The sequence below is a fragment of the Roseobacter sp. GAI101 genome, assembly GCF_000156335.1.
Classification (GTDB): domain Bacteria; phylum Pseudomonadota; class Alphaproteobacteria; order Rhodobacterales; family Rhodobacteraceae; genus Sulfitobacter.
In genome coordinates, this window is the sequence record NZ_DS999213.1 from 524,549 (window position 1) to 568,348 (window position 43,800).

Genomic DNA, 43,800 nt, shown 5'->3' on the forward strand with positions numbered 1-43,800 from the left:
CCGTCCGTGACAACGGTCCGGGCATCGAAGATCTCGATGCGTTGTTCGAGCCGTTTTATACAACCAAGCAGCCCGGCGATGGTGTCGGGTTGGGGCTTGCGATCTCGTCCGGTATTGTGACCGAACTGGGCGGCAGGCTGACCGCACGCAACGGCCAGAACGGCGGCGCGGTTTTTGAAATGCAGCTGCCCATTCTGGACAGCGCAGACAACACACAGGCGGCGGAGTAAACGATGGCGCAGGCAATGAAAATCGCAATTGTAGACGATGAACAGGACATGCGGCAGTCGATCAGCCAGTGGCTGGCACTGTCGGGATATGACACTGAAACCTTTCCAAGTGCGGAAGAGGCGTTGAAAAAGCTGGGGCCCGATTATCCGGGCATCGTGATTTCCGACATCAAGATGCCGGGAATGGACGGGATGCAGTTTCTCAAAAAACTGATGGGTAGCGACAGCGCCTTGCCGGTGATCATGATCACAGGTCACGGCGATGTGCCCATGGCCGTCGAGGCGATGCGCGTCGGGGCGTTTGATTTCCTTGAAAAACCCTTCAACCCCGACCGGATGAGCGAGCTTGCCAAGAAGGCGACGAACGCCCGCCGTTTGGTGATGGACAACCGCGCGCTGCGCCGTGAGCTTTCCGATGGCGGCCAGTTGATGAAAAAGCTGATCGGCGGATCGCCGGTGATGGAGCGGCTGCGCGAAGATATTCTTGATCTCGGTCAGGCCGATGGTCACGTTCTGATCGACGGCGAAACCGGCACTGGCAAGACGCTGGTGGCCCATGCGCTGCACGCGGTCGGGTCACGGGCGGGCAAGAAATTCGTTTTGGTCAGCTGCGCCGCGCTGGAAGAAGACGCGCTTGGCAAGCGGCTGTTCGGCCCGATGATGCCCGAAGACGCGCAACTGCCTGCAATCGAAGAAGCGCGCGGCGGAACGCTTGTGTTGGAAGGCATCGAGGCGTTGAGCGAAACCTTGCAGGCGCGCCTGCTGAGCGTGATCAACGAACAAGGCACCCCGGCCGAGACCCGGATCGTCGCGATATCCAACCTGCAAGAGGCAGGTCGCACGTCCGAAGACGCGCTGCGGTCGGATCTGTTTTACCGGTTGGCTGCCTTGCGCATCACGGTCCCGCCACTGCGCCAGCGCGGCGAGGATATTCTGACCCTGTTCACACGGCTGAGCGAGGAATTCGCCGATGAATATGGCTGCGAAGCCCCGCAGGTATCGGCACAGGAAGCCGCCCAACTGTTGCAGGCCCCATGGCCCGGCAACGTGCGTCAGCTGATCAACGTCGCCGAACGTGCCGTGCTGCAGTCGCGGCGCGGGTCGGGGTCGATCGCATCCTTGCTGATGTCCGATCACGAGGAAATGCAGCCGGTCATGACCACGGACGGCAAGCCGCTCAAGGAATATGTCGAAGCATTCGAACGGATGTTGATCGACAACACCATGCGGCGTCACAAAGGCTCAATCTCGAGCGTGATGGATGAATTGTGCCTGCCGCGCCGGACGCTTAATGAAAAGATGGCGAAATACGCGTTGCAGCGGTCGGACTACCTGTAACGTCTTGATATCTGCCAAGCCCGTTTTCTATCCGAAGACAGGGCTTGGCAGTAGAGTTCTCCTCAGCCGACGCGGGTTAGGATCAGTTCCTTTGCCGCACCGGTTTCATCGGTGTAGCAGGTCCAGGACGGGGCACCGGGCAGATCGACGATATACTGGTTGGTCTCGACGATGGGCAGGGTCGTGTTGATCGTGCCGCCCGATACGCCGGTGTGCTTTGTGACGGCGCGGATGCAGCTTCTTTGCGATGCGGCTTCGGCCCGCGCGACCGGGTCGTTCGCGATGCTCATGTCTTCGCATGCGGCAAGTGCCATGAATGGCAGACAAAGCGCGAGGCGCAGGGAAAAATGCATCGTAAATTCCTTATTTCCGTTCTGTGCCCCTTGTAAGGGCACCAGTTGATCGGGGGCATCTGACCCCCTCAAGACTGTTTCTCACACAGGGGCGTGATGTCAAGTATAGGCACAGCGGACCGACGTGCTTGGCCCTGATGGCTTCAACCTTTGGCGATGTTGCGCGATTGACCATTGTCATTTGTCCACATCTGCCTTTAATTGGGGGAAGGGCTTGCGCTGTCGCATGATCGCGCAGGTGCCCCTAGACAGTTTCGCTGCCTTCGGTAACCCGCATGTCGGTGTCCAGGCAGACCGATTGAGGCCCTTAAAAAAGGCCAATGAACCGCTGACGGATGGCGCGGGCCAAGGCCTTGATCATACGCAGTAATTAATGGATGTGGCAGGTTTGGCAACGGGCCTGCACCATCGGAGAAGAACCGCGATGACGCGTGCAGACGCCACGAGCAGACAGACAGGTGGCCTTTTGGGCCCATTCTTATCGAAGCCCGTCTTGGCCGCGTCACCTATCGCCCTGACAAGACATACCCTGTCACGCGCGGCCCCACCGGGGCGTGCGCGTGCGCAGCTGTGCAAAATGGATTTATGCCTAAGAAAATGCTTATCGATGCCACCCACGCTGAGGAAACTCGCGTCGTTGTGGTTGACGGAAACAAGGTCGAGGAATTTGACTTTGAATCAGAGAACAAACGCCAGCTAGCCGGCAACATCTACCTCGCGAAAGTCACGCGGGTGGAGCCTTCTTTGCAGGCGGCCTTTGTGGACTACGGCGGAAACCGGCACGGTTTCCTGGCGTTCTCGGAAATTCACCCTGATTATTACCAGATCCCCGTCGCCGATCGTATCGCGCTGATGGAGGAAGAGCGTGCCTATGCGGAAGCGCAGGCCGCCAAGGAAGACGAAGACGAAAAGCCCAAGCGCCGCACGCGGGCGCGCAGCCGTGGCAAGCCCAGGGCCGAAGATACGGTCAGCGATGACGCCACCGCCAGCAAGGACGCGGACAGCGACCAGATCAGCGGCATGGAAACGGTCGATCTGGACGACGAAGAAGGGTCCTCTCCGATGGAGCGGGTCGCCGAGACGCCTGTCGAGGAGCCCGATGAGGACGTAAGCGACAGCGATGCGGACGATAATGACGATGATGATGATCGTGCGCCACAGGGGCAGGATGCATCGTCAAAGGATGACAGCATTGAATCCGTTGCTGATGATGACGATCACGATGATCTGCGTCCGGCCCGCAAGCCACGGCCAAAGCGCTACAAGATTCAGGAAGTCGTCAAGGTCCGCCAGATTCTGTTGATTCAGGTCGTCAAGGAAGAACGCGGCAACAAGGGTGCCGCCCTGACAACCTATCTGTCCTTGGCCGGTCGTTATTGCGTGCTTATGCCCAACACCGCACGGGGCGGCGGCATCAGCCGCAAAATCACCAATGCCGCAGACCGCAAAAAGCTGAAAGAGATCGCAAACGAGATCAAGGTGCCCAAGGGTGCCGGCCTGATCGTGCGGACCGCCGGTGCGCAACGCACCAAGGCCGAGATCAAACGCGACTACGAATACCTGCAACGCCTGTGGGAACAGATCCGCGAACTGACGCTGAAATCCATCGCCCCCGCCAAGATCTACGAAGAGGGCGATTTGATCAAACGGTCGATCCGCGATCTTTACAACCGCGAGATCGACGAGGTGTTTGTCGAAGGCGAACGCGGCTACCGGATCGCCAAGGACTTCATGAAGATGATCATGCCGTCCCACGCGAAGAACGTGAAGCGTTACGAGGAAACCATGCCGCTCTTTGCGCGCTATCAGGTGGAATCGTATCTTTCGGGGATGTTCAATCCTACGGTTCAACTGCCGTCGGGCGGCTATATCGTGATCGGTGTGACCGAAGCGCTTGTGGCGATCGACGTGAACTCGGGTCGGGCCACCAAGGAAGGGTCGATCGAACAGACCGCGACCAAGACCAACCTGGAAGCCGCCGCCGAAGTTGCCCGCCAGTTGCGCCTGCGCGATCTGGCCGGTCTGATCGTGATCGATTTCATCGACATGGACGAACGCCGCAACAACGCCGCCGTCGAAAAGATGATGAAAGACAAGCTGAAAACCGACCGTGCGCGCATCCAGATCGGGCGCATCTCGGGCTTTGGCTTGATGGAAATGTCGCGCCAGCGCCTGCGCCCCGGCATGATCGAGGCGACGACCCAGCCGTGTCACGTCTGCCACGGCACCGGCTTGATCCGGTCGGACGATAACCTCGCCCTGTCGATCCTGCGCGAGATCGAGGAAGAAGGCACACGCAAGCGGTCGCGCGAGGTGTTGATCACCGCGCCCGTCGGCATCGCCAACTTCCTGATGAACCAAAAACGCGAACATATTGCTCATATCGAAGGCCGGTACGGCATGTCCGTGCGGGTCGAAGGCGATCCGACCCTTGTCAGCCCCGACTTCAAGATCGAAAAGTTCAAGACCGCCACACGTGTCGTGGTCCCCGTTGAACATGTCGTGTCCGTAAACGCATCCTTGATGGATGAGATCGACGAGCAGGAAGCCGAGGCCGAAGACGTCACCGTAGACGTGGAAGAAGCGAAAAGCACCGATACTGACGCGACGCAAGGCACGTCCGATACCGATGGCGAGACAGACGGCGAAGACAAGCCCAAGCGGCGTCGGCGGCGTCGGCGGCGCAGCCGGGGTGGCAAAGCCAACGGCGATGAAAACGGCAATGGTGACAATAGCGGCTCCGACGACGGTTCGTCTGACGACACGAAGACCGACGATGAAAAATCGTCTGATGCAGTGGAAGCGAAAGCTGATGCGCCTGCTGGCGAGGACGTAAAAGCGGCCGAGCCGGAAGAAAAGCCCAAGCGGACCCGCAGCCGGACCCGCAAGCCCAAGGTCGAGGCCGCCGAGGCAACCGCAACGGACGCAGATTCCAAAGCCGCTGATGAGACTGCAGAAGAACCGGCCCCTAAGCCCAAGCGGACCCGCAAGCGCAAGCCGAAGGTGGCGGCCGATGCCGCACCCGCCGAGACTGAAGCCGAGGCAAAGACGGAAGAGGCGTCCGCTCCGGAAGCTGAAACAGCTGCTGCCCCTGCTGAAACGGCTCCGGTTGAAGCGCCGGCGGTTCAGCCAGCTGTAGAGGAAGCCAAAGCCGAGCCGGTTTCAGAGCAAGCCCCTGAGCCTGTCGTTGAGACCGCGCCAGAGCCAGCAGCGGTGGAAGCGGTTGCTGAAGCTCCTCAGGCCGAGGCCGAACCGGAAGCCAAGGTCGAGGCTGCGCCAGAACCTCAAGAGGCACCCGAGCCAGTGGCGGTGGAAGAAAAGCCAGCCAAGCCAAAACGGCGCGGATGGTGGTCGTTGGGCGGTTGACCCGATAAGATATCAAGACAAAAGGCAGGCCCCGCGAGGCCTGCCTTTTTCGTTTATAGGCTCAGTTCGCTGGTAATAGCCGCGTTATTTCTTGCGGATTACATAGACCTGCACGGGGTTTTCCAGATCACTGCTGACCAGTTCATGCCCTGCTTCGGCACAGAAATGCGGCACGTCGATGATCGCGGCGGGATCATCGGCCTGCACGGTCAAAGTGTCGCCAGAACTCAGGCTTTGCAGCCGTTTGCGGGCTTTAAGGACGGGAAGCGGGCAGAGCAGCCCGGTCGCATCAAGAATATGTTCATTGTTCATGGCCCTGAGATAAGTCAGATGTTTCAACGCGTCCACAACCTTGTGACATCATGGCACGCGTCGGGGCGTGACGCGGCGTGCGAAGCGCAGTATGGGTGGTGCCATGTTCGGAATTGACCTTATCGATGCGGGGCTTTTGCCCGCCATTTTCATCGCACTGACGGCGGGGATCATCAGCTTTCTCAGCCCATGCGTCCTGCCCATCGTGCCGCCCTATCTGGCCTACATGAGCGGCGTCACCTTGAACGATATGTCCAGCGTCCAATCGGCGCGGCGCAAGGCGGTTGTCGCGGCGCTGTTCTTTGTCATGGGGCTAAGCACAGTTTTCCTGATCCTTGGGTTCACGGCCTCGGCCTTCGGGGCGTTTTTCCTGCAAAATCAAGTGGTTTTCGCCCGTCTTTCAGGTCTTGTCGTGATGATTTTCGGTCTGCATTTTCTGGGCGTCTTCCGCATCCCGTTTCTGGATCAAGAGGCCCGCCTTGACGCTGGCGACAAGGGCGGGTCGTCTTTCGGGGCCTATGTTCTGGGCCTTGCCTTCGCCTTTGGCTGGACCCCTTGCATCGGTCCGCAACTCGGCGCGATCCTGTCGCTCGCGGCCTCCGAGGCAAGCGTCGCACGCGGTACCATGCTGCTGGGTGTCTATGCCGCAGGGCTTGGCATCCCGTTCCTGCTGGCAGCGATGTTCATCACCCGCGCGACGTTGCTGATGAACCGGATCAAGCCCCACATGAAGCTGATCGAACGCATCATGGGCGGCTTGTTGATCCTGGTTGGTTTGGCACTGCTGACAGGCGCATTTTCAACGTTTTCATTCTGGTTGCTCGAAAATTTCCCTGCGCTCGGATCCTTGGGCTAGAGGTCTTACTCTCGCCAAAAATTCTGTCTAAGCTGCTGTCAAATGCAGGTGGATGATGGCCGAGAACTCTGAGCAGACAGTCAAAACGCGCCGGGTGTTCTACATTCCGGGCTATGACCCCATCCACCCGCGCCGCTACCGCGAGCTTTACCGTAAGGAAGGCACCGCGCAGGCGCGCATCTCAGGCTATGATATCGCGCTGAGCCCGAAAAAGACCAAGGGGAATTACGGGTGGAACGTGGCGGCACATATCGACGGTCGCGATGTGGCGGCGCAGGTCGAGGTGCTGGTCTGGTCCGATATCGTGCGCATCTCGATGAGCAATTCGATTTTCGCGACTTACGGGCAGCTCGTGCAAACGGCGTGGGTCTATATCGGCTCGGGCGCGCTGTGGCGGTTGATGCAACTGCGCAAGGGGCCGGTGATTGCGGCGCTTTATCCTGTGGGCATGTTGCTGGTGCAGCTTGGCCTTGCGGTCCTTGCGGGCTGGCTGCTGTTTCTGGGGATGACCTATGTTGTCGGAGCTGCGTGGTTCACCGGTGTAGCGGCCGCGATCGGGGCGTTCTTGGGCTGGGAAGTGCTTAGGTGGTTCAAGAAGAAGGACGGCAAGTTTTTCGCCTATTACCTTATGCATGATTACGCTTTCGGGGCATCAACGCGGGGGGCGAATCCTCACGCGCTTGAAAGCCGTATGACCGCGTTTGGCGAGGCGATAGCCGAGGCGCTGAAATCCAATGTGGATGAGGTGCTGGTGGTTGGACATTCCTCCGGTGCGCATCTGGGGGTGTCGATCCTCGCGGATCTTGTGCGCGCCGGTCAGGTGCCTGCCGATGGTCCCGCGCTCGGATTTCTGACTTTGGGGCAGGTGGTGCCCATGGTGTCCTTCCTGCGTGACGCGCACCGCTTGCGTGCAGACCTGCGCTATCTGTCGGAGCGCGACGAGGTGACGTGGATCGACGTCACCGCCCCCGGCGATGGCTGCGCATTTGCGCTGTGCGATCCTGTGGCGGTGTCCGGCGTCGCGCCAGAGGGTAAAAAATGGCCTCTGGTGTTTTCCGCCGCCTTCACCCAATCGCTGAGCAAAGAGCGTTGGAAGGAATTGCGTTGGCGGTTTTTCCGGCTCCATTTTCAATATCTTTGCGCCTTTGATGCGCCCAAGGATTACGACTATTTCCAGATCACGGCTGGCCCTCAAAGGTTGGCCCAACGCTATGCCGGACGCCCCGCGTCCAGGTCGCGGATCGTGAAACCGGTGAATAAATTCACCTCGATCGCGCCATGACTATGCCCCCCAAGCCGGATAGCCGCCCGGATAAGGTATCGCTGTGGCGCTATTCCAAATTGTTTCGCCAAGACATTCTGTCCGCACAGCCGGCACGTCTGTATCGCGCTTGGATGGCTGAATTCAAAACGCCGTTCTTCCGCAGTTATCTCATGAACCAGTCCGATCTGGTAAAGACGGTGTTGAAAACACGGCCCGATGATTTTCCTAAGTCGGATCGCATTGGCGAAGGGCTGCGCCCGCTCTTGGGGAATTCCGTGTTTCTAACCAATGGCCAGACATGGAAACGCCAGCGCCGCATCATCGACCCCGCGTTCGAAGGCGGCCGTCTGCGCGAAACTTTTCCCGCCATGTGGGACGCCGCCGAAGCGGCTGCCGTGCGGTTCGGGGACCTGGACGGGCAGGTGGTCGAGATCGAGGCTGAAACCAGCCATGCCGCTGCCGATGTGATCTTTCGCACGCTGTTTTCGATCCCGATCGACCACCATCTGGCGCGGGATGTTTTTGACGAATTCAAGACCTACCAGCGCAGTCAGCCGATCCTCAACATCGCTGCCTTCATTCCGTTGCCGCGTTGGTTGCCGCGCTGTTTCGCCGCGACACCCGGTCAAGCGCTGCCAAAATTCGCCGGCTGATCACCACGTTGACCGAAAGCCGCATGGCTCAGATCACGGCCGGTACTGCTCCTCCCGATCTGGCGACCAAGATCATGACCACGGTCGACCCTGTGGACGGCGATACGTTTACGACCCAAGAGATGGTCGATCAGGTCGCGATCTTTTTTCTGGCAGGTCATGAAACCAGTGCCTCGGCGCTTGGCTGGGCGCTGTATCTGATGGCAACGCATCCTGACTGGCAGGCCCGTCTGGCGCAGGAAGCGCAACAGATCGACGCCTGTGATTTCACGGTGATGTCTAAGCTGCGCCTGAGCAGGGATGTTTTTCGCGAGGCGCTGCGGCTGTACCCTCCGGTCCCGATGATGGTCCGAGAGACCACATGCCCCGAGCAGTTTCGGGAGCGTGACATCAAGGTCGGATCGCAACTGGTGATCAGCCCGTGGCACCTGCACCGCCATGAACGGCTTTGGGACAATCCCGACGGGTTCGACCCCGACCGCTGGCATACCGAGAACGGGCAGAAATGCGGCCGCGAGGCCTATCTGCCTTTCAGCGCTGGGGCGCGGGTTTGCCCGGGGGCGGGGTTTGCGATGGTCGAAGGGCCGCTGATCCTGTCGCGTCTCTTGCGGGATTTCCGGGTTGAACCCGTTGATGCCCGCGTGCCCGTTCCGGTTGCACATCTGACTGTTCGGTCAAAAGATGGCATCTGGCTGCGCATTGTCAGGCGCTAACGATATATCATCGGGCGCGCAGATGCTTTAGACCGGGCGAAACGGAATCAATAAGGGCCTGAAACACCATGAGCACGACAGACGCACAACGCACACAGATGAAAGACGGCCAGGGATTTGTGGCGGCATTGGACCAGTCGGGTGGATCGACCCCGAAGGCGCTGAGCCTGTACGGCGTTGAGCCGTCGGATTATTCGGGCGACGCCGAAATGTTTCAGGCGATGCATGACATGCGGGCGCGGATCATTCTGGCGGATGATTTTACCAGCGACAAGGTCCTTGGCGCGATCCTGTTTGAACGCACGATGGACGAGACGATCAATGGCAAGCCTGTGGCAACATTGCTGTGGGAAGACCGTGGCGTCGTGCCTTTTCTCAAGATTGACAAGGGCTTGGAGGACGAAGTTAATGGCGTCCAGATGCTCAAGCCGATGCCTGAACTGGACAGCCTTTTGGCACGCGCCAAGACTGCGGGCATCTTCGGGACCAAGGAACGGTCGGTCATCCACTCTGCCGATGCGACGGGCATCACGGCTGTCGTTGCGCAGCAGTTTGAAGTGGCAAAGACAGTTTGCGCCGCGGGTCTGGTGCCGATCATCGAACCTGAGGTGAACATTCATTCGGACAGCAAGGCCGACTGCGAGGTAATTTTGAAGGCCGAGCTGGAAAAGCAACTCGCCGCATTCCCGGCAGACGACATGGTCATGCTGAAACTGACAATTCCGGAAAACGCGGGCCATTATGACAGCCTGGCCGATCTGCCCAATGTGCTGCGGGTTGTTGCACTGTCGGGTGGATATTCGACGGATGACGCTTGCGACCGTCTGGGCCAGAACAAGAAGATGATCGCCAGCTTCTCACGAGCATTGACGGAAGGGTTGAACGTCAAGATGAGCGACGCAGAATTCGACGCAGCGCTTGGTGCGAATATCGATAAAATTTACAAGGCATCGGTCGCGTAAAGCATCCGGAATTTTCAAAAATTCCATACCGGTTTTTTTGCGGAAAAATCGGCCATAAAATCACACGTATGGGCTCTTGATTGCAAAAGATGATCAATTGCCCTGCGTTCTATACGGCATGATAGCCGCGCCGCTTCAACTCAGCCTCGAAGGGGACGCGCCCGACGTTATCATTCGATATCACAAATTTTGCGTCGGATAGCGCCACCTTCGCGTGCGGCTTTGGCTATAAAATGTTGGGTAACCCGGACATGGGGGGACAGTGGGCAGGTATCATCATCGGACTAGACTAATCGTCTTGTGGCAAACGATCCTTTAACGTCCGCAGCACATACACGCGGATGGCCGAGGCCAATCCCGCCTCGATCCCGCGGTCCGCATCAATTTGTGCGACAAGCGCGTTTATCGGCATGTCCAAATCGCGGGCCAAGCCGCGGAGTTCCTGCCAGAACTCATCTTCCAGTGAAATGGATGTCCGGTGACCCTTGAGGGTCACCGAGTGTTTGATGGGCCGTGCGCTCATGTATCGCGCTTATGGGCTTCCAGATTTCGCGAGATCTGCTCAAGACGCGCTTTAATCACATCTTTTTGCGGTTTGCTTTGGCCAAACTTCACTGCGTTTTCGTCAGCGCGGGCTTTACGAGAAGCGCGGTTGCGCTCTTTCTTGACCTTGTTGAGGTTGATGGGGGCGCTCATTCTTTTGGTCCGATCATTTGTTCCGGCCGCACAACGCGGTCGAATGTTTCGGCATCGACAAAGCCCAAGGCGATTGCTTCTTCCTTGAGGGTCGTGCCGTTCTTGTGGGCCGTCTTGGCGACTTTGGTCGCGTTGTCATAGCCGATTGTGGGTGCCAACGCGGTAACCAGCATCAGGCTTTCTTTCATCAGCTTGTCGATACGGTCGACATTGGCTTGTGTGCCGACGACCATATTGTCGGTAAAGGCCGATGCGCTGTCACCCAAAAGTTGCATGGATTGCAAAACGTTATAGCTCATCATCGGGTTATAGACGTTCAATTCGAAGTGGCCTTGCGATCCGGCAAAGCCGACGGCGGCGTCATTGCCCATGACGTGGGCACAAACCATGGTCAGCGCTTCGGCCTGCGTCGGGTTCACCTTGCCCGGCATGATCGACGAACCCGGCTCGTTTTCGGGCAGGATCAATTCGCCCAGACCCGACCGCGGGCCAGATCCCAGCAAACGCATGTCGTTGGCGATCTTGAACAGCGATCCTGCAACGGTTTTCAACGCACCCGAGAACATGACCATCGCGTCATGGGCGGCCAGCGATTCAAACTTGTTGGGCGCTGTGACAAAGGGCAGACCAGTGATTTCGGCCATATGTGCGGCAACGGCTTCAGCCCAGCCTTTTTTGGTGTTCAACCCCGTGCCAACTGCCGTGCCGCCTTGGGCCAGCTCATAAATGTCGGGCAGGCAGGCGTTGACACGCTCGATACCCTTTTTGACCTGATGCGCGTAGCCCGAGAATTCCTGGCCCAGCGTCAGCGGCGTCGCATCCTGTGTATGGGTGCGGCCGATCTTGATGATATCCTTGAATTCGACGGATTTCGCGGCCAGCGCATCATGCAGCTTTTGCAAACCGGGCAGCAGTACGTCACGGGCCTGCATGCCGATGGCAACATGCATGGCGGTGGGGAAGGTGTCGTTGGACGATTGACCCATGTTGCAGTGATCATTGGGGTGTACGGGTTTCTTCGATCCCATCTCGCCGCCCAGCATCTCGATCGCACGGTTCGAGATAACTTCGTTCGCGTTCATGTTCGACTGGGTGCCGGAGCCGGTCTGCCAAACAACCAAAGGAAAGTTATCGTCGAATTTGCCGTCGATCACTTCGGACGCGGCGGCGACAATCGCATCGCCCACCTCAGCGCTCAGATCACCTTGCTTGAGGTTCTCCATCGCGCAGGCTTTTTTCACGACACCCAGGGCGCGGATGATCGGAACGGGCTGTTTTTCCCAACCGATCGGGAAGTTGATGATGGACCGCTGGGTTTGCGCGCCCCAATACTTGTCGGAAGGAACTTCCAACGGGCCAAAGCTATCGGTTTCGGTGCGGGTATCGGCCATGTGTCGGCTCCTGATCGTGGCAATGCATTCCGTCAGGGTTTAGCGCGCAGTATGGCTGTGCGCAATCAGCGGATGGCGCTAACGCCCTCCAAGCCGCGTTTAAGCCGATCGTTATTTGCGAAAACTGTCCAAAGATACGATTTCGGCGGCTTTGGGTGCTTCTTCGGCCACTTCCAGTTCGCTTTCTTCTTTCTGCTCAAGGGCCCGGTCACCTGATCCGGAATCCTGTTGCTCGAACTTCAGGCCAAATTCGACCGAAGGATCCACAAAGGTGCGGATCGCGTCATAAGGGATATACAGCGGTTCTGGTGCGTCGCCGAAATTCAACGTGACCGAAAAACCCTCTTCGGTGACTTCAAGCTTGTCGTACCAATGCTGCATGACGACTGTCATCTCGCCGGGATAGCGGTCGGACAGCCAATCTGCCAGTTCGGCATCGGGGTGTTCGGTGTCAAACGTGATGAAAAAATGGTGGTTTCCCGGCAAGCCATTGGCGGCCACGTCCAGCAGAACCTGCCGGATCAATCCGCGCATGGCGTCGTGCATCAGGTTGCCATACTCAATGCTTCGGCTCATATCGGTCTCATGCCTCCATCTGACGTTTCCACCATACGGCATTTCACAACAGTGAAAAGGGGGTCGGTCGATTTATAGCAACACGGCCCCAAAAAGCGCGGCAATCGCGCAGATGCACATCGTTGACACAAATCCCCAGCCGCGCAGCACCATCAAAACTGCGGCAAGCAGGGTCAGCGCGAAACCGGCACCGTTGAAGCTGGACCAGTCGGGCAGGGGCATCGCAAGAATCGCGGCAGGTGTGACCCGTTCAAACAAGACATGCAGCGCAAACCAGACCGACAGATTGCCGATGACACCGACGACAGCGGCAGTGATCGCGCGCAATCCCGCGGCAAGCCTTGGCTGGCTTGATATCTTTTCCAGATACGGCCCCGCAAGGAATATCCAAAGAAAACAGGGGGTAAATGTCACCCAAAGCGCCAGAACCCCCGCAGCGATGGCCCCTGTCACGCCGCTTTGGGTAAATCCGGCCAGCAGGGCCACGAATTCCGTTACCAGGATCAGCGGACCGGGCGTGGTTTCCGCCAGCCCAAGCGCGTCGATCATCTGCTGGGTCGTGATCCAGCCGTAATCCTGCACGACGCTTTGCGTCATATAGGCCAGCACGGCATAGGCTCCGCCAAAGGTGACGACCGCCAGTTTGGAAAAGAACAGCCCCAGTTGCAGCAGAAATTCCCGCCCCATCAGCCAAAGTACCACCAGCGGCGTGGCCCACAGACCACCCCACAGCGCAAGGGTTCTGACCGATTGGGCCTGCGGCGGGTGGACCACGTCGGCGGCAGACATATCGCCCGTTTGCCGCAACGCCCCCCAGATGCCCGCCGCAAGTATGATCACCGGAAAGGGCAACCCAAAGATGAAAAGCGCCACAAAGGACAGCCCCGCCAAAAAGCCAGCCTCGGCCCCGTGCAGTGCCTTGGCCGCTACGTTGCGCAACGCCTGAAAGACCACGATGATCACGGTCGCCTTGATGCCCAGGAAACCCGCCTGCACCAGCGGAACCTGACCGAAACTGGCATAGCCCAACGCCAGAACGGCGATTAGCGCCGCGCCGGGGACGACGAACAACAACCCCGCTAACAACCCGCCGAACGTGCCGCGCAACCGCCAACCGGCATATGTCGCCAATTGCATGGCTTCGGGCCCCGGCAAGAGCATGCACAACGACAAGGCGCGCAAAAACGCCGCTTCGCTCAGCCAGCCGTGACGGTCGACCAGCTCGCGGTGCATCAATGCGATCTGTGCGGCTGGTCCGCCAAAGGACAGTATCCCGATGCGGCCAAAGATACGCGCCATCTCATGCCAGCCTGGCACGCTCACGCGGCGAAGTCCGAAGGGCAATCTCGGCTCACTGGAATTTGGTCATCATTGATCAGCACCCTTTGGGGCATCGCTCCCGGACCCCATGAGATCTGAATGACATGGCAACAGATCCACCGTCAAGTTGCGCGATACCTGGCTTCCAAATGGTCTAAAATCCTCGCCGAAGGCATTCTTCCGGACCGACGTCAGCGGCAGGAAATGCGGTTTGATCATAAAGGATAAAATGGGAGGGAAAGTGCAGGTTTCTGTTGCCAGGTACCTGCGAACCCCGCCTTAGGTCGCTAAACGTAAGGACTTAAGTTTCAATAGTTCCGGTCGCTTACGCGGCCATCGCCATTGGAGCACGATTGTCATTTGCAATTGTACATTTTACGCCGATAACGGTGGCAGTCAGCCGAGATAAAGCTACATCTTTAGACGTTCGTCGATCCTATTTCGACCCCATGATCCGCAAATGACGGATTATTGGTGGAGTCGCCGGGTACCGCCCCCGGGTCCGAACCGCTTATTACATGCGCGTTTATATCCATAGTCCCTAAGGACAGACGTAACATAGGAACCCCGGCGCGGTTTGCAAGGCTCTTTAAGCCGAAAGTCGACATGTCGTGCTATTCATCGTGGATCGGCGTTCAAAGCGGGGTCGGGCTTCCGCTGCGCCTTGCAAAGACACGCCGGGCAAGGGTTTGGGTTTCCGCCTCGAGGGCTGTCAGCCCCGCGCTTGCGGCCTGGCCATCCTGCGCCTCGATCGCGTCGGCAATCGTGCGGTGCAGGGTAATGATCGCGTCACGCGATCTGGCGGTGAAGGTGATCATGTTCATCAACGGCTGCATCGCCTCGACCGCGCCCGCCAGTTGGTATGACAGGACCGGGTTGCATGCGCCATCAACCAGCGCCCTGTGAAAGGCGACATCCGAGGCGCAAAACGCCTCGTCCGTCAGCCCTGCGTCGGCCTGGCGCTCAATTTCGTCGCGCATCACGGTGAGATGGTGAAGGTGTCTGCGATCAGCCGACAGCGGCGCACAGGCACGTTCCAGGGCATAACGGGCCTCGCAGGCGGTCTCGAAGCTTACGTCGTTCATCGACAAGAGCAGGGTGGAGGTCGTGATCTGCTGGGCCTGCGCCGCCTCAAAGCTGATGCGGTTCACGAAGGCACCGCCTGTCGCCCCGCGTTGCGTACGGATCAGCGATTGCGCGGCCAGACGTTTCAGCGCTTCGCGCACCGTGGCGCGGGATACGTCGAACCTGAGCGATAGTTCCGCCTCGGACGGCAGGCGTTCGTCGACGATCAACGCTCCGATGATGATGGCATCGCGGATGCTCGCGGCGATCTGCGCGGACAAATCCGCGCGCTGGTCAAGGGGCGGGCCAAGGCGGTCGATGTTCATATGTCTTACATTTCTGGTTTGAAAAACCCTAATTGTCTGACATTACTTTTTCAAGCACTGAGTCGCACAGGTCAGGGAGGATCGCGTCACATGGCACCCGTTATCCGTTCGGCCCTATGGCTTGGCTTTTTCGGCCTGATCCTTGCGGCATGGTCGATAATGTATGCCATGAGCACAGGGATGGGGCTGGACCTGCTGGGCCGTCCCGACGCCACGGGGCAAATGATGCGCAACATGGATCCGGGTATGGACATGGAGATGCCGATGGCCCGTTTCGGCCCCTTGGCGGTGATGTGGGGGGGCATGATGGCGGCAATGATGCTGCCTACGATGATCCCGACCCTGCGCAGCTACGAAGATCTGATGGTCAGTGCCAATGGCACGCGGGCAGGGTGGTTCGGGGTGCTGTCGGGATACTTCATCATGTGGCTCGGCTTTGCCATGGTGATTGCGCTGGTGCAGCTGGCATTGCTTTACGGCGGCGTGATCGACATGCTGGGCATCGCCAAATCGCGTTGGATGGCTGCCGCGCTCTTGCTGGCGGTGGGGCTGTTCCAGTTCACCCGCGCCAAAGAAATCTGCCATGGGGTGTGCCATTCGCCGATGATGTATTTCATGGGCCACTGGAAACCCGGCTTTGCCGGCGGGGTGCGCATGGGTCTGGGGCTGGGGTCATTTTGCGTGGCGTGTTGCTGGGGCTTCATGGTGCTTGGCTTTGCGGGCGGCGTGATGAACCTGGCGTGGATGGGTCTGGCGACCTTGTTCATGGTGCTCGAAAAACTGCCGCAGATCGGGCATAAGGTGACAAGACCAATGGGTGTCTTGCTGATCCTCGGCGCATGCGCCGTGGCAGCTTGGCCCTTGTACTCAGGAGGATAGGATGGCCACGAACAAACGACCCGATGCAGATCGCTTGCCGATCAGTCAGCGCATTGACCAACGGATGCCCAACCCCAAACGCCGCGAGGCGACGCCGACAAACTGGCAGATCAAGGGCGAACTTTTCCTGAATTGCTCTTGCGAGATGTTCTGCCCCTGCGTGGTCAGCCTTGGGGCGCATCCGCCCACCGAAGGGCATTGCCACGCGTGGATGGCCATCGCCATCGACGAAGGGCACTACGAAGGCGAAGACCTGTCAGGCCTGAACGTCGGCCTGCTGGTCGATATTCCAGGCCGCATGGGGGAAGGCAACTGGAAGGTTGCCGCTTACGTCGATGAGAACGCCAGCGGCAAGGCCTATCACGGGCTGCTGCAGATTTTTTCGGGCGCGGCTGGCGGGACCACGGGCCTTTTCACCATGCTGGTGTCCGAGATCATCGGGGCCGAACGCGCGCCTGTAAAGATCATCCGCGATGGCTCCAAACGGTCAATCCAGATCGGTCGCAAGATCGCGGGCGAGATCGAGATGATCGCGGGCAAGTCGCCGGATCATCCTGTGATGATCTCGAATTCGAAATACTGGATGGGGCCGGACATCATTGCGGCCAAAGGCCTTAAGTCAAAAGTGCGCGATTACGGCCGCGTCTGGGATTTCGGCGGCAAGTCGGCCGAGATTTGCCCGATCAACTGGCAGGGACCCAACCCGTGATAAATGTCGGTTATGTTCGCACGATGGCGCGCTACAACAGCTGGCAGAATGACCAGTTGATGCCGGTCTTGCTGGACATGCCGACGGCCGAGTTGACCATGGATCGCGGCGCGTTCTTCGGGTCGATCCTAGGTACGGCGAACTACCTGCTGTGCGGCGATATGCTGTGGCTGTCGCGGTTCGATCCGTCTGTGCAGCCGCCTTTCGAGGCATTCGACAAATGGCCGAAATTCCACAAGGACGCCCGTGCCTGGGCGGCGGACCGGCACCGGATCGATGGCAAGATCAGGCATTGGGCGGAAGCGCTGCGCGAACTTGACCTTTTGGGCGACCTGCAATGCGTCCCGGCGAGCGGCGGAAAAGCCTGTACCGTGCCGCGCGGGATCGCGGTGATCCAGTTGTTCAATCACCAGACCCATCATCGGGGCCAGATCCACGCGATGGTGACTGCGGCGGGTCAGGAGGCCCCGGTGAGCGATATCGTCTACATGCCGGAAACGACATGAATCCGATTTGGGAACAGTCCGCACTCGGTCGGGCTGCACGAGATTGAGAGTTTGGGGACCGAGGGGCCAGCCCCTCGGGCGCCCCGGAGTTTAGTTGGCAAAATGAAGTGGGGGCTTGAGGGCACCCGGATAGGAGAGACTATGTTTGATGCGTTGATGGTGACCAAGGATGAAGAAAGCGGCAAGACCTCTGCGGCGGTGACGCAGATCGACTTGGACCAGTTGCCTGCGGGCGATGTGACGGTCGCGGTCGAGTATTCGACGGTGAACTACAAGGACGGTTTGTGCATCGGGCCGGGCGGCGGTCTGGTGCGGAAGTACCCGCATATTCCCGGCATTGATTTTGCCGGTACGGTCGAGGCGTCGGAGGATGATCGTTACAAGCCCGGTGACAAGGTCGTTTTGACCGGCTGGCGGGTCGGCGAGGCGCATTGGGGCGGATATGCCCAAAAGGCACGGGTCAAGGCCGATTGGCTTGTGCCGCTGCCGGAGGGCCTTGATACCCGTCAGGCGATGGCGGTCGGCACTGCCGGCTTCACCGCGATGTTGGCGGTGATAGCGCTGGAGGATCACGGGCTGAAAGTGGGTCAGGGGCCGGTGCTGGTGACCGGCGCTGCAGGCGGTGTCGGGTCGGTCGCTGTCGCCATTCTGGCGGCCTTGGGTCACGAGGTTGCCGGTGTCACCGGGCGGCCGGAAACAGCGGACTACCTGAAGTCGCTGGGCGCGACGCAGATCGTCGCGCGCGAAGAGATCAACGAGACCGTCAAGCGTCCGTTGGAAGGGGAAACCTGGGCAGGATGCATTGATGCCGTCGGCGGCGAGATGCTGGCGCGGGTCTTGGGGCAGATGAAATACGGTGCATCGGTTGCGGCGGTCGGTCTGGCGGGGGGCGCGAACCTGCCTGCGACCGTCATCCCGTTCTTGTTGCGCGGTGTGAATTTGCTGGGCATCGATTCAGTGATGCAACCCTATGAAAACCGTCTGCGGGCCTGGAAACGTGTGGCATCTGACCTGCCGATGGCCAAGCTTGAGGATATGGTCGTGCCCGCAACGCTCAAGGACCTGCCGCAACTGGGCAAGGACATCCTGAAAGGTCAGGTGCGCGGTCGCGTTGTGGTTGATGTAAACGGCTAGGACTGCGGGCGAACCCTGACACATGAAACCGGCGCGGTGATCCTGCGCCGGTTTTCGCGTCTTGACCTTTGCGTCAACTGGCCCGACGGTTGGGCGATGCTTCCAAGGATTTGATAATGCAGCTAGATATTGATTTTGTCCGCGACCAATTCCCCGCTTTTTCCGAACCCAGCCTGCAAGGTCAGGCATTCTTCGAAAATGCGGGCGGGTCCTATACCTGTAGAGCCGTCATTGACCGGCTGACCCGCTTTTACACCCAGCGCAAGGTGCAGCCCTATGCGCCCTATGGTGCCAGCCAGCTGGGCGGGGCCGAGATGGACGAGGCGCGCGCACGGATGGCCGCGATCCTGGGCGTGGAGGGGGACGAGCTGTCGTTCGGGCCGTCGACCACGCAAAATACCTATGTTCTTGCGCAGGCCTTTCGGCAAAAGCTGCAACCTGGCGACGCGATCATCGTCACCAACCAGGATCACGAGGCCAATACGGGCCCGTGGCGGCGGCTGATCGAAAGCGAGATCGATGTGCGGGAATGGCGGATTGATCCCGAGACGGGGCGGCTTGAGATCAGCGCGCTTGAAGAGTTGCTGGACGACAAGGTGCGGCTGGTGTGTTTTCCGCATTGTTCCAACGTGGTGGGCGAAATCAACCCGGTGGTCGAGATCACGGCGCTTGCCCATGCTGCGGGGGCGTATGTCTGCGTTGACGGCGTCTCCTATGCGCCGCATGGTTTTCCGGATGTGGGCGCGATGGGGCCGGACATCTATCTGTTTTCGGCCTATAAAACCTACGGTCCGCACCAGGGGCTGATGGTGGTCCGGCGTCAGATGGCTGAATTCCTGCCCAATCAGGGGCATCATTTCAACGGATGCACGCTGTATAAACGCTTTACCCCGGCGGGCCCCGATCACGCGCAAGTGGCGGCCTGTGCCGGGATGGCCGATTATGTCGATACGCTTTATGCGCACCATTTTGACGAAGATGTTGAACCGGCGGCACGCGGGAAGGCGGTGCATGACCTGATGCGGACCCATGAGGCCCGGTTGCTCCAGCCTGTGCTGGATGCGCTAAGTGCGCGTAATTCCGTGCGCCTGTTGGGGCCAACAACCGCGCAGGGCCGCGCACCGACCGTGGCCGTCGCCCTGAACCGTCCGGCAGAAACCGTCGCGGCGCAGCTGGCGTGGCATGGCATCATGGCGGGGGGCGGCGATTTTTATGCGGGGCGCGCGCTGAAGGGCATGGGTGTTGACCCTGATGACGGCGTCTTGCGGCTGAGCTTTACGCATTACACCACCAAAGCCGAGGTAGATCAGCTTCTTAACGCTTTGGAAGATGTTCTTTAGCCCTTGAACTTGGAGGGGGTGCGCTACCTTCACCCGGATCCTAAAGAGAAGTTAACAGTGTCCGAAAAATCTGCGATCCTTATGTGGTTCCGTCGTGATCTGCGACTGACCGATCATCCAGCCCTGAGTGCGGCTGCGCAAACAGGCCGACCGGTGATCCCGGTGTTCATCCGTGATGATGCCGTGGCCGGTCTGGGGGCGGCCCCGAAATGGCGTCTTGGCCTTGGGATCGGTGCTTTCGACGATGCATTGCGCGAAAAATCCAGCCGTCTGATCCTGCGCAAGGGTGATGCGCTGGAGGTGTTGCAAGACCTGATCAAGGAAACAGGGGCAGGGGCGGTCTATTGGTCGCGCCTTTATGATCCGCAAGCCACCGCGCGGGACGCTGACATCAAGGAGGCGCTTAAAGGCGCCGACGTCGAGGCGCGCTCTTTCGGCGGGCATTTGATGTTTGAACCCTGGACCGTCGAGACGAAGACAGGCGGGAATTACAAAGTCTATACGCCGTTCTGGAATGCGGTGAAGAACACGGGCGTCGATGCGCCGCTTTCGGCACCGAAAAATCTGACGGCACCGGATACATGGCCGCGCAGCGATGACCTTGCGGAATGGACCATGGGCGGCGCGATGCAGCGTGGCGCGGATGTCGTGCGCCCCTTCGTGCAACTGGGCGAGAAGTCGGCGCAATCGCGGTTGGGCGCATTCATGGCACATGGGGTGGCAGACTATAAGGCGAACCGTGATTTGCCGGGGGTGGATGGCACGTCGAACCTGTCGGAAAACCTGGCGCTTGGGGAAATCAGCCCGCACCAGTGCTGGCACGCGGGACAACGCGCACTGCATGATGGCAAGCAGGGGGCCGAAACGTTCCTGAAAGAACTGGTCTGGCGCGAGTTTGCCTATCATCTGATGCATCATTCGCCGCGCATCCTGACGGATAACTGGCGCGAAGAATGGCAGGCCTTTCCTTGGAACGAAGATGAACGCCTTGCCGAAGTGAAAGCGTGGAAACACGGCCGCACCGGCGAGCCGTTCGTGGATGCCGCCATGCGCGAACTTTACGTCACGGGGCGGATGCACAACCGCGGCCGCATGATCGTGGCGAGTTATCTGACCAAGCATCTGATGTGCCATTGGCGTATCGGCCAGAAATGGTTCGAAGACTGCCTGATAGACTGGGACCCGGCCAGCAACGCGATGGGGTGGCAATGGGCGGCAGGGTCCGGACCGGACGCGACCCCTTATTTCCGCGTGTTCAATCCAGCGACACAGCTGGATAAGTTCGACAAGAACCGTGACTACACCAGCCGTTGGATCGCAGAAGGGCGGGCCAACCCGCATGCGGATGCATTGCGGTTTTTCGACGCAATTCCGAAGCGCTGGAACCTGTCGGCAAGCGACGATTATCCTGACAGGATCGTCGCGCTGGACGAAGGCCGCGAAAGGGCGTTGGAAAACTACAAGAACCGAAACTTTTAACATTTGTGATACGTGGCTGCACGGCATAAAGTTTAAATTCGCGCAGAAGATCCGCGCACAGGAGTCCAGATGATTTTGACCACAACCGAAGGCCAAAAAGGTCTTCCCAGATATTTTGCGCGCGTGTTTGCGACGGCCCAGGCGATGGAAAACGGACGGGTCGATTTTGTCCTGCCTGACGGGCGGCGCTTTCGGGCGACGGGCAAGAACCCGCTGCCAGTGGCCGAACTGCACATTCACAACGATGATCTGTTTGCCCGCCTGATCCGCGAAGGCGACCTGGGCTTCAGTGACGCCTATCTGGACGAATGGTGGAGCACGCCTGACCTGCAAGCCTTCATGGATGTGGCCCATGCCAATGAGGATATCTACGATTCATTTCCGGGTATGGGATTGATCCGAAAATACGAGGCGCTGCGCTTCTGGCTGCAAAGCAACAGCAAAAAACAGGCCGTGAAGAACATCAGCTATCATTATGATCTGGGCAACGATTTCTACAAGCTGTGGCTTGACGAGACGATGACCTATTCAAGTGCCTTGTTCGAAGATGGCGCGCAGCAATCGCTCGAGGCGGCGCAAACCGCGAAATATGCTTCAATGGTCGATCAGATGGGCGTTGTCGCCGGTGATCACGTGCTAGAGATCGGCTGCGGATGGGGCGGGTTTGCTGAATACGCCGCAAAGGAACGCGGGTTGAAAGTGACATGCCTGACCATCAGCAAGGAACAGTTTAACTATGCCAAGGAACGCATTGAAAAGGCTGGTCTTTCCGATATGGTGGAGTTCAAGCTGCAAGATTATCGCGACGAAACCGGCGTCTATGACGGTATTGCCAGCATCGAGATGTTCGAGGCCGTGGGTGAAAAATACTGGCCGTCCTATTTCAACACCGTTCGTGATCGCCTCAAGCCCGGCAAGTCGGCGACATTGCAGATCATCACCGTACCGGACCGCCGCTGGAAGACTTACAAGCGCGGCGTTGATTTCATTCAGAAGTACATCTTTCCGGGGGGCATGCTGGCCAGCCCGGGGGCCTTGCGCGAGCAGGTTGAAAAAGCCGGACTTGCGGTCGTGAAATCCATTGAATTCGGCAAAAGCTACGATCTGACGCTGCGCCGCTGGCACGAAAGCTTTAACGATAAGTGGGAAGAGATTGCCGCGATGGGGTTTGACGAGCGGTTCAAACGGATGTGGAATTTCTATCTGACCTCATGCGCTTCAACCTTTGACAGCGGCAATTGCGATGTGACACAGATTACGGTGACTCGCCCCGTCTAAAGGGCCTCACGTGATCTAAGGAGCCTCGCGATGCCGACTGGTTCAAAGTTTATGGCTGCGTTGTGTTTGTCGGTTCTCGCTTTTGTGTTGTCGTACATGATCATTCCGCTGATGCCTGAAACCACGCAGTTTGGGTATTTTGTACCGATCAACATGGCCCTTGGCGCGCTTGCGGGCTGGACCGTGATGGGCCCGCGTGCGGGCGGCGGCATCGCCAAGGGGATCAGTAACGGCCTTACGGGGGCGTTCGTGCTGATCCTTTGGGGGGTATTCACGCAAGCCATGCTCGAGATGCTGAAACGCGCCTTGCGCAGACAATATGATGGTCTGGGCGAGGCGTTTATTGCTGTGGTCAGCTTTGCCGGAGAGTATCTCCTTATCATGGCCACCGTGCCGATTGCAGTTACGGTTGTCGTCGGGGGCGTTCTCAGCGGTCTCCTGACCAACTGCGCCAAGAAGAGATGGCCATAACCTGATGATATCCCTGTTTTTTTACGGAACGCTGCGGCATCTGCCGCTACTTGAGATTGTGCTTGGCCGTCCCGCGGACGACATCGACGTGACGCCTGATGTCCTGCCAGACCACGCGGTTCTTGCCGTGGCCGAGGGGCCTTTTCCGTGCATTGTGCCGCAGGCCGGTGCGTTTGCCGAAGGGGTGCTGGTCAAAGGGTTGAGCCCGCAGGATATCGAACGGCTGAATTTTTACGAAGGCAGTTTCGCCTATGATCTGCGTGATGTGACGCTGCAAAGCGGCGAAACCGCGCAGGTCTATTTCCCGCAAGAGGGGCTGTGGACCCCGAAAACCGCGTGGGATTTGCAGCAGTGGGAGGCCGATTGGGGCGCGCTTAGCTGTTTTGCTGCCCGCGAGGTCATGGATTATCTTGGCAGGTACAGCGCCGCACAGGTTGCGCGGATGTTCCCGATGATCCGGATGCGCGCGGCCTCAATGGTGAATGCGGCGCAGTCGACACAGGGGCAAGGGACATTGCACGGCAAGGTGGACATCGCCCGCATCAACCGCGTCTACACGAACTACTTTGCGTTGAACGAATATCACCTCAGCCATGAACGCTTTGACGGGTCGATGTCCGACGTGTTGGAGCGCGCGGTGTTTCTGGCCTCGGATGCGGCGCTGGTGCTGCCTTATGATCCGGTGCGCGACCGCGTGATGCTGGTAGAGCAGATGCGCATGGGGCCGGTGGCCCGTGGCGATCGTGCGCTTTGGCAGTTTGAACCCATCGCGGGCCGTGTCGACCCGGGTGAGACACCTGAACAGACCGCCCACAGGGAAAGCATGGAAGAGGCCGGCATCGCGCTGCAATCCCTTGAAAAGGTGGCAGAAGTCTATGCTTCGCCAGGCTGTTCGACCGAATTTTTCTACATCTACATCGGACTTGCCGATCTGCCGGACAGAGCGACGGGCATTGGCGGTCTTGAGACCGAAGATGAAGACATCCGGTCGCATTTGATGTCTTTCGATGCGTTGATGCAGATGGTCGATGCGCTGCAAGCCGCCAATTCGCCGCTGGTGATTGCTGCCTATTGGCTTGCCCGGCACCGCGACCGCTTGAGATTGGGCGCGCCCATCGCTACACCAGAGGCAACTTGATTTAGGAGCATCCCATGCACGTCGCATCTGATCTGGCGCATGCCATCGGCAACACCCCCCTTATCCGTCTGCGCAAGGCGAGCGAAGACACCGGTTGCGAGATTTATGGCAAGGCGGAATTCATGAACCCCGGCCAGTCGGTCAAGGACCGCGCGGCGCTGTTCATCATCCGTGATGCGATCGCCAAGGGCACGCTGAAACCGGGCGGTACAATCGTCGAAGGCACGGCTGGCAACACGGGGATCGGTCTGGCGCTGGTCGGGGCCTCCATGGGGTTCAAGACCGTGATCGTCATTCCCGAGACCCAAAGCCAGGAAAAGAAAGACATGCTGCGCCTTGCCGGGGCGGAGCTGGTGCAGGTGCCTGCTGCACCGTACCGCAACCCCAACAACTTCGTCCGCTATTCCGAGCGGCTGGCCAATGAACTGGCGCGCAGCACCAACGAAGGTGTGATCTGGGCCAACCAGTTTGACAATGTCGCAAACCGTCAGGCCCATATCGAAACCACCGGCCCAGAGATTTGGGAACAGACCGATGGCAAGGTCGACGGCTTTTGCTGTGCCGTCGGGTCAGGCGGGACACTTGCGGGCATCGGCATGGCGCTGCAACCCAAGGGGGTCAAGATCGCCTTGGCTGACCCGGATGGTGCAGCCTTGCACAGCTATTACACCACGGGCGAGCTTGCTGCCGAAGGCAGTTCCATCGCCGAAGGCATCGGTCAGGTGCGGATCACCAAGAACCTTGAAGGCTTCACTCCCGATTTCAGCTATAACGTCCACGACAGCGAGGCGCTGCCGATCATCTTTGACCTGCTGCAACACGAAGGTCTGTGCCTTGGTGCGTCGTCTGGCGTGAATGTGGCTGGTGCGATCCGGTTGGCCCGCGACATGGGACCGGGCCATACCATCGTCACCATTCTGTGCGATTTCGGCACACGCTATCAGTCCAAGCTGTTCAACCCCGATTTCCTGCGCGAAAAAGGCCTGCCGACCCCAAGCTGGCTGGAACGTGCGCCGATGTCGATCCCAGGCGTGTTCGAGGACCAATGATCCGTAAGTTCAGGGCCGTCCTGGCAGGGCTTTTCCTGGCGCTCATTCTGGCCGGGCCGCTGGCCGCCCAAGGCGAAACCAGCCCAACGATCGAGGTGTGGGAAAACGTCGCCACCCGTGCCGAGGCCGTGGTGGACGACGGGTCCGGCACGGATGACGTGTTGGAGAATCTGCGCAAGCGGATTGCTGATTTCCGGTCGGATTTTGATGCGGCGCGCGGTGTAAATGCCGAACGGATCGCAACGCTGCGTGAACAGATTGCCGCACTTTCCCCGCCCCCCGAGGGCGAAAATGCCGAACCCGAAGCGCCCGAGGTTGCACAGACCCGCGCTGACCTGAACCAGCAGTTGAACGCCTTGCTCGCTCCGGTTCAGATCGCCGAACGGGATTATTTGCGCGCGGACGGGCTGATCCGCGAAATCGATCAGATCATCCGCGACCGGCAGACCGAAAAGCTGCTGACCACCACACCGTCGCCCCTGAACCCCGTTCACTGGGCTCCGGCGCTGCGCGAGGTAAAGCAATCCTATGCGGCCATCTGGGTGGACGGGGGCGAGGACAGCAAAGAGCAGCAGTTTGACAAGCTGCGCGCCAACCTGCCGCTGGTCGCTTTCTCAACGGTCCTGGGTCTGCTTTTGCTGTTTCGGGGACGCCGCTGGGCCGTGATGATCGTGAATAGCCTGCGTCGGCATCAGGCCCGCGGACTGGGCATCTGGCGCTTTGTCGTATCGCTTTTGCGAATTCTTTTGCCACTGGGCGGTGTGTTGCTGCTGGTCATTGCTGCCGGCAGAACGGGCTATCTGGGGGTGCGCAGCACCGAAGTCATCAGCTTGCTCCCGATCATCGGAATTCTGACTCTTGGCTTTCGCTGGGTGTCAGAGCGGGTTTTCGCCCGCGAGGATGAAGAAGCCCTGTTGCTGTTGTCGGATGACCAACGGCGCAAGGCGCGTTTCTACGTCAGCGGCATCACCATCGTGATGATCGTGTCGATCGTGACCTCGAAAGTTCTTGAATTCGATACGCCCACGGCGGCCACCCGTGCCGTGGTCGGGTTTCCATTTGCGGTTCTGATCAGCTTTGCACTGTTTCGCATCGGGCAGATTTTGCACAGCTACACGGATGAGCAGGAAGACGATGCTGACGCCGACTTGCCGACGCGCAGTTCCACCCATGCGCGGTTCGTGCGCAGCCTTGGGCTTGGAGCGATGGCGGTGGCGCTTATCAGCCCGTTGCTGTTCGCCTTCGGCTATCAGGACCTTGCCGATGCAATTCTGGGCCCGTATGTGACCACTCTTGTCATCCTGGGCCTTGTCATGGCGCTTCAGCGGTTTTCGGCGGATGTGTACGGTGCGATCACGGGGCAGGGCATCGCGGCGCGCGATGCGCTGTTGCCGGTGTTCTTCGGACTGATCCTGCTGGCGCTGGCGATGCCCGTCCTGGCATTGATCTGGGGCGCGCGCGTTGCGGACCTGACCGAACTTTGGACGGCATTCGCACGTGGCTTTGCCGTTGGCGATACCCGGATTTCGCCCACCAACCTGCTGACTTTCGCGATTATCTTCGCGGTGGGCTATATTCTCACTCGCCTGTTGCAAGGCACGCTGCGCAGCAATGTCCTGCCCAAAACCAAGATCGACATCGGCGGGCAGAATGCCTTGCTGTCGGGGCTGGGATATGTCGGCATTTTCCTTGCCGCGCTGGCAGCGATTACCGGGGCAGGGATCGACCTCAGCTCGCTTGCGATTGTCGCGGGGGCGCTGTCGGTCGGTATCGGTTTCGGTCTGCAAAATATCGTAAGCAACTTTGTCTCGGGCATCATCTTGTTGATTGAACGCCCCATTTCCGAAGGCGACTGGATCGAGGTTGGCGGCAAATCCGGCTATGTGCGCGACATCTCGGTCCGCTCGACCCGGATCGAGACTTTCGACCGCACCGACGTGATTGTGCCCAACGCCGATCTGGTCAGCGGGACCGTCACAAACTTTACCCGCGGCAATACCGTCGGGCGCGTGCTGGTGCCGGTCGGCGTCGCCTATGGCACAGATACAGATAAGGTCGATGCCATCCTGCGCGAGATTGTAGAAGCCCAGCCCATGGTGTTGGCCAATCCCGCGCCGAATGTGTTGTTCCTGAATTTCGGGGCCGATGCGCTTGAATTCGAAATCCGCGCGTTCTTGCGGGATGTGAACTGGATGATGAACGTCAAAAGCGACATCAACCATGCCATCGCCAAGCGTTTCGCCAAGGAAAACATCGAAGTGCCATTCGCCCAGCGCGATATCTGGCTGCGCAATCCCGAAGTGTTGCGGCCGAATTTCCAGCAAACGCCGCCCAACACCCAGACGGCGCAGCCAAAAGATACCCTGACCGTAGAAACAAAGGACAACCTGACGCCGGAGCATACGGATGGTCAGGCCGCAGATAATCCGGACACGACTGCATGACCCGCCAGCTTTACCTTGTAGATGCCTACCACCGCGACGCGCCCGGACGGGTCACAGCCATCACCGAAGAAGGTGGAATCGTGCTGGACAGCACAATTTTCTATCCCACGGGTGGCGGGCAACCGGGCGACAGCGGCTGGCTGATCTGGGATGGCCAGCGCATGCCGATTGCCACGACGGTAAAGGGGCAGGGCGACGCGATCGTGCTGGTGCCTGCCGAACCGTTGCCGCTGCCGGGGATCGGCACCCACGTCACGCAAACCCTCGATTGGGACCGCCGTCACCGGCATATGCGGGTACATACGATGCTGCATCTTCTTTCGGTCGTGGTGCCGTTCGGGGTAACGGGGGGGCAGATATCGGCCCGGCAAGGCCGGCTTGATTTCGACATGCCCGAAGCGCCCGACGACCGGGAAGGCATAGAGACCGCATTGAATAATTTCGTGATGGCCGATTTGCGGGTCAGCGACCGCTGGATCACGCAGGCCGAACTTGATGCCGCGCCTGAGTTGGTCAAGACCATGGCCGTCAAGCCCCCCAAGTCGGCTGAACGCGTGCGTCTGGTGCAGATCGGCGACCAGTCCAGCTGGATCGACCTGCAACCCTGCGGGGGTACCCACATCGCGCGGACCGGTGAAATCGGTGCCTTACGCCTTGGCAAGATTGAGAAAAAGGGCCGCAACAACCGTCGAATCTACGTCCATCTCGACAGCTAGACGCCTTGTTGAAATTGTGGCGTTTTACCCCTTGCACCCGGACCGCCGCTCACGCTAAACACCCGCTTACGGACAGGTGGCCGAGTGGTCGAAGGCGCACGCCTGGAAAGTGTGTAGGCGGGAGACCGTCTCCAGGGTTCGAATCCCTGTCTGTCCGCCATGACCATTTTTCAAGAAAACTTGAAACCTCATATTTTACGCGTACTTACCCCTTCAAAGGGTGTTTTGCGTGCGGTATGGGCCAATCGAACACCCCGAAATTGCTACACAATCTGCTACACGGCAGATCCGTCGCGGGGTGTGTTATGTCTGTGATCAAACGAGGAAATCAGTGGTGCCTGCGCCGCCGCGTGCCTGTGGAGTTTCAGCAGGTCGAATCCCGCTCCGAGGTCTGGATCAGTCTGAAAACGGATTCTCGGCGGCTTGCGTGTGAGAAAGCACCCGCAGTTTGGAACGAACAGGTTGCGGCGTGGAAAGCGCGGTTGTCTGGACATGACGACGATGCGGTAAAGCACTTCGAGGCCGTTCAGGATTTGGCAGCGGCCAAGGGCGTGCGCTACATGCCGCTGGATCAGGTGGTGCAGCTGCCGATCAACACGCTGCTGGAGCGGATTGAAACGATTGCCAATCGTGACCAGAGGCCGGACCTAGTGGAGGCAGCAGCCGTTCTGGGGGCAAAGCAGCCTCCGGCGTTGACTGTCACGCAGGCGCTGGAGACTTATTGGACGCTGGCTAAAGACAAGACCTTTGGCAAGAGCGAGGATCAGAAGCGGCGGTGGGAGAACCCGCGCAAGAAGGCTGTCCGGAATTTTGTGAGCGTCGTGGGCGATAAGCCGATGAACCACATCACTGCCGATGATATGCTGGAGTTTCGGGGCTATTGGCAGGAGCGGATCGAGATCGGTGGTCTTACCGCAAACAGCGCGAACAAGGATTTGATCCACCTCGGCGACATTCTAAAGACCGTGAACAGCATGAAGCGGCTGGGGTTTGTTCTGCCGCTGGATGGCCTCGCGTTCAAAGAGGGTGAGAAATCTGAGCGTCCACCGTTCAGTGATGACTGGATCCGAACAAAGCTCTTGGCTCCGAACGCCCTGATGGGGTTGGATCCGGAGGCGCGGGCCATCTTCCTCGGTATGGTCAATACGGGGTATCGTCCCTCAGAGGCGGCTTGCGCGGCACCGGATCAGTTCTGTTTGGATGCAGACATTCCGCATCTCATTATCAGATCGCGGCCGGGGCGGGCGATTAAGAATAAGAACTCGAAGCGTGTGATTCCGCTGGTCGGGGTCAGCCTTGAGGTCATGCGCGCTTTCCCGAATGGCTTTCCGACCTTCCGTGACAATGATGCAGGCCTGTCCTCCACAGTGAACAAATACCTGCGTGCCAACGGCCTCATGGAGAGCGACGACCATGTCGTATACTCGTTGCGCCATAGTTTTGAGGATCGTCTGTTGCGGGCTGGTGTGGATGACCGTGTGCGCCGCGATTTGATGGGCCACAGCCTGAATCGCGAGCGCTACGGTCAGGGCGGTGGATTGGCATTCAAAGCCGAGATGGTTCAGCGCATCGCGTTTTGATGCTCGGCAGGAAGAAACTGACGAGCACGCTCAATAACGTCGTTCCGTGATCTGATGTCCGCCAGTTCCTGTTCCAGCCGTTCGAAAACCGGAATGTAAACGGCATCCTCCACAACAAGCAGCGCCACGGTCTCCAAAGCTTTGACGATCCTCGCCTCCAACACATCAGCAGCAGGAGGCGCGGAAGCGTGTCTTGCTGTCTGGGGGATATGAGGCGAGGCGTGCTGCAAGCAATAGGTCTCCGGCCGCGCAAACGCGGTACAAAAGGCGAGGATGGGTGAAGGCCGACAAGGCCCGTGGGGTGCCTATTTATAGCACAGGGACGCCGTTCCGATCTCGGGCAAACTTGGGCACGCATGTCGATAATTGTGGAAAACATATCAGGTCAGATCAGCTGAAAACGGTTCCAAGGTGCCCTTGGTTCAGGGTTTCCAAAGGGAGCAACGCGTCCCTTGGTGGGGTTTCGAAAGGGGCAACGCTCCTTCACCGGATCGGGATAACGCAAGTTATGCCGAGTAGGTTGTGTGATCAGACTATCCTTCATTAAGTATATGACAAACATACCTTATTCAGGAAAGGTTTTGAACTTTCATAAAGGGCACGGATGCTTGCCCGATGACAAACACCAAACAAAACACCCCCGAAGATGCTGCCGCAGCCAACCCCAATGCCGTCTCCGTGCGCATTCAACCGAAGGCCATGGCCAAGGCGAAGTTCCAACGGCGTCACGACTTCCGGATTGGCAAGCAGCCTGCCTATGTCGACGAAGACCGTACCGAGCTGAACCGGCACCTGATGGAACTGCGGCCACTGCCGGACATCCAGCGCGAGAACGAGGCCTTGCGCAAGCGCGCAGGCCGGACCCGTAAGATTAAATCTAATGCTGCGGTTGTGACTGTTGGTATCGTGACATTCGGACAACGGGCCCAGGAGGTGTTCAATCGGTTGCCCGTAGAGATGCAGGATCGCGCGTTCCGGGAACTGGCTCAAGAGATTGCAGCGAAGTTAAAGACATCACTGGAAGCGCTGGTGGTGCATCTCGATGAAACGGCGATCCACGCGCATTTTACGATGCGCGCGTACAACGATGACGGAGAGCCCATCAGCAACGCCACCCGCCTTGGCGATATGTCGGCGCTGCAAGATCTGGCAGCGGAAGTGATGCAACGCTACGCGCCGGAGATCGAACGGGGCAAGAAGAAGCAAGCGCGGCTGGAAGCAGGTGCCAAGTATTCGGACACGTTCCATCGGACGGTGAAGCAGTTGCATCAGGACCTGCCGCGAGAGAAGGCGGCGCTGGAGGCAGAGATCGCGACCATGTCCCAAGAGATCAATGAACAGAAGGCATCAGTGGCGAAGACACAAAGACACCTGCAAACGTTGGAGGCGAAGGCGGTGTTGACGGAAAAAGAGATCAAAAGAAAAGAGACGTATAGCAAGCGGTTGGAAAAGAAGCAGGCAGCGATGGCTGCGGACATGGAGCAGCTGGAGGCGCGACGTGTCGCGTTGGAAGCGGCAATGGCGCAGAAGGCAGAGGCCATTGAGGTTGTGCAACAGGCCGTAAGGACGGAACGGCAAGAGGTGCAAGCGCAGATGAATGCGGTGCGTGCCGCCAAAGAAACCTATGAGCGGGGCGCAAAAGCAATCGAGGCCGTTCTGACCGAAGCAGAGAACGAAACGCTCGTTTATGATCCGGACACGGGCAAGACGACGATGCAAGACCCCACGCCATTGAAGGGCACGCCTCAGAAGCTGCGAGCACAGATTGTGAAGCTCGCCAAACGTATCGCCTTCGTGGAAAGCAATCTGTTCGCGCGGATCTTCCGCTTGGACGAACAGATCAGTCGGATCAGAGCGTTTCTGACGCGCAACGACCTCCCGCCTGAGGTGAAGAACGAGGCGCAGGAGATCATAGACGATCCCGCAGGAGAAGAGCCAGGTCTGGGGTAAGTGCCCCTCTGAAAACGAAATGGGCTTGAAACCGACCTCCAGAGCGCTGATAAAAGTGTCATGACATTGATACACACACCAAAGATTACCGCAGCGCCCAAGCTGTAAACCAGGCTGATCGGCCTGGCCGATCAACGTGTGTCCCTACCAAACATTCCCGGATCCGCTCTGCCGATGATGCCGCGAAAGATGGCCCTCAATAGGCATGGACTGATGACACATTACCTCAAAGACTTCACCGAACTCCTCCCTAAACGACCCGACCTCGATGAGCTGAAAGCGGAGCTTCTGCAAACGGCAGAGGACCAAGGCATGGCCGACTTCCTGTGGTCCAGAGCTGTCTCCAAAGAGATGGTCGAACAATGCGTCGAAGAAGAACTCACCAGCATTATGACGGCAAACGTGGCTTCTATCATCGAAGAGCGCGGTTTGATCGCTCCAGACCAGATCGACTTTCTGGGCTTTGTCCATGAAGACCCTGATGCCGCGTTTATCACGGCGGTCAGAGATGCCGTGCAGGTCAGCTTTGTCTACGATGCGGCCCAATACGCGTTCAAAGACCAAGTGCGCCAATATGAGCGGGCGCAAAAGAAGAACGGCCAGCGTGAGGACGTGCAGCAGCTAATCGAGAACCTCGCCACTTCGCACCCCGCCTTGGCAGGCCCACCGACGATGCATGCCCTCGATGAAATGATCGCAGCGCTCCATGCCTCAGCGCCATGGATGTCCGACGTCTCAAAATGGGCTTATAAGGCGCTGCGGACACAATACAGCACTGGAGACACGTGGTTGAACCTACCGCCTGTGATTTTGATCGGCCCGCCCGGCTGCGGGAAGTCGACGTACGCGCGAAAGCTGGCGACTCTGTCCGGTGTGCCCATCCGAGCCCTTGACGCCGCCGCCTCAAACGCGAGCTTCAGCGTCGTGGGCTCTGACCCGGCTTGGAGCAAGGCTCAAGCAGGCATCCCGCTGCAAGAGATCGCAAAGACTGGGATCGCCAACCCTGTCATGATCGTTGATGAAATCGAGAAGGCAGGCACCATGACGGCCAGTGGAGGCTCGCGCGTCTCGCTGCCGGAGGCGCTACTCGGCCTGCTGGAGCCATCGTCGTCCACGGCATGGGAATGCCCCTACACTCGCCGCACTTACAACATGAGCCAGATCAGCTGGATCATGACTGCCAACGAAAGCGATGGCATCCCAGCACCGCTCCTCGACCGCTGCCGCGTGTTCCACATCAGCTATCCTGGGCCAAAGGACCTCGCCGACCTGATTCGCACACAATCTGCAGGTCGGCTCTATGATGAAGTCATGGACTGCTTGATCGCGCGTGTTGAGACGGCGGTAGCAAACGGCCAACCGCCATCGCTGCGGCGCATCCGGCAGTTGATCGATGAAGCCGCTGCAATGGCTCAAGAACCCGTGCTGCATTGATGCACATTGTCGGAGGTTATTTCGAAACATTCGTAGGCAAAATAGTCGTCGAGCGGAAGACGGCGAATTCTGTTGAAAAACTCTTCTTGATTTGAGGGTCTTCGGGTGATTCAATTTCCCCATAAAAGCGGGGGACTGGTCAATGATGGGACCGAAGCAGGAAGCACAGGCGGCGCTGTTTTATGAGTTTTCACTTGAGGATCATGTCCCGCAAGATCACCTATTGCGGTCGATTGATCGGTTTGTCGATTTGAGTGACATTAGGCAATATCTCGCAGAGTTTTACAGTCACACTGGCCGTCCATCGATTGACCCTGAGCTGTTAATCCGCATGCTACTGGTTGGTTATTGCTTTGGCATTCGGTCCGAGCGGCGGCTGTGCGAGGAGATTCATTTGAACTTGGCGTATCGCTGGTTCTGTCGCCTTGATCTGTCAGATCCGATACCAAGCCATTCGACTTTTTCAAAGAACAGACATGGGCGTTTTCGTGAGAGCGCTCTGCTGCGGCATCTGTTTGAGAAGACCGTTGCGCGCTGCATTGCAGACGGTTTGGTGAGTGGCCAGCGCCTCGCAGCGGACGCCAGTCTAATTGAGGCCGACGCCAACAAACAGAACTCCACACCAAAGGAGGACTGGGATCACAGGGCAATTGACCCGAGCGATGCGCCCCGCGCGGTCAAAGAGTATCTGGACGTCCTGGACGATGCGGCATTCGGTGCTGCATCTGAAGTTGAGCCAAAGTTCACGTCCCACTCCGACCCAAGCAGCCAGTGGACTGCAGCCCGAAAAGGCCCTGCGTTCTTTGCCTATTCCACCAATTATCTGATCGATACCGATCACAGTGTCATCGTGGACGTTGAAGCGACCAGATCGATCCGGCAGGCGGAAGTTCGATCTGTGCGCACCATGTTGGATAGGATCAAAGACCGGCATGATCTGGCACCCGAACGTCTCATCGCGGACAGCGCTTATGGATCAGGGCCCATGCTCGGCTGGCTTGTAGATCGCAAAATCAATCCCCATATTCCGGTCCTGGATAAAGCTGGTCGCACCGACGGCACCTGGTCTCGCGCAGATTTTGAATGGGACGCCGAGAACAACCAATACATCTGCCCAGAGGGTGAACCCCTGAAGCAGTTCCGCCGAAACTATTCTGACCCCAACCGTGGGCCCACCGGCAAAGGCGTCGCCAAGTATCAGGCTCTGAAGCATACCTGTCAGGCCTGCCAATCAAAGATGAAATGCTGCCCGAATGCTGATGCCCGCAAGATCACTCGCGAAGAACATGAAGATGCCCGCCAGGTTGCCCGCGACATTGCCAAGACCAAGCAATATGCGATCTCAATGAGGTTGCGAAAGAAGGTCGAGATGCTCTTCGCACACCTCAAACGCATTCTCGGCCTCGGAAGGCTCCGATTACGTGGACCATGCGGTGCAAATGACGAATTCCTACTCGCCGCAACCGCCCAAAACCTCCGCAAACTGGCCAAGATCTTTCCTGCACCGCAGCAAACGCGCAAAGCCTGATAAGAAAGGTGCTTGCTCCCAGTTTGGAGCACCACTTTCTGCACCGGCAACACGGTGTTTTTCCACAGAATCGGCGGATTGCGGCCATTCGCTGCAAGTGCAAGATCTAAAGAGCAGCGCGAAGAATGCGGGCGCTAGGGGCATCAGCCCGTTTTTCTGTTGTGCAAATGCGGCGAATGGCGGCAGTGAGCCCGAGTTGTGGTGTGCCGCAAATCCGTAAGATGTCCGCTGTTCGTCCGAGGGCCGTTGGTCAGTCGATGCTCTCGGTGGGTGGTCATCTGAAATTTAGACCTATTTGATTAAAAGCAACGAAACGCAGAATTGAAGTTCTGCATATGAAACAAGGAATAACTCATGACTTCTTTCGACCTTTCGCGCCGTGGATTGATTCTGGGTGCCGCGGGTGGGGCCGCCCTTCTTGCCGCCGGACGCCCACACCCCCTGCAAGCCGCGGCCCATGCAACGGCACCACTTCCAACCTTCTATGATCGTATGGTCGGCAATCTGCGCGTGACGACATTGCTGGACGGGTATTTCAAGCTCGATCAGAATCTTGTCACGAACCTCGGGGACGAGCAAATCGCGGAAGGAATGAAGGCGGCCTATCTTGACCCCGCGAATCCGATTCCGCTGGCAATCAGTACTCACGTCATTCGCCAAGGAGACCAGGTTAGCTTGATCGATGCTGGTGCTGGCGGTGCCTTTGGACCATCAGCAGGCCGGTTGCTCACATCGCTGGAGTCGCTTGGCGTTGCACCTGAAGACGTGACGCGCATTGTGTTGACCCACATGCACCCGGATCACATCGGGGGATTGATCGGAGATAATGGCCCGGTCTTCCCGAATGCATCGTTGCATGTCAGCGAAACCGATCATGCCTTCTGGACGGACGAGACGATCGCGTCGGGTGCGCCGGAGTCGTCCCAAGGTTTCTTTGCCCTGGCACGTGCTGTCAGCGAGGCCTACACTCAGCGAACTGAAATGTTTGGCGACAATACCGATCTTGGTGGCGGCCTCACCACGTTGGCAATGCCGGGGCATACCCCAGGACACAGTGGGGTCCGTGTGTCGGATGGCTCTGATCAGTTGGTCATATGGGGAGACAGCACAGCTTTGGCGTCGCTGCAGTTTAGCCACCCTGATGCCGGTATCGCCTTTGACGCAGATGGCGTGCAGGCCGCCGAGACGCGCCGCCGCGTCTTGGATATGGTGGTTGCCGACAAGATCGCCGTTGCGGGCACCCATTTGCCGTTCCCTGGTATCGGTCATGTCGAAGAAAAAGACGGGGCCTTCGCTTGGGTTCCAGAAGAATGGCAGCACATATAAAGCAGTCGTCCCGCCAAGCTGAGAGTTGGTCGCGGATTTTCGGACCGGTTGTTACACTTAGGTAGCTAGTAAAGCACCTAGACGAAGATGACGAACCGGACACGCTACGCGTGCTGAATGGCGCTGTCGGACCAATTCCAATTTGTCCGACAGCGCTACCAGGGCGACATCATGCTGACAACCCGCGCGATTGGTTCCGAAGGGTTCGGGCACGAGAAAATGCCCTGTCAGAGATGTCAGATTTTTCAAATTCACGAAAACAAGGCAGCACATTGCGCCGCCTCTCTTTGATCCAGCCTGGATTTTCGTCATCCCGTCGGACCTCAATGAGGTGTAGAGAGCCGTGCCTGGGATCTTGTCATCGCCATGATCTTTTCTTTTTGAGCCGGTTCCATATTGGCGAGGAAATCATTGGCATTGTCATTGCCGAAGCGGACAATCGAATTGGTGACGCGAACCGCAGCTTCGTCCGCAGAACGTGAGTTCACTACCCCGGAGTGTTGAATGTCATTGAGAACTGACCCGGTAGCCCCATAAATTGTCACTGAGAATTGACCCATGTGAACACATTGCCCTGACGGTTTTGTTCAGGGAGACATGGAGTGATCGACATGGGATTTTTGAGTGTTATTCGACGCTGGGCATTGCGTGACAAAATGCCGATACGAGAGATTGCGCGGCGCACTGGGTTGTCTCGCAACACCATCCGGAAGTACCTGCGTGAAGGCGCGGCCGAACCGACGTTCAAAACGCCGTCGCGTGCAAGCAAGCTGGATCCTTACGCGGATCGGTTGTCGGCGTGGCTTTTGGCCCAGACGCGGAAGTCTCGCAAAGAGCGGCGCAACGTTAAGCTGATGTATGAAGATCTGGTTAAGCTCGGGTACGATGGATCCTATGAGCGCGTCGCAGCCTTTGCGCGCGCGTGGCGTGCTGATCGACACCGTGCAGAGCAAACAACAGGGCGCGAGACGTTTGTGCCTTTGGTGTTCCAGCCCGGTGAAGCGTTCCAATTTGATTGGAGCGAAGACTGGGCCACGATTGGTGGCGAACGTGTCAAACTGCAAGTTGCACACACCAAGCTGTCGCACAGCCGCGCCTTTATTGTGCGGGCCTATCCTTTGCAGACACATGAGATGTTGTTCGATGCACACTGGCACGCCTTCCGCGTGTTCGGCGGTGTTCCCGGGCGTGGGATCTACGACAACATGAAAACGGCGGTCGACCGTGTTGGTCGTGGCAAGCAGCGCGATGTCAACGCACGCTTCAAAGCGATGGCCAGCCATTACGTCTTTGAACCTGAGTTCTGCAATCCAGCAGCGGGTTGGGAGAAGGGCCAGGTTGAGAAGAACGTCCGGGATGCCCGGAACCGGTTGTGGCAGGTCATGCCTGTCTTCAAGGATCTGAGCGAACTGAACCAATGGCTTGAGGATCGCTGCATCGCGCTTTGGTCAGAGACGGCGCATCGAGAGTTGTCTGGTTCAATCGCTGATGTTTGGGAGGCCGAGAAGCCTGTGCTGATGGTTCTGCCCCCAGCCTTTGACGGGTTTGTCGAACACAGCAAGCGCGTGTCACCAACATGCTTGATCACTTTCGAGCGCAACCGGTACAGCGTGCCTGCCAGTTTTGCGAACCGGCCTGTTAGCCTTCGTGTTTACCCAGAGCGTTTGGTCATTGTCGCAGAAGGGCAAACCGTCTGCATACATGAGCGCATCATTGATCGGTCCCACCGCAAGCCCGGCAAAGTCATCTATGATTGGCGCCATTATCTGGCGGTCATCCAGCGCAAACCGGGGGCCCTGCGCAATGGTGCGCCGTTTACAGAGATGCCCGACATATTCCGCCAGCTGCAGGATCACATGTTGCGCAAAGAAGGCGGAGATCGCGAGATGGTTGATATCCTGTCCTTGGTTCTACACCACGACGAAAGCGCTGTGCTGCGTGCAGTTGAGCTGGCGCTAGAATCTGGGGTGCCAACCAAGACGCATATCCTGAACCTGCTGCACAGGCTGATAGACCCAAAGCAAACAGATCACCCAGAGATCGATCCACCAGATGCCTTGGCTTTAGAAACGGCACCGAAGGCAAACGTGGACCGCTATGACGATCTGAGACAGGCCGGAGGAAAGCGCAATGCGTCATGATCCTGCAGGGGCTTCCATTATCATCATGCTGCGCAGTCTCAAACTGCACGGCATGGCGCATGCGGTCGATGACCTGGTCACACAAGGTGTTCCGGCGTTTGAGGCGGCCACCCCAATGTTGTCCCAACTTCTCAAGGCGGAAATGGCGGAACGAGAAGTGAGATCCATTGCTTACCACACGAAGGTGGCGCGCTTCCCATCCTACAAGGACCTCGCGGGTTTTGACTTCGCCTCAAGCGACATCAACGAAGCCACCGTCCGGCAACTCCATCGTGGCGAGTTCATAGAAAATGCGGAAAACGTCGTTCTGATTGGCGGACCTGGCACCGGCAAAAGCCATGTCGCCACGGCTATCGGCGTGCAGGCAATCGAGCACCACAGACGCAAAGTGCGTTTCTATTCCACCGTCGAATTGGTCAACGCGTTGGAGCAAGAAAAGGCCCTCGGAAAGGCTGGCAAGATGGCTGAGATGCTCACCAAAATCGACTTAGTCATCCTTGACGAGCTTGGCTACCTGCCGTTCAGCCCGTCCGGCGGCGCTCTGCTGTTCCACCTTCTGAGCAAACTCTATGAGCGCACCAGCGTCGTCATCACGACCAACCTCAGCTTCAGTGAGTGGGCGCAGGTCTTCGGCGATGCAAAGATGACAACAGCACTCCTCGACCGGCTCACCCACCGCTGCCACATCCTTGAGACTGGAAACGACAGCTATCGCTTCAAAGCCAGTTCAGAGGCAGCAAAGAAAACCACAGAGGAGGCCACCACATTGACCAAAGCATAGCCGCCGATACATAACTAAGAGCGGGTCAAATCTCGGTGACAATACCGGGTCAGTTCTCAATGACATTCAACAATTCCGATTAACCAAGTCTCAGAAATTTCTTTGCCGCAAAATATTCGGTCCGAAATTATTCCTAACCCCAGACGAAGGGGCCGACAGGAAGCCCGCGGGACCTGTGAAATTTCAATGTAACCGAAGGACCATACCATGAACACCCCAAAGAAAATGAACACCGAAACTGCAATCGCTGCCGCTCAGGCTGCCCGTGCGGAAAAGGAGGCCTTGGCGGCAGAAAACGCGCGCAAGGCGGAGGATGCGAGAAAGACGTTGCTCGCCACCGACTCCGGCTTTCGTGCCTATGATCGGTTCCTGAATATGACGGGAAAGCGGGCGGTCAAGTCCAACGAAATCACCAAGGCGACGCTGAAGGCCATGGGGGAGAACCTGCACCATTGGCTCGAACATCAGCCGGAGGATCTCTGTGCTGAGGTCTTCACGGCCATGGAGTTCGGCGCCACGCAGGCCGATGCAAAGCGCATTGCCAAGCACCCGCTGCGCCCTGCGATCGTGACTGAAATGGTCGCGATCAAAGCGGCGGAAGCCAAGGCGGCAAAAGAAGCCCAAGCGCTTGCTGACGCAGCCGAGGCGGCACGAAAGGCCGATGACAACGACACGCCCGAAGACGCTTGATCCGACCTTACGCTCCTCACGTGCCGATAAACGGTGCGTGAGGGGCGACAAACACCCGACACCTACGACGCTAAGATCATTCAATTTCTCAATTTCAGATCACACCGATTTAAAGCTTTCTTCACGTTCTCCGAGCCAAGTTCAACACGGGAACAAAGCAGGTCTTTCGTAAGCATCTTTTCCGGAGAAACCAGTCGCGTTCAAGCGGTGGTCCGGTGCGGAGACCGAAATGCCGACAGCACACGATGCGCGGGAGCATGCCTCTCGCACATGTCGGAGCACCACTTCTCAGGATTGCTCCGGCAATGCTCGCCAGGCAGAGATCCGGCGGATCTCCGATGCAAGGGACCGGGTTGCCGATCTCGTTGCATCCGAACAGTTCTGGCTGATCCCAATCTTCGAACGTCTCGAAGATGAACTCGAACGGCTCGTCGGGCAGGAAGACGCAATCTCCCGCGCCCGACGCATCGCCGAAGAAAACGCCGCCCGGAAACGGGCGGCGTAACTCTTTGGGGACGGGAAGAAGACAGACATGAAGGGCTACACAGAACCGCGTGAGGCAAGAGCGGCACGGTGCGCTCAAGTCCGGAACGCGCTTATAGTGCGTTTTGGACAGGCGCGGTGAAGGGCTCCACCGGACGTACGTTCAACACGCGGCGAACGGCAGAAAAGAGCCCAAACTACCGAATGCTGCGGTCCATATCGATGTCCGTAAAGCCGACCGAAACCGTCATTCAGAGGGCTTGGTGAGTTTGTCCCGTGATGGAATGGAACGATTGATATTTGAGCCCAAAGGTTTGATGGGCTTCGTGTGCACCATGTGTGCGATAAGACCTCGCCGCCACGCGCGTCATTTCGGGCGCGTGGCTACCCCTGCTTCGCGACCGGCCTGCATCCTGAGAAGCTTGCCTCTAAGTACAGGTGGATTGCCTTGGGGGCGGGCGATGCCCGGCCTGAGCCCATGGCACCTGACACTCATTCCCGCCAGTCATTGTGCGAGTGAAGAAGGTCCGGTATAGGCATCTGCGCAATGATACCCACCAACTGGGTGATGCGCATTTTAGAGGAATGGAGCCGAACCAGGATTCTACGAAATCCCGATGATCGGTTTGCAGTACTGGGTCGCTCAAAAACGATGTGTGTTCTGAAGGCATGAACGTCGCGTTTCGTTTCGGCTTTGCGGATCAGCAGGGGCACAAGAACACAAACTTACCTTTCAACGCCGTTTATGCGATCCGCAAGATCGCGTGACAGATTACCTGGCTGAGAGATGCGTTACCCACTCCCTATTGACGGAACACCATCGAATTTCAGAGACTAAGCGCCGCAACTTTACTTTTTTTCAAACTTCGCGACAGGACTGGTTCTGGCTCGGATGTTTCAAGGCAGGAATGACGGGCCCGGTGCTTCTCTTGCATCGACTGAAAATCGGACTGAGCTGGAGGGGCAGGTGCCGCTATCCACGATCGACATTGCTGACGGCTGGACCGAGCGTCTTCAAGACGGGGCGGCTGCGGGCGTCGGAACGCGCGAGGCGTGGATGCAGAGCCCGTGTTTCGGAGCGACAGCCGCTGATCTGATGAACGGGCGTAGGGCTCAATGAGCGTCAGACGTGTCCTTTGCCAAAAAGCGGGTTTCAGTCTGTGGCTTGCGGCGGTATTGATCGCTCTGCCAAATTGGGCTTCCGCGGCAGATCTCTTCAGTCCGATCGGTCCGGTTATGGACGATCAGTCAACACACTTCCTGCGCTCGGCTCTGATTGCACTGGTGGCGGTTTTGCCCGCAATCATCGCATTGCCGATCCTTCTCTGGCGCTATCGGTATGGGGGTGCTGCACGCTACGCGCCCGACTGGGAGTTCAACAAGTGGTACGAAGGTGCGATCTGGGGTGTCCCGGTGCTTGTGATCTGTGTGCTGGCGTTCTGGCTGACTCAGTCCACGTACAAATTCGATCCCTACACACCCTTGGGGGAGGATCCGCTTGAGATCAATCTCGTCGGCCTCGATTATCGGTATCTGGCGCTCTACCCGGATCAACGTGTCGCGGCACTGGATCAGATCGTGATCCCGGTCGGGCGGCCCGTCACCTTCCGGCTGACCACGGACACGGTGATGCAGAGTTTTCTTCCCAATGGGTTCGCTGGCCAGATCTACGCGATGCCCGGTATGATCACGAAGTTGAACCTCGCCGCCAATCGCGAAGGCGAGGGCCTGGCAACCCAGACCCAGTTCAACGGCTACGGTTTCGCGAACATGCGGGTGCCCATGCGGGCGGTATCGGAGGCAGCATTCGAGGCGTGGGTCGATGGCGCGAAGGGCGATCCGCTGGACGCGCCCGGCTATGCAAGGTTGGTTGTCGCGGGAGCCAGTGCTCAGGAATACCATCAAAGCACGCCAGAACTTCGGCCCTTGGGCGACACATGCCTCTTTGACCGCGTGGTTGCCCGCTATCACCAAGGCACCGCCGTTCCGCCAGAGGCGCAGCCCGGCAGCACAGTCTACGATCCGGCAAAGGGAGCCTTGCCCAGCGGGGACTGCGACACGTTGCTGTCGCAAAGCGTTTTCGGAATGCGCCGGATGATGATGACACAAGACGACAACCCCAGCAGGTCTGGCCAGTAAATGCGGCGCGATATGGATTATTTTCTTTTCGGGCGTCTCGGTTGGGACGATATTGCGATCTTCGACGTCTTTCGCGACCCCACGGTCAGCAACATCGTCGGCAGTTCCGCCGGCTGGCTGGCTGTGATCGGCGGGGTGGTTGTTGCTGCATTGCTGCTGATCAAAGGCTGGTGGCGGCCGCTGCTGTTTGAGTGGCTCAACACCACCGATCACAAGAAAATCGGGATCATGTATATCGTCGTGGGTCTTGTGATGTTCGCCCGTGGCGTCGCCGAAGGCGTCGTGATGCGCACGCAATACGTAACCGCGTTCGAGGGGGGCTATTTGACGGCCGACCACTTCTCCGAGCTTTTCTCGACCCACGGCACGATCATGATCTTCTTTGCGTTGATGCCCTTGCTGATCGGATTCATGAACCTGCTGGTGCCGCTGATGATCGGCGCGCGCGATGTGGCGTTTCCACGGCTCAACCAGATCAGTCTCGGCTTCACCATCGTGGGCGCGATGCTGCTGATGATCAGCCTCGTGATAGGGCAATTCGCCACCGGCGGCTGGACAGGTTATCCGCCCTATACCGGCGTCGCCTTTCAGCCCGGAACGGGGCCGGATTACTGGATCTGGTCGCTGGGCCTTTCAGGGATCGGGTCGCTCCTGACGGGCATCAACTTTGCCGTGACCATCTACAAGATGCGCTGCCCCGGCATGACGTATTTTCGCATGCCGATCTTTGTCTGGACGGCGCTTTGCACGTCAATCCTTTTGATCTTTGCGCTGCCACCACTGACCGCCGTGGTCATCATGCAAGCGCTGGACCGCTACCTCGATTTTCACTTCTTTACCAACGACCTCGGCGGGAACATGATGAATTTCGCCAACCTGTTCTGGATGTTCGGGCACCCGGAGGTCTACATCCTGATCCTGCCCGCCTTTGGCCTTTATTCGGAGTTCACGGCGATTTTTGCGGGCAAGCGGATTTACGGATATACCTCGCTGGTGATCGCCACCATGGCGATTGCGGTGCTGTCCTTTACCGTCTGGCTGCACCACTTCTTCACCATGGGGCAAAGCCCGACGATCAACGTGGCCTTCGGCATCGCCACCATGCTGATCGCCATTCCGACGGGCGTGAAGGTCTATGTCTGGATTGCCACGCTTTGGGGCGGGCGGATCCGTATGCGCACCCC

At 58.4% G+C, this 43,800-nt stretch carries 40 protein-coding genes, 1 tRNA gene, 1 other RNA gene and 1 pseudogene; 32 read left to right on the forward strand and 11 right to left on the reverse strand.

From position 1 onward, the window contains the following. Both RGAI101_RS22300 and RGAI101_RS02425 read left to right on the forward strand, forming a co-directional pair. A partial coding sequence (locus tag RGAI101_RS22300) for an ATP-binding protein (RefSeq protein WP_037227156.1) occupies positions 1-230 on the forward strand: 230 nt, incomplete at its 5' end. A gap of 3 nt (positions 231-233) precedes the next feature. Then, complete coding sequence (locus RGAI101_RS02425) at positions 234-1,568, forward strand: sigma-54-dependent transcriptional regulator (RefSeq protein WP_008228923.1); 1,335 nt, start codon at positions 234-236, stop codon at positions 1,566-1,568. 62 nt (positions 1,569-1,630) lie between these two features. Here the strand turns inward: RGAI101_RS02425 and RGAI101_RS02430 are convergent, their stop codons facing one another. Then, positions 1,631-1,921, reverse strand: coding sequence for a hypothetical protein (locus tag RGAI101_RS02430; RefSeq protein WP_008228352.1), 291 nt, complete (start codon positions 1,919-1,921; stop codon positions 1,631-1,633). Between the two features lie 585 nt (positions 1,922-2,506). Between RGAI101_RS02430 and RGAI101_RS02435 the strand changes: the two genes are divergently transcribed. Beyond that, positions 2,507-5,287, forward strand: coding sequence for an Rne/Rng family ribonuclease (locus RGAI101_RS02435; protein WP_157044610.1), 2,781 nt, complete (start codon positions 2,507-2,509; stop codon positions 5,285-5,287). An 84-nt stretch (positions 5,288-5,371) separates the two neighbouring features. Here RGAI101_RS02435 and RGAI101_RS02440 read toward each other — a convergent pair whose 3' ends face one another. Next, positions 5,372-5,599 (reverse strand): sulfurtransferase TusA family protein, encoded by a 228-nt coding sequence (locus tag RGAI101_RS02440; RefSeq protein ID WP_008225242.1) that lies wholly within the window; start codon positions 5,597-5,599, stop codon positions 5,372-5,374. A gap of 103 nt (positions 5,600-5,702) precedes the next feature. Here RGAI101_RS02440 and RGAI101_RS02445 point away from each other — a divergent pair, with 103 nt between their 5' ends. From RGAI101_RS02445 to RGAI101_RS02460, 4 genes and pseudogenes are all read left to right on the forward strand, one after another. After that, on the forward strand, positions 5,703-6,455 hold the full coding sequence (locus RGAI101_RS02445) for a cytochrome c biogenesis CcdA family protein (protein WP_037228897.1): 753 nt from the start codon (positions 5,703-5,705) through the stop codon (positions 6,453-6,455). Between the two features lie 55 nt (positions 6,456-6,510). After that, positions 6,511-7,737 (forward strand): hypothetical protein, encoded by a 1,227-nt coding sequence (locus tag RGAI101_RS02450; RefSeq protein ID WP_037228899.1) that lies wholly within the window; start codon positions 6,511-6,513, stop codon positions 7,735-7,737. After that, a pseudogene (locus tag RGAI101_RS02455) lies at positions 7,734-9,085 on the forward strand (cytochrome P450). Before RGAI101_RS02450 ends, RGAI101_RS02455 begins: the two are co-directional and overlap by 4 nt. 68 nt (positions 9,086-9,153) lie before the next feature. After that, positions 9,154-10,047 carry a fructose bisphosphate aldolase gene (locus tag RGAI101_RS02460; RefSeq protein ID WP_008227592.1) on the forward strand — a complete coding sequence of 298 codons (894 nt, stop codon included), beginning with the start codon at positions 9,154-9,156 and terminating at the stop codon, positions 10,045-10,047. Between the two features lie 289 nt (positions 10,048-10,336). Here the strand turns inward: RGAI101_RS02460 and RGAI101_RS02465 are convergent, their stop codons facing one another. From RGAI101_RS02465 to RGAI101_RS02490, 7 genes are all read right to left on the reverse strand, one after another. Beyond that, the gene (locus RGAI101_RS02465) at positions 10,337-10,570 is read right to left on the reverse strand and encodes a ribbon-helix-helix domain-containing protein (protein ID WP_037227158.1); all 234 of its coding nucleotides are present in this window, start codon (positions 10,568-10,570) and stop codon (positions 10,337-10,339) included. Beyond that, positions 10,567-10,743 (reverse strand): DUF4169 family protein, encoded by a 177-nt coding sequence (locus RGAI101_RS02470; RefSeq protein WP_008226655.1) that lies wholly within the window; start codon positions 10,741-10,743, stop codon positions 10,567-10,569. Before RGAI101_RS02470 ends, RGAI101_RS02465 begins: the two co-directional genes overlap by 4 nt. Next, on the reverse strand, positions 10,740-12,134 hold the full coding sequence (gene fumC, locus RGAI101_RS02475) for a class II fumarate hydratase (RefSeq protein WP_008226389.1): 1,395 nt from the start codon (positions 12,132-12,134) through the stop codon (positions 10,740-10,742). The genes RGAI101_RS02470 and fumC overlap by 4 nt, the downstream gene beginning before the upstream one ends. Positions 12,135-12,245: 111 nt before the next feature. Then, entirely contained in the window at positions 12,246-12,710 is a 465-nt protein-coding gene (locus RGAI101_RS02480) for an SspB family protein (protein ID WP_037227161.1), read from the reverse strand. A 72-nt stretch (positions 12,711-12,782) separates the two neighbouring features. Further along, positions 12,783-14,033: a chromate efflux transporter gene (chrA, locus tag RGAI101_RS02485; RefSeq protein WP_083792068.1), complete on the reverse strand. Its 1,251-nt coding sequence runs from the start codon at positions 14,031-14,033 to the stop codon at positions 12,783-12,785. 237 nt (positions 14,034-14,270) lie between these two features. Beyond that, positions 14,271-14,617, reverse strand: a transfer-messenger RNA (tmRNA) gene (gene ssrA, locus RGAI101_RS21470). Between the two features lie 48 nt (positions 14,618-14,665). Further along, a complete protein-coding gene (locus tag RGAI101_RS02490; protein WP_008228418.1) occupies positions 14,666-15,421 on the reverse strand; it encodes a FadR/GntR family transcriptional regulator in 756 nt (251 codons plus the stop codon). 90 nt (positions 15,422-15,511) lie between these two features. On the opposite strand from RGAI101_RS02490, the gene RGAI101_RS02495 reads away from it, so the two are divergent. From RGAI101_RS02495 to RGAI101_RS02560, 14 genes are all read left to right on the forward strand, one after another. Further along, positions 15,512-16,300, forward strand: a complete 789-nt coding sequence (locus RGAI101_RS02495) for a DUF2182 domain-containing protein (RefSeq protein ID WP_008225998.1) — start codon at positions 15,512-15,514, stop codon at positions 16,298-16,300. A gap of 1 nt (position 16,301) precedes the next feature. Next, on the forward strand, positions 16,302-17,009 hold the full coding sequence (locus RGAI101_RS02500; protein WP_008226231.1) for a DUF1326 domain-containing protein: 708 nt from the start codon (positions 16,302-16,304) through the stop codon (positions 17,007-17,009). Continuing rightward, positions 17,006-17,515 (forward strand): DinB family protein, encoded by a 510-nt coding sequence (locus RGAI101_RS02505; protein ID WP_157044611.1) that lies wholly within the window; start codon positions 17,006-17,008, stop codon positions 17,513-17,515. The genes RGAI101_RS02500 and RGAI101_RS02505 overlap by 4 nt, the downstream gene beginning before the upstream one ends. A 141-nt stretch (positions 17,516-17,656) precedes the next feature. Beyond that, complete coding sequence (gene acuI, locus RGAI101_RS02510) at positions 17,657-18,649, forward strand: acryloyl-CoA reductase (RefSeq protein WP_008227168.1); 993 nt, start codon at positions 17,657-17,659, stop codon at positions 18,647-18,649. A gap of 116 nt (positions 18,650-18,765) precedes the next feature. Beyond that, the gene (locus RGAI101_RS02515) at positions 18,766-19,989 is read left to right on the forward strand and encodes an aminotransferase class V-fold PLP-dependent enzyme (RefSeq protein WP_037227165.1); all 1,224 of its coding nucleotides are present in this window, start codon (positions 18,766-18,768) and stop codon (positions 19,987-19,989) included. A 57-nt stretch (positions 19,990-20,046) separates the two neighbouring features. Continuing rightward, the gene (locus RGAI101_RS02520; protein WP_083791992.1) at positions 20,047-21,468 is read left to right on the forward strand and encodes a cryptochrome/photolyase family protein; all 1,422 of its coding nucleotides are present in this window, start codon (positions 20,047-20,049) and stop codon (positions 21,466-21,468) included. Between the two features lie 69 nt (positions 21,469-21,537). Further along, entirely contained in the window at positions 21,538-22,746 is a 1,209-nt protein-coding gene (locus tag RGAI101_RS02525; RefSeq protein ID WP_008226383.1) for an SAM-dependent methyltransferase, read from the forward strand. 30 nt (positions 22,747-22,776) lie between these two features. Further along, a complete protein-coding gene (locus RGAI101_RS02530; RefSeq protein ID WP_037227168.1) occupies positions 22,777-23,217 on the forward strand; it encodes a TrgA family protein in 441 nt (146 codons plus the stop codon). Positions 23,218-23,221: 4 nt separating this feature from the next. Next, on the forward strand, positions 23,222-24,355 hold the full coding sequence (locus RGAI101_RS02535) for an NUDIX domain-containing protein (RefSeq protein ID WP_008225100.1): 1,134 nt from the start codon (positions 23,222-23,224) through the stop codon (positions 24,353-24,355). A gap of 14 nt (positions 24,356-24,369) precedes the next feature. After that, the gene (locus tag RGAI101_RS02540; protein ID WP_008226359.1) at positions 24,370-25,404 is read left to right on the forward strand and encodes a cysteine synthase A; all 1,035 of its coding nucleotides are present in this window, start codon (positions 24,370-24,372) and stop codon (positions 25,402-25,404) included. Then, complete coding sequence (locus RGAI101_RS02545) at positions 25,401-27,848, forward strand: DUF3772 domain-containing protein (RefSeq protein ID WP_008228192.1); 2,448 nt, start codon at positions 25,401-25,403, stop codon at positions 27,846-27,848. The genes RGAI101_RS02540 and RGAI101_RS02545 overlap by 4 nt, the downstream gene beginning before the upstream one ends. Beyond that, entirely contained in the window at positions 27,845-28,564 is a 720-nt protein-coding gene (locus tag RGAI101_RS02550) for an alanyl-tRNA editing protein (RefSeq protein ID WP_008228688.1), read from the forward strand. Before RGAI101_RS02545 ends, RGAI101_RS02550 begins: the two co-directional genes overlap by 4 nt. Positions 28,565-28,634: 70 nt before the next feature. Further along, positions 28,635-28,724: transfer RNA gene (locus RGAI101_RS02555), tRNA-Ser, on the forward strand. Between the two features lie 145 nt (positions 28,725-28,869). After that, positions 28,870-30,144 (forward strand): DUF6538 domain-containing protein, encoded by a 1,275-nt coding sequence (locus tag RGAI101_RS02560; RefSeq protein ID WP_008227331.1) that lies wholly within the window; start codon positions 28,870-28,872, stop codon positions 30,142-30,144. On the opposite strand, the gene RGAI101_RS02565 is transcribed toward RGAI101_RS02560, so the two are convergent. Then, positions 30,126-30,374 (reverse strand): hypothetical protein, encoded by a 249-nt coding sequence (locus tag RGAI101_RS02565; protein WP_157044612.1) that lies wholly within the window; start codon positions 30,372-30,374, stop codon positions 30,126-30,128. The genes RGAI101_RS02560 and RGAI101_RS02565 overlap by 19 nt on opposite strands. Positions 30,375-30,759: 385 nt before the next feature. Between RGAI101_RS02565 and RGAI101_RS02570 the strand changes: the two genes are divergently transcribed. The 4 genes from RGAI101_RS02570 (at position 30,760) to RGAI101_RS02585 (ending at position 36,382) form a co-directional block, all read left to right on the forward strand. Continuing rightward, complete coding sequence (locus RGAI101_RS02570) at positions 30,760-32,094, forward strand: plasmid recombination protein (RefSeq protein ID WP_008229058.1); 1,335 nt, start codon at positions 30,760-30,762, stop codon at positions 32,092-32,094. 213 nt (positions 32,095-32,307) lie between these two features. Then, positions 32,308-33,528 carry an AAA family ATPase gene (locus tag RGAI101_RS21165; protein WP_008229172.1) on the forward strand — a complete coding sequence of 407 codons (1,221 nt, stop codon included), beginning with the start codon at positions 32,308-32,310 and terminating at the stop codon, positions 33,526-33,528. Between the two features lie 142 nt (positions 33,529-33,670). Beyond that, entirely contained in the window at positions 33,671-35,056 is a 1,386-nt protein-coding gene (locus tag RGAI101_RS02580; protein ID WP_008225512.1) for an IS1182 family transposase, read from the forward strand. A gap of 354 nt (positions 35,057-35,410) precedes the next feature. Further along, positions 35,411-36,382, forward strand: a complete 972-nt coding sequence (locus tag RGAI101_RS02585) for an MBL fold metallo-hydrolase (RefSeq protein WP_037227177.1) — start codon at positions 35,411-35,413, stop codon at positions 36,380-36,382. 323 nt (positions 36,383-36,705) lie between these two features. Here the strand turns inward: RGAI101_RS02585 and RGAI101_RS21845 are convergent, their stop codons facing one another. After that, on the reverse strand, positions 36,706-36,942 hold the full coding sequence (locus RGAI101_RS21845; RefSeq protein ID WP_198133667.1) for a hypothetical protein: 237 nt from the start codon (positions 36,940-36,942) through the stop codon (positions 36,706-36,708). Positions 36,943-36,993: 51 nt separating this feature from the next. Here RGAI101_RS21845 and istA point away from each other — a divergent pair, with 51 nt between their 5' ends. From istA to RGAI101_RS22305, 7 genes are all read left to right on the forward strand, one after another. Then, the gene (gene istA, locus RGAI101_RS02590) at positions 36,994-38,523 is read left to right on the forward strand and encodes an IS21 family transposase (protein ID WP_037227179.1); all 1,530 of its coding nucleotides are present in this window, start codon (positions 36,994-36,996) and stop codon (positions 38,521-38,523) included. Then, on the forward strand, positions 38,513-39,304 hold the full coding sequence (gene istB / locus RGAI101_RS02595) for an IS21-like element helper ATPase IstB (RefSeq protein WP_008225252.1): 792 nt from the start codon (positions 38,513-38,515) through the stop codon (positions 39,302-39,304). The genes istA and istB overlap by 11 nt, the downstream gene beginning before the upstream one ends. A gap of 225 nt (positions 39,305-39,529) precedes the next feature. Beyond that, positions 39,530-39,994, forward strand: coding sequence for a hypothetical protein (locus tag RGAI101_RS02600; protein ID WP_198133668.1), 465 nt, complete (start codon positions 39,530-39,532; stop codon positions 39,992-39,994). Between the two features lie 229 nt (positions 39,995-40,223). Continuing rightward, positions 40,224-40,499: a hypothetical protein gene (locus RGAI101_RS02605; RefSeq protein WP_037227187.1), complete on the forward strand. Its 276-nt coding sequence runs from the start codon at positions 40,224-40,226 to the stop codon at positions 40,497-40,499. A gap of 945 nt (positions 40,500-41,444) precedes the next feature. After that, the gene (locus RGAI101_RS02610; RefSeq protein WP_157044614.1) at positions 41,445-41,597 is read left to right on the forward strand and encodes a hypothetical protein; all 153 of its coding nucleotides are present in this window, start codon (positions 41,445-41,447) and stop codon (positions 41,595-41,597) included. A gap of 116 nt (positions 41,598-41,713) precedes the next feature. After that, on the forward strand, positions 41,714-42,616 hold the full coding sequence (locus RGAI101_RS22070) for a cytochrome c oxidase subunit II (protein ID WP_198133669.1): 903 nt from the start codon (positions 41,714-41,716) through the stop codon (positions 42,614-42,616). Positions 42,617-42,628: 12 nt separating this feature from the next. After that, positions 42,629-43,800: cbb3-type cytochrome c oxidase subunit I (locus tag RGAI101_RS22305; RefSeq protein ID WP_037228912.1), on the forward strand; the 1,172-nt coding region annotated here is incomplete at its 3' end.

Bases quoted from the DNA above. Each gene is read 5' to 3' on its own strand.
- RGAI101_RS02425 (WP_008228923.1), top strand. From the start codon at position 234: ATGGCGCAGGCAATGAAAATCGCAATTGTAGACGATGAACAGGACATG.
- RGAI101_RS02430 (WP_008228352.1), bottom strand. From the start codon at position 1,921: ATGCATTTTTCCCTGCGCCTCGCGCTTTGTCTGCCATTCATGGCACTT.
- RGAI101_RS02435 (WP_157044610.1), top strand. From the start codon at position 2,507: ATGCCTAAGAAAATGCTTATCGATGCCACCCACGCTGAGGAAACTCGC.
- RGAI101_RS02440 (WP_008225242.1), bottom strand. From the start codon at position 5,599: ATGAACAATGAACATATTCTTGATGCGACCGGGCTGCTCTGCCCGCTT.
- RGAI101_RS02445 (WP_037228897.1), top strand. From the start codon at position 5,703: ATGTTCGGAATTGACCTTATCGATGCGGGGCTTTTGCCCGCCATTTTC.
- RGAI101_RS02450 (WP_037228899.1), top strand. From the start codon at position 6,511: ATGGCCGAGAACTCTGAGCAGACAGTCAAAACGCGCCGGGTGTTCTAC.
- RGAI101_RS02460 (WP_008227592.1), top strand. From the start codon at position 9,154: ATGAGCACGACAGACGCACAACGCACACAGATGAAAGACGGCCAGGGA.
- RGAI101_RS02465 (WP_037227158.1), bottom strand. From the start codon at position 10,570: ATGAGCGCACGGCCCATCAAACACTCGGTGACCCTCAAGGGTCACCGG.
- RGAI101_RS02470 (WP_008226655.1), bottom strand. From the start codon at position 10,743: ATGAGCGCCCCCATCAACCTCAACAAGGTCAAGAAAGAGCGCAACCGC.
- fumC (WP_008226389.1), bottom strand. From the start codon at position 12,134: ATGGCCGATACCCGCACCGAAACCGATAGCTTTGGCCCGTTGGAAGTT.
- RGAI101_RS02480 (WP_037227161.1), bottom strand. From the start codon at position 12,710: ATGAGCCGAAGCATTGAGTATGGCAACCTGATGCACGACGCCATGCGC.
- RGAI101_RS02490 (WP_008228418.1), bottom strand. From the start codon at position 15,421: ATGAACATCGACCGCCTTGGCCCGCCCCTTGACCAGCGCGCGGATTTG.
- RGAI101_RS02495 (WP_008225998.1), top strand. From the start codon at position 15,512: ATGGCACCCGTTATCCGTTCGGCCCTATGGCTTGGCTTTTTCGGCCTG.
- RGAI101_RS02500 (WP_008226231.1), top strand. From the start codon at position 16,302: ATGGCCACGAACAAACGACCCGATGCAGATCGCTTGCCGATCAGTCAG.
- acuI (WP_008227168.1), top strand. From the start codon at position 17,657: ATGTTTGATGCGTTGATGGTGACCAAGGATGAAGAAAGCGGCAAGACC.
- RGAI101_RS02515 (WP_037227165.1), top strand. From the start codon at position 18,766: ATGCAGCTAGATATTGATTTTGTCCGCGACCAATTCCCCGCTTTTTCC.
- RGAI101_RS02525 (WP_008226383.1), top strand. From the start codon at position 21,538: ATGATTTTGACCACAACCGAAGGCCAAAAAGGTCTTCCCAGATATTTT.
- RGAI101_RS02530 (WP_037227168.1), top strand. From the start codon at position 22,777: ATGCCGACTGGTTCAAAGTTTATGGCTGCGTTGTGTTTGTCGGTTCTC.
- RGAI101_RS02535 (WP_008225100.1), top strand. From the start codon at position 23,222: ATGATATCCCTGTTTTTTTACGGAACGCTGCGGCATCTGCCGCTACTT.
- RGAI101_RS02540 (WP_008226359.1), top strand. From the start codon at position 24,370: ATGCACGTCGCATCTGATCTGGCGCATGCCATCGGCAACACCCCCCTT.
- RGAI101_RS02545 (WP_008228192.1), top strand. From the start codon at position 25,401: ATGATCCGTAAGTTCAGGGCCGTCCTGGCAGGGCTTTTCCTGGCGCTC.
- RGAI101_RS02550 (WP_008228688.1), top strand. From the start codon at position 27,845: ATGACCCGCCAGCTTTACCTTGTAGATGCCTACCACCGCGACGCGCCC.
- RGAI101_RS02560 (WP_008227331.1), top strand. From the start codon at position 28,870: ATGTCTGTGATCAAACGAGGAAATCAGTGGTGCCTGCGCCGCCGCGTG.
- RGAI101_RS02570 (WP_008229058.1), top strand. From the start codon at position 30,760: ATGACAAACACCAAACAAAACACCCCCGAAGATGCTGCCGCAGCCAAC.
- RGAI101_RS21165 (WP_008229172.1), top strand. From the start codon at position 32,308: ATGACACATTACCTCAAAGACTTCACCGAACTCCTCCCTAAACGACCC.
- RGAI101_RS02580 (WP_008225512.1), top strand. From the start codon at position 33,671: ATGATGGGACCGAAGCAGGAAGCACAGGCGGCGCTGTTTTATGAGTTT.
- RGAI101_RS02585 (WP_037227177.1), top strand. From the start codon at position 35,411: ATGACTTCTTTCGACCTTTCGCGCCGTGGATTGATTCTGGGTGCCGCG.
- RGAI101_RS21845 (WP_198133667.1), bottom strand. From the start codon at position 36,942: ATGGGTCAATTCTCAGTGACAATTTATGGGGCTACCGGGTCAGTTCTC.
- istA (WP_037227179.1), top strand. From the start codon at position 36,994: ATGGGATTTTTGAGTGTTATTCGACGCTGGGCATTGCGTGACAAAATG.
- istB (WP_008225252.1), top strand. From the start codon at position 38,513: ATGCGTCATGATCCTGCAGGGGCTTCCATTATCATCATGCTGCGCAGT.
- RGAI101_RS02600 (WP_198133668.1), top strand. From the start codon at position 39,530: ATGAACACCGAAACTGCAATCGCTGCCGCTCAGGCTGCCCGTGCGGAA.
- RGAI101_RS02605 (WP_037227187.1), top strand. From the start codon at position 40,224: ATGCCGACAGCACACGATGCGCGGGAGCATGCCTCTCGCACATGTCGG.
- RGAI101_RS22070 (WP_198133669.1), top strand. From the start codon at position 41,714: ATGGACGATCAGTCAACACACTTCCTGCGCTCGGCTCTGATTGCACTG.